We start from the raw sequence: 57,156 nt of genomic DNA, 5'->3' as shown, positions 1-57,156 counted from the left end.
CCGTCAGGGAGCGGTGCTGCCGCCCGCGCCCCGGCGGTGGGCCGGGGCCTCCTCGCGGGGGGCGGGCCCCGGACGGTTCAGGGCCGCGTCGCGCCCGGCCCGGTAGCTGGCCTGCTCGGAGATCTTGCCGCTCTCCTCCTCGGCCCTGCCCAGCCAGTGTTCCCAGCGGGACTGCATCGGCTTGATCATGCCGCCGCCGACACCGACGACGAGGATGCCGCCGATGGTCGCGAGCACGGTGATCAGCACCGGCAGGGTCACGCTCACCGCGATGCCCACCTGGTTCAGGGCGGCGATGACGCCCAGGCCCAGGATGAACACGGCCGCGATGTTGGCCAGCAGGCGCCCGTAGGACAGGCCTCCCAGGGCCCCGCTGATGATGTCGCGGACGGCCTTGGCGATCATGGCGGCGACCACCACGATCACCAGCGCCACGACGGCGCTGGGGATCCACGAGATCACGTCGCTCAGGAGCGTACTCACCGGGTTCGGCCCGAAGACGTTGAACGCGAGCGTGAGCACGAACAGCAGCCCGACGTAGTAGATGATCTTTCCGCACAGCTCACTGGCGCTCCAGCGGCTGCGCTCGAAGTACTCGCCCACACCGCCGCGGTGGAGGGCGCGGTCCAGCCCGACGCTGTGCAGGCCCTTGCCGACCAGCCTGCCCACGGCCCAGGCGATGAGCCATCCGAGAACGAGAATCACCAGGAAGCCGATGAGCTGAGGCAGGAAGGCCACCACCGACTGCCAGGCCGTCATCAGGCTCTGACCCACGTCCATAACGTCTTCACCCCCAAGTCGATTGCTCCGTCCGGAAAGCGAAAGCCCGCCGTTCGGACGTGGCAGAAAGGAGCAGGGCGCTCCTCTTTCGCCGATACCCGGGGATTCTGGATCGAACCTCTGGCGAACCCCTTTCTCAGGGGATTTCCTTTTCTTGGGGAACAAATAAAGAAAAAGGGAAAAGAAAATGCGGTACAGAACCGCGGGACGGGGGAGCGGCCCCGGCAGAGAGGAACCCCCGGGTGTCCCCGGGGGTTCCCCGCAGTCCGCGGGAAGCCCTTGGACGGCCTCCGCCGGACAGGGCCGGAGCCGATTTCCCGGCGAACGACCGGCGGCCGTGCGGCCCGAGATGATCCCGGAACCCGGGCTAGGTCTCTTGCTGCTCCTCGGCCGCGCCGCGCTGGAGGTCCCAGCCGCTGATGCCGCGCCAGGCCAGGCGGGCCACGAGCTGCTCGGCGGCCTCCTTCGGGATGGCGCCCCGGGTGTTGATCCAGTAGCGGGCGCTGGTCTCGGCCATGCCGACCATGCCGACGCTCAGCAGGTGGGCCTCCTCGTCGGAGATGCTGGTGTCCTGGCGGATCACCGCTCCGATGAGCTCCGCGCAGCGCTGCATGGTCTGCTCGCTCTTCTCGCGCACGGCGGGAAGGTTGCGCAGGTCGGACTCGAAGACCAGGCGGAAGGCCTCACCGTCGCCCGCGACGAAGTCGAAGTAGGCGCGGAAACTCGCGATGACGCGCTGGCGGTTGTCGTCGGTGCTCTGCAGGGCCTCGCGCTGCTTCTCGACCAGCGACTCGGAGTGCTCTTCGAGCAGTGCCAGGTACAGCTCCAACTTGCCGGGAAAGTGCTGGTAGAGCACCGGTTTGCTGACGCCGGCCCGTTCGGCGATCTCGTCCATCGCGGCCGCGTGGTACCCGCGTTCGACGAAGACCTCCTGCGCGGCGGCCAGAAGTTGGCGGCGGCGCCTGACCCGGGGCAAGCGGGTACCCCGGGCGCGGGCGTCTGAAGGAGCTGTCACACCCACACCCTCCGAAATCGGCATGGCAGATGCACGCCACTGTTGGACATCTGCGCGGCTGGTAGTGCTGCCGAACCCGCCTTCGGCCCGCGACGCGTTCCACAGCTTTCCTTTTGTCCATCCTACTCCGGCGTAGCTTGGGCGCGGGCATGTGCGCCCGCCGGTGCAGGTCAGCGGCGGTCCTCGTCGTCCTCGCCGACATCCTGCAACTGGTCCAGGACGTCCGCCTCGCTCGCCTGTCCGAAGACCTCCTCCTCGGCGCGGTCGAGCCAGTCGCCGTTGTCCTCGTCACCCGATGCGGGGGTGCTCTGCTCGACCGCGTCGGCCTCGGGAACCGAGGCGGTGGGATCGTCGCCGGGCACAGGGCTCCTTCTCGCGGATCGGTTCTCGGGCACAGGTCCTCCCCATGTCGTCACCAGATGTACCGACGTCCCTACCCGGGGCCGGGTCGGCGAACCGGACGGAATGAACTCCGGGCCTGCCGGGGTTGCCCAGGAGGAGAGCCTCTCCCGGACGGTGTGTCCCACACCTCCCCGGGGTGGGAATGCCAAACCCCACCCGTTAGGTTGGGTATAAGTGCAAGCACGCTTCGCGCCGCACCCCTCGCCCGCAGCCGCCGTCGAACGCAGGCGGTGCGAAGCACCTGAACAGACTTGAGGAGTCACAGTGTCGCTGCCGCCGCTGGTGGAACCAGCTGACGAGCTGACCGTGGACGAGGTGCGCCGGTACTCGCGGCACCTGATCATCCCCGACGTGGGCATGGACGGGCAGAAGCGCCTGAAGAACGCCAAGGTGCTGGTCGTCGGTGCGGGCGGGCTGGGCTCCCCGGCACTGCTCTACCTGGCCGCCGCGGGCGTGGGCACGCTCGGCATCATCGATTTCGACGTCGTCGACGAGTCCAACCTCCAGCGCCAGGTCATCCACGGCCAGAGTGACATCGGCCGGCCCAAGGCCGAGTCCGCGCGCGACAGCGTCCGCGAGGTCAACCCGAACGTCGAGGTCGTCCTCCACCAGGACCGCCTGGACTCCGACAACGCGCTGGAGATCTTCGCGGGTTACGACCTGGTCCTGGACGGGACCGACAACTTCGCGACCCGCTACCTGGTCAACGACGCCTGCGTCATCCTCGACAAGCCCTACGTGTGGGGCTCCATCTACCGCTTCGACGGTCAGGTCAGCGTCTTCTGGAACCAGTACGGGCCGCAGTACCGCGACCTCTACCCCGAGCCCCCGCCGCCCGGCATGGTCCCCTCCTGCGCGGAGGGCGGCGTCCTGGGCGTGCTGTGCGCGTCCATCGGCTCGGTCATGGTCAACGAGGCGATCAAGCTGATCACCGGCATCGGCGACCCCCTGGTGGGCCGCCTGCTCATCTTCGACGCCCTGGAGATGAGCTGGCGCGAGGTCAAGGTCCGCAAGGACCCCGAGACCGCCCCGGTCACCGAGCTGATCGACTACGAGGCGTTCTGCGGCGCCGTGTCGGACGAGGCGACCGAGGCCGCCGCCGGCTCCACGATCACCGCGACCGAGCTCAAGGACCTGCTGGACAACAAGGCCGACGAGATCTTCCTCGTCGACGTCCGGGAGAAGAACGAGTACGAGATCGTCAGCATCCCCGGTGCGACGCTCATCCCCAAGGGTGAGTTCCTCAACGGGAAGGCGCTCTCGCAGCTGCCCCAGGACAAGCGCGTCGTCCTGCACTGCAAGTCGGGCGTGCGCTCCGCCGAGGCCCTGGCCGCGGTCAAGGCCGCCGGCTTCGCCGACGCCGTGCACGTGGGTGGCGGTGTCCTGGCCTGGATCAACCAGGTCGACCCCAGCCTCCCCGAGTACTAGTCCCTGTCCTTCGGATCATCTCGGGCCGCACGGCCCGGGAGAACCTTCCCGGGACCCGCTTCCGAAGGGGCCGCACCCGCCGCCAGAACCCGAGGCCGGGTGCGGCCCCTTCGCGATTGCCCGGGCCGCTTTGGGTACATGGCCCTCGAGGGCCGTCGGCCGAGCGTCGGCCACAGGCCCGGAGGAGGTGTCTTCATGAACAGGAAGGGACGCTGGGCGGACTGGGGGGCGATCGTCGCGGGACTGGCCCTGGGCGCGAGCTGGGTCTGGCACGGGATGCAGGGCTTCAGCGGCGGGAGCCTGTTCATCCTCGGACTGGGGGTCGTCGTGGCCGCGGTCTTCTCCCTCACCAGGCCGGGGGCCCTGTCGAGCGAGGTGGCCACCCTGGCCCTCGGTGTGCTGACGTTCCTGCTGCCGTGGCTGCTGGGCTTCACCCACCTGGCCCTGGCGGCCTGGTCGGTGTGGATACTCGGCGCGGTCATCGCCGTCCTCGGCGCCTACGGCCTGGTGAAGGCCCGCAAGACCCGCCAGGAGGACCCGGATTCCCGGTGGAGCGTGCACACGACCGAGAACTGGGACGGTGACAGCCCCCCGCGCCCGGCCGGCAACCGGTGAGACTCCCTCCTTTCGTCGGAGGGCGGCGCTAGGCTCTTCCGCGTGTTCGAGAGCGAGGAGAGCGGGCCCGACGACTACGCCGAGGAGGTCCTCGCCGTGGTGGAGCGGATCCCGCCGGGGCGGGTGATGGCCTACGGCGACATCGCCGAGTACGTCGGCAGGGGAGGCCCGCGGCAGGTCGGCGCGGTCATGTCCGCCTGGGGCGGGGCCGTGCCCTGGTGGCGGGTGGTGCGCGCCGACGGCCGCCCGCCCCCCTGCCACGGCGGGCAGGCCCTCTCCCACTACGTGGCCGAGGGCACTCCCCTGCGTCCTTCGGGTGAGCGGGTGAACATGCGGGAAGCCCGGTGGGACGGGGAAACCCGGACCTGACGGCGGCCGACAAAACCCTCTGTCCGTGAAGAACCGGGCAGGATGGTCGCCGGTTTCTGGTGAACTGGTGGGGTGAACACATCCCCGTACCGTCTTGTGCGGCGTGCCCACCAGGTGCAGCCGCCGCCGGTGCTGGACGAGAACCAGAGGCGCGTGGTCGAGCACGAGGGCGGTCCCCTCCTGGTCCTCGCCGGCCCCGGCACCGGAAAGACCACCACCATCGTCGAGGCCGTCGTCGACCGCATCGACAACCGCGGCATCGACCCCTCGCGCGTCCTCGTTCTCACCTTCAGCCGCAAAGCCGCGCAGGAGCTGCGTGAGCGCATCACCGGACGCCTGCGCCGCACCACCCGCGAACCGCTCGCCCTCACCTTCCACAGCTACGCCTACTCCCTCATCCGGCGCGAGTTCCAGCGCATGGGCGACCGGCCGCCCCGGCTGCTGTCGGGGCCCGAGCAGCTCATGGAGGTGCGCGAGCTCCTGCGCTGGGAGGCCGTCGAAGGCGGTTCCGCCTGGCCCGAACGGCTGCGACCGGCCCTGGAGACCCGCGGGTTCGCCGAAGAACTGCGCGACTTCCTCATGCGTGCGCAGGAACGCGGGCTGGGTCCGGCGGAGCTGGAGGCGATGGGCCGCGAGCGCGGCCGCGACGACTGGATCGCCGCCGCCGGTTTCCTGGACCGCTACACCGGCCGGTTCGACATCGCCCCCGTGCCCACCCTCAACTACGCCGAACTCGTGCGGATCGCCGCCAACATGCTCGCCGACCCCGAGGTCCAGGAGCGTGAGCGCGCCGCCCACGAGGCCGTCTTCGTCGACGAGTACCAGGACACCGACCCCGCGCAGGAGGAGCTCCTGCACGCCCTGGCCGGGGACGGGCGTGACCTCGTCGCGGTCGGCGACCCCGACCAGTCCATCTACGCCTTCCGCGGCGCCGAGGTGCGGGGCATCCTGGAGTTCCCGCGCCGCTTCCGCACCGTGCGCCGCGAGGAGGCCCCCGTGGTGTCGCTGCGCACCTGCCGCCGCAGCGGCTCGGTGCTGCTGGCCGCCTCGCGCGCACTCACCCGGCGCCTCCCCGCCGTTCCCTCCGGGGACGGGCGCGTCAACGAGCACCGCGACCTGCGGCCCGCCGAGGGGGTCCCCGACGGGGAGGTGCGGCTGCTCCTGGCCGACAGCCCCGCGCAGGAGGCGGCGATCATCGCCGACACCCTGCGCCGCGCCCACCTCGTGGACGGCGTCCCCTGGTCGGACATGGCGATCCTGGTGCGCTCGGCCGCCCGCCAGGTGCCGGTACTGCGCCGCGCCCTGACCGCGGCCTCCGTCCCCGTCGCCGTCGGCGCCGACGAGATCCCCCTGGCGGCCGAACCCGTCGTCCGACCGCTGCTCGCCCTGGTCCGCCACGGCCTGGACCCCGAGGGGATCGACGACGAGGCCGCCCGCGCACTCCTCACCAGCCCCTTCGGTGACGCCGACTCCGTCCGACTGCGCCGCCTGGTGCGCGCTCTGCGCCGCCTGGACCTGGATCGCGTGGGAGCCGAAGGGGGGAGCGGCGACGACGGGGCCGCGTACCGGCCCGCGTCCCGCCTGCTCGCCGACGCGCTGCGCGACCCCGCCGACCTCACCCTCGTCGACCCCGAGGTGGCCGCCCCGGCCCTGCGGATCGCGGGGGCCCTGGCCGCCGTCCGCGAGCTCGCCGACCGGGGAGCCGACGCCGAACAGGTCCTGTGGCGGCTGTGGCGCGACAGCGGTCTCGCCGACAGGCTGCTGCGCGCCAGTCTCGCCGGCGGACGGCGCGGCGCCTCCGCCGACCGCGACCTCGACGCCGTGGTCGCCCTGTTCGAGAGCGCGGCCCGCTACTGCGACCGGCTGCCCCCCGGCACGCCCGAGGGGTTCCTGGAGGACCTGGACGCCCAGGAGATCCCCGGTGACAGCCTCGCCGAGCGCGCCCCCGAGGGCGAGGCCGTGCGCATCCTCACCGCGCACCGCTCCAAGGGCCTGGAATGGGGGCTGGTGGTCGTCGCCGGCGCACAGGAGGGGGAGTGGCCCGACCTGAGGCTCCGCGGATCCCTCCTCGGCGTGGAGGAGCTGCTGGACGCCGAGGCGCACGGCGCCGACTCCTCCGGTGCCGCGCTGGCCTCCAAGCTCCTGGACGAGGAGCGGCGCCTGTTCTACGTCGCCCTCACCCGGGCCCGGCGGTCCCTCGTCGTGACCGCCGTCGGAGGGGAGGAGGCCGAGGAGCGCCCGTCTCGCTTCCTGTTCGAGACCGGGGTCGGCGACCCCGAACCCGTCAGCACCGGACTGCGCTGGCTGTCGCTGCCCTCCCTGGTGGCCGACCTGCGCTCGGTCGTCACCGACCGCGACGCCCCCGATCCTCTGCGCTCCGCCGCCGCGGCCCATCTGGCGCGCCTGGCGGAGGAGGGCGTGCGGGGGGCCGATCCGGCCGAGTGGTACGCGCTCACACCCTTCTCCGACGACCGGCCCCTGGCCGAGGAGGGCGACACCGTCCGCGTCTCGCCCTCGCAGGTGGAGAGCTTCACCAGCTGCGAGTTCCGCTGGCTCCTGGAGCGCGCGGCCGGAGCCTCCTCCGGCGGTACCGCCTCGGCGCTCGGCACGGTCATGCACGCGGTCGCCGTCCTGGTCGCCGAGGGCGCCGGCGCCGACGAGGTCGGCAAGCGCATGGACGAGATCTGGGCGGACCTGGACCTCGGCGGCCCCTGGCAGTCCGAGAAGCAGCGCGAGCGCGCCGACGAGATGGCGCGCAAGCTCGTCGCGTGGCACGCCGCCAACGACCGCGAGCTCGTCGTCACCGAGGAGGGTTTCAAGGTCGAGGTCGACGGGATCGAGATTACCGGCCGCGTCGACCGCCTCGAGCGCGACGGCCAGGGCCGTGCCGTGGTCGTCGACATCAAGACCGGCGCCAAGGCCGACGACCTGGCCCGCCACCCCCAGCTCGGCGTGTACCAGATGGCCGTGCTCAAGGGCGCCTTCGCCAAGCTCGGCCTCACCGAGCCGGGCGGCGCCTCCCTCGTGCAGATCGGCAGGGACGCGTTCAAGCACAAGGCGCGGGAACAGGTCCAGCCGCCCCTCGGGGAGGACCCCGACCCCCGGTGGGCACAGGACCTCGTCACGGGGGTCGCCGCCGGGATGGGCGGCTCCCGATTCACCGCAATCCGCAACAAGGGCTGCAAGATGTGCGCCGTCAAGGCCTGCTGCCCGGTCCAGGACGAGGGCAGGCATGTCTGAACCCCACCCCCGCTTCACCCCCGCCGAGATCGCCCGCCTCCTCGGGCAGCCCGAACCCACCGCGGAGCAGTCCGAGGTCGTCTCCGCCCCGCTGGAACCCGGCGTCGTCATCGCCGGGGCGGGCTCGGGCAAGAGCGAGACCATGGCGGCCCGCGTCGTGTGGCTGGTCGCCAACGGATACGTGCGCCCCGAACAGGTGCTCGGCCTGACCTTCACCCGCAAGGCCACCGCCGAACTGGCCGAACGCGTGCGCAAGCGCCTGGAACAGCTGCGCGAGGCCCGGGTGGTCGAGGAGGAGGTGCTCGACGGCGAGCCCACCGTGTCCACCTACAACGCCTACGCCGGGCGCATCGTCGCCGACCACGCGCTGCGCGAGGCGGTCGAGCCCACGGCGCGGCTGCTGAGCGAGGGGCAGTCCTGGCAGCTGGCCGCGCGGATCGTCGAGGAGTACGACGGGCCGATGGACGCCGTCGACGTCGGCGCGGAGACCGTCACCCAGCGGGTGCTGCACCTGTCCGGGGAGATCGCCGACCACCTCACCACCACCGACGCGGTACGCGGCATCGGCCGGTGGATCCAGGCGGGGGTCGAAGCGCTGCCCAAGGTCACCGCCCCCACCCGGGACCTGGTGGCCGCCCAGCGGCGCCGCGAGCAGATGCTGCCGCTCGTGGAGCGCTACCGGCACGCCAAGCACGTGCGGGAGGCGATGGACTTCGGCGACCAGATGGCGCTGGCCGCCCGCATCGCCGAGCACCATCCCGAGGTGGGGCTCGTCGAGCGCGGGCGCTTCCGGGTGGTGCTGCTCGACGAGTACCAGGACACCAGCCACGCCCAGCTCGTCCTGCTGCGCTCGCTGTTCGGCGGCGGCCACGCGGTGACCGCCGTCGGCGACCCCTGCCAGTCCATCTACGGCTGGCGCGGGGCCATCGCGGCCAACCTCGTCCGCTTCCCCACCGACTTCCCCGCCGGCCCGGGACGGCCCGCGGCGGTGCGCCGCCTGTCCACGAGCTTCCGCAACGGCGAGCGCATCCTGGCGGCGGCCGGGCGGATCTCGGAGGAGCTGCGCGCCGAGGCCCGCGAGGTGCCGGTCCTGTATCCCGGCCCGGCCCGGCGCGGTCGCGGCACCGTCCGGACGGCCCTGTTCGGAACGGAGTCCGAGGAGGCCCTCTGGATCGCCCGGGAGGTGCGGGAGCTGGTCCGGGCGGAGGACGGGGGCACCGCCCCCGACGGTCTGCCCTGGCCCCCCGGCGAGTCGGGCGGCCGGGCCGACGGCGGGGTGGGCCCGGGGGACATCGCCGTGCTGTGCCGCCGCCGTGCCCAGTTCCCCGCCCTGCGGGAGGCGCTGGAGGCCCAGGGCATCCCCGTCGAGGTGGTCGGCCTCGGCGGGCTCATGGCGGTGCCCGAGGTCCGCGACATCATCGCCACCCTGCGCGTGGTCCACGACGCCTCGGCCGGCAACGAGCTCGCCCGGCTGCTCACCGGGCCCCGCTGGCGGCTGGGACCGCGAGACCTCGCCGCCCTGGGCACCCGCGCCGCCGAGCTGGCCCGCGCCACCCGGCGCGACCTCACCGGACCGGAGCCGGAGGAGGAGGGTGCCGGGGACGACGTGCTCCGGCGCAGCGTCCTGGACCTGACCTCGGAGAGCGGCAGCCTGGTGGACGCCGTCGACGATCCCGGCCCCGCGGAGAACTACTCGGAGACGGGGTACGCCAGGCTCGGCCGCCTGGCCGAGGAGCTGCGCTCGCTGCGCAAGCTCGTCGGCCAGCCGCTGCCCGACCTGGTGACCGAGGTCGAGCGGATGCTCGGCCTCGACATCGAGGTGGGCGCACGCACGGGCCGCGACCCGCTCTCGGCCCGCGCCGACCTGGACGCGTTCGTCGACCACGCGGTCCGGTTCACGGGCAGCAGCGAGGACCCGTCCCTGGGCAGCTTCCTCGGCTATCTGCGCGCCGCCGAGGAGAACGAGAGCGGGCTGGCACCCGGCGACCGGGTCGGCACCTCCGACAGCGTCAAGCTCATGACCATGCACGGAGCCAAGGGGCTCCAGTGGCCGGTGGTGTTCGTACCGGGCCTCAGCGGAGGCAAGAACCCCGTCTTCCCCGCCAAGGCGCGCGACTCCCTCGCCTGGGTGAAGGCCGACCACCTGCTGCCCTACCCGCTGCGCGGGGACCGCGACAGCCTTCCCGAACTCGCGGGGGTGGGCAAGGACGACATCGAGGCCTTCAAGGAGGAGGAGGCCGCCCGCCACCTGACGGAGGAGCGCAGGCTCGCCTACGTGGCCGTCACCCGGGCCTCGTTCCGCCTGGTGTGCACGGGCCACTGGTGGGGGCGCACCGGCACGGCGCCGCGCGGGCCGTCGGTGTTCCTGGAGGAGGTCCGGGAGGTCTGCGACCGGATCGTCCACTGGGCGGACCCGCCCGAGGCGGACGAGACCAACCCGCACGACGAGGAGGAGGGCACGGCGGTGTGGCCGCCGGAGGAGCCCCCGGACGGCCGCCACGGCGAGATCCTCGAAGGGGCGGCCCTGGTGGAGCGGGCCCGCGCAGCCCTGCGCGAGGGCCGCGACCCCGCCCCGGACCCCGCCCGCCACGACAAGCTGCGCCGCCGCCTCCAGGGCTGGGAGCGCGACACCCGCCTGCTGCTCGCCCACCGCGACCGCGAGGAGTCCGGGCCCGCCGGCGGGACGATCGAGGTGGAGCTGCCCGGCCACCTCTCGGTGTCGTCGATGGTGTGGCTGGCCCGCGACCCGTCGGCGCTGGCCCGCCAGATCCGCAGGCCCCTGCCCCGCCCGCCGGCGCCGCACACGCGGCGCGGCACGGCGTTCCACACCTGGCTGGAGCAGCGGTTCGGTCCCGGTGCCGCCCTGCTGGACGAGCTGCCGGGGGCGGCCGACGAGACGGCGGGGGAGGACGAGGACCTCGCCGAGCTGCAGCGCCGCTTCGAGGAGAGCGAGTGGGGCCCGCGCGTCCCCGTCGAGGTCGAGGTGCCCTTCGAGACGGTGATCGGCGACCGTCTCGTCCGCGGACGCATGGACGCGGTGTTCCACGACGCGGAGACGGGACGCTACGACGTGGTCGACTGGAAGACCGGCAGACCGCCCTCGAACGCGGCCGAGCGCCGCGCCGTGGGTGTGCAGCTGGCCGCCTACCGCCTGGCCTGGGCGGACCTGGCGGGTGTCCCCCTGGAGGAGGTCAGTGCCGCGTTCCACTACGTGCGCGCCGACGAGACCGTCCGTCCGGCCGACCTGCTCGACGCCGAGGGCCTGGCGGCCCTCTTCACGGCCCTCCCCGAACCGGGCCGCTGACCGGCGGGGCTCAGATCACGCCGAAGACGAAGCCGCCCCCGGCTCCGCTGTCCTCGCCGAACAGGTACCGCCGGGCCGAGAGCACGAACTCGGTGCGGCTGATGAACCCGTCGCCGTCGGTGTCCACCGCGCCGAAGTGCTCCCCGGCGGCGACGGTCCCGGCGCCCAGGGCCTCGGCGTAGCGCAGGAACTCGGAGCCGCTGATCCGGTCGTCGCCGTCGGCGTCGAGCAGGTCGAAGGCCGCCTCGGCCACACCCTCGGCGGGGTTGGACCGGCTCCGGTCCTCGGCCGCCGCGTGCATGGCGGCCACGAACCGCTCCCGCTCCAGGCGCTCCTCGGCCCCCGAGTGCCGCAGCAGTTCCTGCCACAGCGACCGGTACGCCTCCTCGACCGCCCGCGCCCGGCGCTCCTGCGGGTCCAGCCCGTACCCGGAGGTGTAGCGGTCCACGAGCCGCTGGTAGTCGGCCCACGTCACGGACTTGTCACCATCGGTGTCGAGTACGTCGAACAGGTCGCTGAACCTGGCTGCGACCGCCTCTGACGGTGTGGTGCTCACTGATCTCCTCTCCTGGGACGGGACGTTCCTGCCCCGTGTCCTCTGAGTTCCCGGACAGCGAAAAAGTTCCCCGTGTGCCTCACGAAGAACTTGGCGGCATTTACCCAAGATGGGAGAGTGGGCAATGCCCACACATGGAGGAGGCAGTCGTGGAACTCGTCAGAACCGGTAGCAGAGGCCGCATCACTCTCGGGGAGAAGATCGCGACCAGTGAGTACTACGAGGTCGAGAAGGCCGAGAACGGGACCATCACCCTCCACCCCGTACGTGTCGTCCGTACTGCCGAACCGACCCCGGACGACATCCGGCGCCGCAGCGAGGACGTCGACGCCGGGCGCAACATCATGAGCGCGACCCTCGACGACATCGACCGGGCCGTCGAGGACGGCGGATGAGGAAGCTGTCCTTCCACACCGAGGGCCGGGACGACCTGATGTGGTGGGTCGAGCACGACCGGCGTATCGCGAAGAAGATCCGCAAGCTCATGGAGGGGGCTCTCCGTGACCCCTTCGGTGGGTCGGGGAAGCCCGAGCCGCTCAAGCACAGGGGGCCGAACCGCTGGTCGCGCCGCATCACCGGCGAGCACCGGCCGGCGTACGCGGTGGCGGACGAGGAGATCACGGTCGTGAGTGCCAGAGGCCATTACTGACCTTCTCCGCACGCCGGGGCCTGCTTCTCACGGCGCAGCCGCTCCGGCTCCGGCCCGTGCGGTGCGTTCCCCAGCGGATGTCCCCGCGACCTGGGCCGTTTCCGCCCACGACGCCTCCTCCGGCCGCTCCGTCCCGCGTCGCGCCGACGATTCGTCCAGGTCTAAGGTCGGAATCGACAAGGATGTCGAGACAAGGACATGCATATGGACGTTCGCGCCTACATCGAGGCCCACCGGGACGAATTCCTCTCCTCGCTCAAGGAGTGGCTGGCGATCCCCTCGATCTCCGCAGACCCGGCCCACCACGGTGACGTGCGGCGTTCGGCGCGGTGGCTGGCCGACCACCTGTCCGCCACGGGCTTCCCCACGGTGGAGCTGTGGGAGACCCCCGGCCTGCCCGCCGTGTTCGCCGAGTGGCCCGCCGCCGACCCCGCGGCGCCCACCGTCCTCGTCTACGGCCACCACGACGTCCAGCCCGTCGATCCGCTGGAGGAGTGGGAGACCCGGCCCTTCGAGCCCACCGAGCGCGGCACCTCCCTGTTCGCGCGGGGAGCCTCCGACGACAAGGGCCAGGTGCTCTTCCACGCCCTCGGCGTGCGTGCCGCGCTGGCCGCCTCCGGCGCCGACGCCCCGCCGGTCACGATCAAGCTCCTGGTGGAGGGCGAGGAGGAGTCGGGCTCCGTGCACTTCGCCGAGCTCCTGGCCGCCAACCGCGACCGGCTGGCCTGCGACGTGGCCGTCATCTCCGACACCACCATGTGGGCGGCCGACACCCCTTCGATGTGCGTGGGCATGCGCGGCGTCACCGACGTCGAGATCTCCCTGTACGGCCCCGACCGCGACCTGCACAGCGGCTCCTTCGGCGGAGCCGTCCCCAACCCGCTCAAGGCCATGAGCGACCTGCTCTCGGGCATGCACGACGACGACAACCGCGTGGCGATCCCCGGCTTCTACGACGGCGTGGTCGAGGCGAGCGAGGAGGAGCGCGCCCTCATCGGCCGCCTGCCCTTCGACGAGCAGGAGTGGCTGGCCACCGCGGCATCGAGGGCCGTGTGGGGCGAGAAGGGCTACTCCACCCTGGAGCGGATCTGGCTGCGGCCCACCGCCGAGATCAACGGCATGTGGGGCGGGCACACCGGTGCCGGCGGCAAGACGATCGTCCCCCGCTCCGCCCACGCCAAGGTCAGCTTCCGGCTGGTCCCCGGCCAGGAGCCCCTGAGGATCCAGGAGTGCGTGCGCGCCTTCGTCGAGGCGAACACCCCCGACGGCCTGCGCGTCGAGACGGAGTTCGGCGGCGGTGTGCGCGCCTGCGCCTCCGACCTCTCCTCCGGCGCCCTCAAGGCCGCCCGCGCCGCCATGGAGCGCGCCTTCGGGACCCAGGTGCTGTTCACCCGCGAAGGGGGCAGCGGCCCCGAGGCCGACATCGCCGACATCCTCGGTGCCCCGCTGGTGTTCGTCGCCGTGGGCCTCGACGAGGACCGCATCCACGCCCCCAACGAGAAGGTCGAGGTGCCCCTGCTGCTCAAGGGGGCCGAGAGCGCCGCATACCTTTGGGAGGAGCTCGCCTCCGCGGGCCGCTGATCCGCGTTCTGCGCACGGGCCGCGCCACCGCGGCGCGGCCCACTCCGAAGGAAGGACCCATGGACCCTGCCATACCCTCGCTGTCCCGCTTCTCCATCGACCCCGCCGGGCACCTGCGCAGGGACGCGGAGTGGCTGGAGAAGGCGTGGGCCGACCCGGCCACCCGCGTGCTCGTCCTGGAGGGCGGCTACGTGGGCACCGACGACTGGAGGAGCATGATGCTCAAGCAGTCCCGGGCCCTGGTCACCGACGGCGGGGCTCCCGAGCTCGTGCTCAGGACCCCGGAGGAGGCACCCGAGGGCGAGCGCTACCTGCTCGGGGTGGAGGACGGCCGCGCCTACTTCGCGGTGCGCGCGCCCAGCGCGCTCACCGCCGGCGAGGGCGCCCGGCTCGCCTCCCTGCGCGAGGTCGGCGCCTTCCTGCCCGACCGCGACACCGGCCTGCTCACCCGCGCGGTCTCCCTCGCCAACTGGAACGCCACCCACGGCTTCTGCCCCGCCTGCGGCTCCCGCACCGTCCCGGCCGCGGCCGGCCACGTCCGGGTCTGCGAGAGGGAGGGCAGCGAGCAGTACCCACGGACCGACCCGGCCGTCATCATGCTGGTGCACCGCGAACGCGACGGCCGGGAGGAGATCCTGCTGGGGAACAACGCCCGCTGGGGGGACGAACGCCGCTACTCCGCGCTGGCGGGCTTCGTCGACGCGGGCGAGTCGCTGGAGCAGGCCGTGGTCCGCGAGGTCGCCGAGGAGACGGGTGTGGTGGTGGAGCACCCGCGCTACCTGGCCTCGCAGCCCTGGCCGTTCCCGCGCAGCCTCATGGTCGGCTACACCGCGCGCGCCGTCGGGGAGACCGGGCGGACGGACGACGAGATCGCCGACGTGCGCTGGTTCGGCCGCGACGAACTCCTCGAGGCCACACGCGGCGGAGAGGTCCTCCTGCCGGGGCGGATCTCGATCGCCCGCACCCTCATCGACCACTGGTACGGCGGGGAGCTCCCCGGGGAGTGGTGAGAGCCCCGAGGAGAGGCGTCAGCCGCTCAGCTCCTCCGGCAGGGAGGTGAGGGGGCTCGTGCTGCTCTCCACCACGTCGCGCGCCAGGTGGGCCACCTTGAGACCGCGCGAGCGGGCCGAGGAGCGCAGCCGCTCGAACGCCTCGCGCGGGGTCATCGTGTGCCGTTCGGCGAGGACGCCGATGGCCTGCTCCACCACCACGCGCGAGTGCAGCGCGTGCTCCAGCTGGGCGACGGTGTGCCGCAGGCGCTCCACCTCCGAGGCCCCCTCGGGGACCCGGCCGGGAGCCCGCGTCCGGAACCGCTCGGCGTCGGCCTCGCCGGAGAGCAGGTCGGCGAGGACCATCGCGCTCACCAGGTCGGGCATCTCCTGCCCGCCCACGCGCCACCCCCTGGGGGTACGGCGCACCACCCCGGCGTCCGCCGATGCGGCGACCGCCATGTCCTGAGACCTCACGTCGTCCCCCAACTCCACACTCCCCGTCGTCGCTTCCGTCGGGTTGTCCCATGGCCGGACCGCCCTCGGACGGGGGTGTGCCCCGGGTTCGGGGTACCGCGGCCCGCGGGCGCACCCGCGGGCCGCAGCCGTCCTACGACAGCTCGGCCAGCTTCTGCTTGACCTGGGCGAGCGACGGGTTGGTCATCGCCGCACCGTCACTGAAGACCAGCGTCGGGACCGTCTGGTTCCCGCCGTTGACCTTCATCACGAGCTCCGCCGCCTCCGGGTGCTTCTCGATGTCGACCTCCTGGCCGGTGATCCCCTCGCGCGCGAGCTGGCTCTTGAGCCTCTTGCAGTACCCGCACCAAGGGGTGGTGTACATCGTGAACTTGTCGGTGGACGTGCTCGTCATCTCGCTCGGTCCTCTTCTCGTCTCGCGGCCGGGGGCCGGTTTCCGTCCCTCTGTCCAACAACGGACGGGGCCGTTCCGCTTCCCGGGGGCGCTCGACACAACGTGGGACGCCTCACAGGGGCAAGTGGTTCTGAATGTGTCCTTCGCCGCACAGAGAGTGGTACCGCGTTCCGTACCGGGAGGATCCGGGCTGTGGACAAGTGCCCGCCGGGGCCCGCCCCGGCGGATACTTGAGAGACTGCCTTCAGCCCGCCCAACCGTCCCGACAACTCGCAGGAGCACCATGGACCCCGACCGCGTCCTGGAGGGACTGGACCCGGAGCAGACACAGGCGGCGCGCGCCCTGCGCGGCCCCGTGTGCATCCTGGCCGGTGCCGGAACAGGGAAGACCCGCGCCATCACCCACCGCATCGCCCACGCGGTCGCCGGCGGGGTGGTCGACGAGCAACAGGTCCTCGCGGTCACCTTCACCACGCGCGCGGCGGGGGAGATGCGCGGACGGCTGCGGGCCCTGGGCGCCCCGCGCGTACAGGCGCGCACCTTCCACGCCGCCGCGCTGCGCCAGCTCTCCTTCTTCTGGCCCCAGGTCATCGGCGGCGAGAGGCCCACCCTCATCGAGAGCAAGGTCCAGGCCGTGGCGCGCGCCGCCCACTCCGTCGGAATCCAGCCCGACCGCAACGGCCTGCGCGACCTCGCGGGGGAGATCGAGTGGGCCAAGGTCACCCAGGTGCGGCCCAGCGACTACGAGAAGACCGCGGCCAAGACGGGCCGCCAGACGCCGCTGCCGGGCAACGAGGTCGCCCGGGTCTTCGAGGCCTACGAGGAGCTGCGCCGCGAGCACAACCTCCTCGACTTCGAGTCCATGCTCGAACTCACCGCCGGAATGATCAACGAGTACCCGGCGATCGCCCAGCGCGTGCGCGACCAGTACCGCTACTTCGTCGTCGACGAGTTCCAGGACGTCAACCCGCTCCAGAAGCTCCTCCTGGACGCCTGGCTCGGCGACCGCGACGACATCTGCGTGGTCGGCGACCCCAGCCAGACCATCTACTCCTTCGCGGGAGCCACCCCCTCCTATCTCACGGGCTTCGCCGCGCGGTATCCGCACGCCACCGTCGTCGAGCTGGTCCGCGACTACCGCTCCACCCCCCAGGTGGTGCGGGTGGCCAACCACGTCATCTCCCAGGCGCGCGGCACCACCTCCGCCGGCCACCTCACCCTCCAGGCGCAGAGGCCGGACGGACCCGATCCCGTCTACCAGGAGTACGAGGACGAGCCGGCCGAGGCCACCGGCGTCGCACGCAAGATCGCCGTCATGATGCAGGAGGGCGTGCCGGCCGGGGAGATCGCGATCCTGGTGCGTACCAACGCCCAGTCCGCCGCCTACGAGCAGGCCCTCAACGACGAGGGCATCCCGTTCACCGTGCGCGGCACCTCCCGCTTCTTCGAGCGTCCGGAGATCAAGCAGGCCGTGCACCTGCTGCGCGGTGCCCGCCACGAGGTCCCGGGGGAGGAGCCGGCGCCCCTGGCGGGCACCGTCCGCCAGCTCCTGGGCCAGATCGGCCTCACCGACGCCGCCCCGGAGGGCCGCAGGGCACGCGAGCGCTGGGAGTCGCTGTCGGCGCTGGCGCAGCTGGCCGAGAACATGGCCGCCGGGACCGGGCACGGGGGGCGGGCGGTCACCATGGCCGACTTCGTCGACGAGCTCGACACGCGCATGGCCATCGAGCACGCGCCGGGGTTCGAGGGCGTGACGATCGCCTCCCTGCACGCGGCCAAGGGCCTGGAGTGGGACGCCGTCTTCCTCGTCGGCCTCACCGAGGGCATGATGCCGATCATCTACGCCGAGACCGACGAGCAGGTGGAGGAGGAGCGCCGCCTGTTCTACGTCGGTGTCACCCGCGCACGCGAGCACCTGTCCATGTCGTGGGCCCTGGCGCGTTCGCCGGGCGGTCGCAGGACGCGCAAGCCGTCCCGGTTCCTCGACGGTCTGCGCCCCGCCTCGCCCTCCACGGCCGCACGCCGGGCCGAGCGCCGCAAGGGAGGCCCGGCCCGCTGCCGGGTGTGCGCCGCCGCGCTCACCGACGCCGCCGAGCGCAAGCTGGGACGCTGCCTGGACTGCCCCTCCAGCTACGACGAGGCGCTGATGGAGAGGCTGCGCGAGTGGCGCCGGGCCGTGTCCCGGGAGCAGAAGATCCCCGCCTACGTGGTCTTCACCGACGCCACCCTCCAGGCGATCGCCGAGCAGGAGCCGAGCGGGCTCTCCCAACTGGCGGCGGTGTCCGGTGTGGGAGCGGCCAAACTCGAACGCTACGGTGAGGCGGTACTCGCCCTGGTCTCCGGAGCCGACCCCGCCCAGGTCTTCGGAGGCGAGGACACAGGTGACGAACCGGAGGATCCGACGGATGAGTGAGAGCTCCGACAAGCTGGAGCGGGAGCAGTCCCTGAGTGAACTGATGGCGATCCTGGACCTGGAGCAGATCGAGGTCAACATCTTCCGGGGCAGCAGCCCGAAGGAGGGCCCCCAGCGGGTGTTCGGCGGCCAGGTGGCGGGCCAGGCCCTGGTCGCCGCGGGCCGGACCGTGCCCGCGGAGCGCCACGTGCACTCCCTGCACGCCTACTTCATCCGCCCGGGTGACCCTTCGGTGCCGATCGTCTACGAGGTCGACCGGGTCCGCGACGGGCGTTCCTTCACCACCCGCCGGGTGGTGGCCATCCAGCACGGCAAGCCGATCTTCACCCTGTCGGCCTCCTTCCACAAGGAGGAGCCGGGCCTGGACCACCGGATCCCGATGCCCGACGTGCCCCCGCCCGAGGAGCTGCCGAGCACGCGCGAGCGCATCCGCGCGGAGTTCGGCAAGGTGCCGGGGTTCGTGCGCTGGCACCCGATCGAGCTGCGCCCGGTGGGGCCGCTGTCCTACGAGGCCGAGCGCGACCCGAGCCTGCGCACCGCCACCAATCCGGTGTGGCTCAAGGTCGACGGCAAACTGCCCGAGGACCGCCTCAGCCACGTGTGCCTGATGACCTACGCCTCGGACATGACCCTGCTGGACACCGTGCTGCTGCGGCACGGCCGCTCCTTCGCCGGCATCTCCATGGCCAGCCTGGACCACGCCATGTGGTTCCACCGGCCGTTCCGTGCCGACGAGTGGCTGCTCTACGCCCAGGAGACCCCCACCGCCGGGGGCGCGCGCGGCCTGGCCCGGGGACTGGTCTACACCCGCGACGGCGACCTGGTCTGCTCGGTCGTCCAGGAAGGGCTCATCCGGGTCATCGACGCCGAGGGCTGGTCCGAGGCCCTGCGCCCCTGACCCGGGGCGGGGGCCGCCCGTCCCCGGGCGGCGGTCCGGCCGGGGACGACCCGCTCCGCATCGGCAGGGTGAACCCTTCCGAACGTCCGAGAAAACAGGAAATCGGTGGCCGGATTCGGCCGTTCTCCCAGCTCAAAAATAGGTTGCCGGGCTTCTGCCCGACCCATAGTCTGTAACACGTCGCATTGACCGCTGCCGGCTCAGGTGAAAGATTCCTGCGCCCGACCGTGAAGGAGGTGCCCCGTCTGATGATCAGCATCACGAAGACCACCGGTTTCGCCATGCCTCTGGCCCAGCTGCCGCTGCTGTCCGGTTCGGGCACCGCCGAGCGCGGTCTCTCCGGCAGCACCGCCGCCTGGACGGTCCTGAGCGCGGATGTCCTCCTGGGCACCCGTGTCGTGGAGGACACCAAGGGAGAGGCCGGAGGCTTCGGCTCCGGCAGCAAGCCTTCGGCGCTCCTCGCCTCGCAGTCCGTCCGCCAGGGCAGTGGTGTGCCCACTGGCGGCGAGCTCGCCCGTGAGCGTGGCGAGACCGCGACGGATCACGCCGAAACTGCCCGGCGCCGCTACGGCGCACCGGGGGAGTGTCCACGGAAGATTCCGGCCTAGAGCAGGACAGGCCGAGAGTTTCGACCGTGGCCGCGGACCCCGACACAGGGGCCGCGGCTTTCTTTGTATCCTCGCCCGTTCCCCGTCCCCCAGGGACAAGGGAAAAGGCGTCGACATCGCAAGTCAGGTCCCGCACCGGACCCGAGCCGGTGAACCGAGAACACCGACCGCGTTGTACGAGACGATCAAAGATCTTGGAGGGCACCGATGCTTGCGTCGGTCCTGGAAGCGCCCTTGCTGGGTGAGACCGAAGTCCCCTGCAGCCTGCAGCCCGACCTGTTCTTCGCCGAGGCCCCTGCCGATGTCGAGGCCGCCAAGGCGGTCTGCGTCGCCTGCCCGGTACGGGAGCAGTGCCTGGCGGACGCACTCGACCGCAAGGAGCCGTGGGGCGTCTGGGGCGGCCAGCTCCTCGTCGCCGGCCAGGTGGTCGCGCGCAAGCGCCCGCGCGGCCGCCCCCGTAAGAACCCCGCACCGGTCGCGGCCTGAATCCCGCCGCCGGCAGCAGAACCACACAAGACCCGAAGGACAAGAAGATGATGATGCTCGAACTCGTGCGCGTGGTCGGTGAGATGGACGCCGAGCTCCGGCGTGAACACCAGGGCCGCCGACTGACGGCCCGGCAGCTGCGGGCACTCCGGCGGGAGGAGCGCCGTGCCACGGAGATGATCACGGAAACAGCGTGGTCGAGGCTCTGTTGACCTGATCCGCCCGAGAGCTGACCGGAGCCGGGCGGTGACCGCGCGGGCGGTCACCGTCCGGTCTCGCTTTCGTGTCCCAGGGGTAAAGATCGCTCTGTCCTCCGAGGGCAAAGAAAAGTGCCTTACGGCCGAAAAAAGCCCCAGAACGGCACAGATCACCTTGTGGAGTCGCCCTTTTCCGGGCTTCCTGGCCGCCCCCTCAATCGGAGAACCAATGGCATAACGGGACAACACGCGCCTGTTCGGGAGCGCGCTCCTCGGCTACCGTAAAGTCTGTGCCCTCGAACACAAAAATCGAGGTACGGCGAAGTCCCCGTCGTCGGCGAACGGTATCGGCCTACCGGGACGGGGACACCACGGTCGTCCTCGTGCCCGCGACGTTCTCCCGCGCAGAGGAAAAGCGCTGGGTGGGCCGCATGCTGCAACGACTGGAGGCCCGCGAAGGACGCAGACACCCCGGCGACAGGGAACTCCAGGAGCGGGCGGTGGAGCTGGCCCGGCGCTACCTGGGCGGGGCCGACCTTCCCGAGAGCGTCCGCTGGGTCGACAACCAGAACGCCCGCTGGGGGTCGTGCACCCCCGAGACCCGCACGATCCGCATCTCCCGGCGTCTGGCGGCGATGCCCTCCTGGGTCGTCGACTACGTCCTCGTCCACGAACTCGCGCACCTGTCCATCCCGCACCACGGGCGGGACTTCTGGGAACTGGTGCGCCGCTACCCCCGGACCGAGCGCGCCCGCGGCTACCTGGAAGGGTTCAGCGCCGCCTCCCGGCTGGAATCCTGCGACCGGCCCGACGAGCCCTCCGAGCCGGAACAGGGCCAGGTCGCCCTCGACGAGTTCCCCACCTGAGGCCCCTCTGCCCGAGACCTGTCCGGGAGAGACGCCCCCGCGGGGAACCCGGTCCCCCGGGCCGGCGAGAGGATCCGTACCGCGGACCCGGACCGTGTCCGCGCCGAGCGGTCCGGATCCCGGGTCACCCCTCGACCGCGCCCGCCTCCCGATGGGCGGCCACGGCCTCGGCCGCGGCGCGCACCAGCGAGCGCGTCACCTCGTCGGTGGGTTCGGGGAGGTCGTCCACGGGGAACCAGCCCAGGTCGGCCGACTCGTCCGGGTCGCGCACCAACACCGCGTCCGGCGGGGCCAGCACCGCGTACTGGACGTCCAGGTGGAAGCTGCCGCCCCCGCACGGAACCGGGTGCCGGTCCAGCCTCAGCGGTCCTCCGGGCAGGAGGGTGAGACCCCGGATCCCCGACTCCTCGGTGGCCTCACGCAGTACCGCCCCCGCCAGGGAGGTGTCCTCGGGCTCGCAGTGCCCGCCCGTCTGCAGCCACATGCGGTGGACCCTGTGCAGGGTGAGCACCGCGTGGCGGCCGTCGGCGGAGATCACCGCGGAGCTCGCCGTGATGTGGCCCGGCAGGCATGCGCGCCACATGCCGTTCTCGTGGGTGTCCAGGTGCTCCAGGTAGAGGCGCCGCAGCTCCTCCTGCCGGAGGTCGGGCGCGGTCCAGGCGGACAGCACCGCCCGTGCGTCGGCGTGCAGTGACACCTAGGAGTCCTCTCCCCGCTCGCCGTCCTCCTCGTCCTCGGGCCGGCGCCCGGATGTGCCGGGGCCCTCCTCGGTCAGTGCCGAGATGTCGAACTCGGTCTCGTTCCCACCGCTGACGAAGGACTCCGGGTCGTCCAGGTCCTCGCTTCCGGGCATCAGGTCCGGGTGCTGCCAGAGCGCGTCGCGGCCCTGGACCCCGCGCGCCTGCTCCAGGGCGGCCCACAGAGCCGACGCCTCGCGCAGGCGGCGCGGGCGCAGTTCCAGGCCCACCAGGGCGGCGAAGGTGTGCTCGGCGGGTCCGCCGGTGGCCCGGCGCCGCCGCGTGGCCTCGGCCAGCGCGCCGGCCTGCGGGAGGCGGCCGCTCACCGCCGCCGACACCACGTTGGCCACCCAGCCCTCGATGAGCGCCAGCGTGGTCTCCAGCCGGGCCAGCGCCGCCTTCTGCTGCGGCGTGTCCTCGGGCTGGAACAGTCCGCCCTCCGCGCTGCCCAGCACCTGCTGGAGCGACTCGGGGTCGCTGATGTCGATCTCGCCGAGACGGTCCTCCAGAGCGGCGGCGTCGAAGGACATGCCGTCCGCGTACTCGGCGACGAGGCGGGACAGGTGCGAGCGCAGCCACGGCACGTGCGAGTACAGCCGGTGCACCGCGGCCTCCCGCGCCGCCAGGTACAGCCGTACCTCGTCGTCGGGCACCTGGAGGCCCTCGCTGAACCTCTCCACCCCTCGGGGGAGCAGCGCGGCGGTGCCCTCACCGGCCAGCGGCAGGCCGATGTCGGCGGTGCCCACCACCTCCTGGGAGAGCTCGCCGATGGCCTGTCCGGCCTGCTGGCCGACCATCATGCCGCCCATCTGCTGGATCATGCCCAGCAGCGGCCCCGCCACGGACTGCATCTCCTCGGGCAGGCTCTGGCCCATCGAGCGCACGGTCTTGCTGGTGAGCGGGTCGCACAGCTGGACCCACGAGTCCATCGTCCGCTCGACCCACTCCGAGCGGCTCCACGCCTGGGCGGTCTGGATGCCCGAGGGCAGGTCGGTGGCCTGGTCGAGCCACAGGTCGGCGAGGCGCAGCGCGTCCACGACCTTGGCGTAGTCGCCGGCGGGTACGCTCGGGTCGCCCTTCTGGGCGACGATCTGGCGCGCGATGTCCTTGGCCGCGCTCCAGTTGATGCCCGAACCGCTCTGTGCGCCTCCGGCGCCGCCGGGTGCGGGTTGGGACGACATCATGTCGGCGAAGCGGCGCAGCATGTCGGCCATCTGCTGCGGGTCGCCGAACGGAAAGCCCTCGGGCATGCCGCCACCGCCCGGGCCGCCGCTGCCGGCACCCGAGCCGGAGCCGCCACCATGGCGTCCGGACTCGTCGTCGGGATCGTTCGGCATGCTGAAACCGAAGGGAAGGTCGCTCACGATCAGACCTCAGGCAGGATTAGATTTGGTCTCCACTGTCACGTTAGCTGGGAGTCGCCCGGAGTGAATACCGAAAGCAACCAGGTTCGCCCAGAGCACAGCCGGTCCGGAGGGCCCGGGACAGTGGTCGCGGTTACCGGTGCGTCCTCCGGAGTGGGCCGGCTCCTTGTGGAACGCCTGGCCGCCGGAGAAGGTTCCGGGCTTCTCCGGGAAGTCGTCGCCATCGACAAGGAGTTCGCCGACGTGCGCGGCGTCACGTGGCGGATCGCCGACGTGTGCGACCCCGGACTGGTCTCGCGCCTGGACAGGGTCGACGTCCTCGTGCACACGGCCGACGACCGCTCCCTCGACACGCACCCCGCCGAACGGCGCGCGCACAACGTCAGGGCGGCCCAGACGGTCCTGACCACCGCCGCGGCGTCGGGGGTGCCGCGCGTCGTCCTGGTGACCGGGACCATGGTCTACGGTGCCGCACCCGACAACCCCGTCCCCCTGCCGGAGGACTCCGCCCGGGTCTCGGACAACAGCGACGGTCTGACCGGCGACTTCGCCGAGATCGAGAGCCTGGCCGAACGCGCCCGCCGCGCCCATCCCGGCCTCACCGTCACCGTCGTGCGCCCCGCCCCCCTCGTGGGCCCCGGCCTCGACACCCTCCTCAGCCGCCACTTCTCCGCACCCCGGTTGCTCACGGTCAAGGGCCACGAGCAGCACTGGCAGTTCTGCCACGTGGAGGACCTGGTCGGCGCCCTGGCCTTCTGCGCCCTGCACGGGGTCCACGGACCCGACGGCGTGGTCGCCGTGGCCTCCGAGGGCTCCCTTCCCCAGGGAGAGGTGGAGCGGCTGTCGGGGATGAAGCACTTCGAGGTCCCCGCCAACCTGGCCTTCGGCGCGGCCCGCCGCCTCCACCAGGCCCGGATCACCCCGGCCGCGGAGGCGGAGCTGAAGTTCCTCGTCTACCCGTGCGTGGTGGACTGCGCGTCGCTGCGCCGGGCCGGGTGGAAGCCCGCCTACGACAACGAGGCGGCGCTGGAGGTCCTGCTGGACTCCAGCAGCGGCAGGCACGCCCTGGCGGGCCGCAGCATCGGCCGCAAGGAGGTCACCATCACCGCCGCCGGCGCCGCGGGTGCGGCCGCCGCCGCCATCGGAACCGCGGTCACCATTCGCCATCTGCGCAAACGCAAGGGCGGTGGCTGACGGCCGGCGCCCCGCCCGCGCGGGACGCATGCACGCGGCGCGTGCATGTGTCGGGGAACATGCACGCGTGTGATGACATGGGGGAACGTCCTGTTGATACGGTCTTGTCGTGGAACACATCACGCTCGCATCCGTACGTGACACCCCCCTGTCGGTGGACGAGGTCCTCGCCGCGGTCGCCGATCCCAGAGCGGGGGGCACCGCCGTCTTCATCGGCACCGTCCGCGACCACGACCACGGCCGCGACGTGGCGCGCCTGGGCTACTCGGCGCACCCCACCGTCGAGGCGCAGCTGCGCTCCGTCATGGAGAAGGTCCTGGCCGAGACCACCGTCCCCGGCCGCCCTGTCGTCAAGATGGCCGCGGTCCACCGGGTCGGCGAACTGGAGATCGGCGACATCGCGGTGGTCGTCGCCGCCTCGGCCGAGCACCGCCAGGAGGCCTTCGACGCCTGCCGGCGCCTGATCGACGACCTCAAGGCACAGGTGCCCATCTGGAAGCACCAGGCCTTCCACGACGGCGGACAGGAGTGGGTGGGGGCTTCCTGACCCCTCCCCGCGCCGGCGGCAATAAGGTGTGCAGCATGGTTCGTCGTGTCATGACCCTTGTTGTCGCCCTCGTCCTCCTCATCGGGCTCGGGGTCGGCAGCCGCTTCCTGCCGATGCCGTACCTGGTCGCCGGACCGGGCCTCACCCTGGACACGGTGGGGGAGAACGAGGGGGAGCCGGTCATCCGGATCGGCGGCGCCGAGAGCTATGAGCACGAGGGATCGCTGTCCATGGTGACCGTGCAATACGCGGGCGGTCCCCAGCACCGGCTCGACTTCTTCACCGTCGTCTCCGCCTGGCTCTCGCCGAACGAGGCGGTCATGCCCGAGGAACTGCTCTTCCCCGCAGGGCGGACCCAGGAAGAGGTCAGCGAGCAGCAGGCCGTCCAGATGAACGACTCCCAGACCAACGCGACCGCCGCCGCGCTGGGCGAGATGGGCATCGGCTATGAGGCGGTGCCCGTGGTCGGCGACACGGTCGAGGGCCTGCCCGCCCACGGGGTGGCCGAGCCGGGCGACATCGTCGTGGCGGTCGACGGCGTGACCGTTCCCACCTCCTTCCCGCAGGAGGACGAGGAGGCCGCCGGCAGCACCGCTGTCGTGGAGATGGTCGGTGCGCACGAACCCGGGGACACGGTCGAACTCACCCTGGAGCGGGACGGCGAGCGGCTGGACGTGGAGATGGAGGTCGCCGAGAACGACGGCGGCCCCGCAGTCGGCATCATGCTCGCCGACGACATGGACTTCCCCGTCGACGTCGAGATCACCGTCGGCGACATCGGCGGCCCGAGCGCCGGCATGATGTTCGCCCTGGGCATCATGGACCGCCTCAGCCAGGAGAGCCTCACCGGCGGCGCCGACATCGCCGGTTCGGGCACCATCGACCCCGCGGGCACGGTCGGCGGGGTGAGCGGCATCCAGCAGAAGATGGTGAGCGCCCAGCGCGCGGGGGCGGAGTACTTCTTCGTGGCCGCCGAGAGCTGCTCGCAGACGACCGAGTCGGCGGCCTCCGGAGAGATCGAGGTCGTGCGCATCGAGACCCTCACCGATGCGGTCGAGGCCCTGGAGACCATCCGCACCGGTGAGGGCAGCCTGCCCCGCTGCTAGTGGTGTTTGCTCGGGCGCCTTTGGGCGCGGTTCTTCGTCGCTGCGCTCCTGTGCTTGCTTTGGGGCCTCCGCTTCGCTTTGGCCCACCCGTCGCCCGCCACCACCCTCAACGGACGGCCTACGGCCGCAGCCCCCTTGTTCGGGCGCCCTCAAGGCGCGGTTCTTCGTCGCTGCGCTCACATCCTCGTTCCTCGGATGTTCGCTCCGCTCCTGCAGAACCCCGCCGGCGCCCTCGCTGTGTTTGCTTTGGGGCCTCCGCTTCGCTTCGGCCCCGGTTCGGGCGCCCTCAAGGCGCGGTTCTTCGTCGCTGCGCTCACACGCTCGTTCCTCGCGTGTTCGCTCCACTCCTGCAGAACCCCGCCGGCGCCCTCACGGCACACCCCCTGGGGCGCGGGTGGACTTGAGGGTGACCGGCGCTTCGCTTCGGCCCGCACGTCGCCCGCCGCCGCCTTCGGCGGGCGGCTTTCGGTCGCAGCTCCCTTGTTCGGGTGCCCTCGCGGGTCAGGAGTCGAGGTCGAGGGTGAGGGCGAGGGCGGAGGTCAGGGCCGGGATGAGGTCGGCGCCGTTGAGGACCGCGTCCTCGCTGTCGTGGCTGCGCATGCGCATCGCGCAGTGCCGGGAGCCGTCGCGCAGGACGCCGGCGACCATGCGGATCTCCTCGGTCTCGCGGCCGGACACGGAGGGGTCCTCGCCCGGGGCGAGGGTCTCGTCCGACCCCTTCACGGCCAGGCGCTCCATCACCAGGGCGCAGCCGGCCACGCCCTCGGGCCACATGATGCTCCCGAGCGCCTCCTCCAGGGGGAGGTCCGCGGGCAGCGGGTCCTGCTCGACGGGGGTCAGCTCGTCGGGGTCGGCGGGAGCGCCGATGCCCAGGAGATCGGCGAGCCCGGGCTCGGCCTTGAGCAGTTCGGCGGTGGGTACCAGGGCGTAGAGGCCCAGAGGCCGGTCCCATCCCTGGGCCGCGGCGTGGCGTTCGAGGTCCATGACTGCTTCGCGAATGTTCGACACGCTCCCATAGTGACCGATACATCTGCCTCACCGCCCTGTCCCGGGGGAAGTAGGGTCCGAAGGACCATGGAGTATGCCGCTCCGATACGCCAATGATGCGGCCTTGTCACCCGTGGGGGAGCAGTTTGGGGAACCCGGAGGCCACCAATGAAGTTCTTTGTTGAGAGAGCGCTACACGCGCACCGAACTCACCTGTCAAGCCAGAACGAGGGGGAGGCGTGAGCTTCCGATCGCCCGGCGCACCACCTGCGCGTATGCCTCGCCGATCAAGGTTGCTCGCGCCAGTCGCGGCGACCGTGGTCGTCATCATCGCGGCCCTGATGCTCGCCGCGAACTTCCTGACCGACTACAGATGGTTCAGCTCCGTCGGCTACACCTCGGTCTTCCTGACCGAGCTGTGGACCCGCGCGCTGCTGTTCGTCGCGGCCGCCCTCGTGATGGCCGTCATCGTCGGTGCCAGCATCTTCTTCGCCTACCGGGCCCGCCCCGGTATCCGTCCGATGAACCTGGAGCAGCAGGGCCTGGACCGCTACCGGCAGTCCATCGACCCGCACCGCAAGCTCTTCTTCTGGATCGCCGTGGGCGCTCTCGCCCTGCTGTCCGGTGCTGCGGCCAGCGGTGACTGGCGCTCCTACCTGCAGTTCGTCAACGGCGTCGACTTCGGCCTCGCCGATCCCGAGTTCGGGATGGACATCGCCTTCTTCGCGTTCACCTACCCGTTCCTGCGGATCCTGCTCGGCTACCTCTACGCGGCCGTGGTCCTCGCGTTCATCGCCGCGGTGATCGTCCACTACCTGTACGGCGGCGTCCGCCTCCAGAACGACACCGGCCAGCGCGCCACCCCGGCGGCCCGCGTGCACCTGTCCGTGCTGCTGGGCCTCTTCGTGCTGCTGCGCGCCGGCTCCTACTGGCTGGACCGCTACGGGCTGGTCTTCTCCGAGCGCGGATACACCTTCGGTGCCTCCTACACCGACGTGCACGCGGTCAAGACCGCGCTGACCATCCTCACGGTCATCTCCGTCATCTGCGCCGTGCTGTTCTTCGCGAACGTGTACTTCAAGAACACCATGGTCCCCATGGCCAGCCTCGGTCTCCTGGTGCTGTCCGCGGTGCTGGTCGGTGTCGCCTACCCGGAGATCGTCCAGCGCTTCCAGGTCAGCCCGAACGAGCAGCGCCTGGAGAGCCCGTACATCGAGCGCAACATCGAGTACACCCGGCAGGCCTACGACATCGCCGACGCCGAGGTGCAGGACTACGACGCCACCACCGAGCTCAGCACGAGCGACCTGGTGCAGGAGGCCCAGGGCACCACGGTGCGCCTGGCAGACCCCTCCGTGGTCTCGCAGACCTTCCAGCAGATGCAGCAGGTCCGCGGCTTCTACCAGTTCCCCGACGTGCTCGAGGTCGACCGCTACCCCGACTCCGAGGGCAACCTGATCGACACGATCGTCGCCGTCCGCGAGCTGGACGGTCCGCCCTCCGACCAGAACAACTGGCTGAACCGGCACCTGATCTACACCCACGGCTACGGCATGGTCGCCGCCGCGGGAACCGAGATCGACGCGGAGGGCCGCCCGGTCTTCACCGAGTACAACATTCCGCCGCGCGGTGAGCTGAGCGAGGTCGTCGGCGAGTACGAGCCGCGGGTCTACTACGGCCGTGAGGGCGCCGACTACGTCATCGTCCAGGCGGAGGAGGAGTACGACTACCCCCTCGACGCGGAGCAGGAGAACACCGACGTCCCCACGCTGGAGGACGCGGTCGAGCCCGAGGTGAGCCCGAGCCCCGACGAGGCGCGGGTCCCCGCCGACGCCGAGCAGACCGAGGGCGAGGAGGCGCAGGAGGCCCCCGCCGAGGGCGAGGAGGGCCCCCAGGAGGAGAGCGAGGACACCGCGGCCGGCTCCCAGGCCTACAACCGCTACGAGGGTGACGGCGGCGTGCAGCTGGCCTCGTTCTTCGACAGGGTCCTGTACGCGATCAAGTACCAGGAACCCAACATCCTGCTCAACAGCGCGATCACCGACGACTCGCGCATCATCTACGAGCGGGACCCGCTGGACCGCGTCGAGAAGGTCGCGCCCTTCCTCACCGTCGACAGCCGCCCCTACCCGGCGGTCGTGGACGGCCGGATCATGTGGATCGTCGACGCGTACACCACCTCCGACGGCTACCCGTACGCCAACCGGATCGACTTCACCCAGGCGGTGACCGACACCTTCACCGATGGTTCGGTGCAGCAGGTCAACGCCCTGCCCGGCAACCAGGTCAACTACATCCGCAACTCGGTCAAGGCGACCGTGGACGCCTACGACGGCACGGTGACCCTGTACGCGTGGGACGAGGAGGACCCGGTCCTCCAGACCTGGATGGACGCCTTCCCGGACATCGTCACGGACAGGGACGAGATGAGCGACGAGCTCATCGAGCACCTGCGCTACCCGGACGACCTGTTCAAGGTGCAGCGCGAGATCATGCGCGAGTACCACGTCACCGAGGCCTCGGCCTTCTACGGCGGTCAGGACTTCTGGACGGTCCCCAACGACCCGACCGGCGCCACCGACCGCCCCGAGCCCCCCTACCGCCAGACCATCCACTTCCCGGGCGAGGAGGAGGAGGCCTTCTCGCTGACCACCACCTACGTGCCGCGCGGACGTGAGAACCTGGCGGCCTTCATGGCGGTCAACAGCGACCCGAACTCGGAGGACTACGGGCAGCTGAAGCTGCTGGAGCTGCCGCGCAGCACCGTGATCTTCGGTCCCGGCCAGGTGCAGAACGCCTTCGACGCGGATGCCGACGTCCGCGAGGTGCTGCTGCCGCTGGAGCAGTCCAACGCCCAGGTGACGCGGGGCAACCTGCTCACGCTGCCGTTCGCGGGCGGCCTGCTCTACGTCGAGCCGCTGTACGTGCAGGCGGGCGGCGACGGGGCGGCGTCCTTCCCGCTGCTCCAGCAGGTGATGGTCGGCTTCGGTGAGGAGGTCGCCATCGGCAGCAACCTCCCCGACGCGCTGAGCAACCTGTTCGACGACGGCGAGGCCCCGCCGCCCGAGGCCGAGGAGGAGCCTGCCGAGGAGGAGCCGGAGCAGCCCGAGGCCGGCTCCGGGGACAACCCCGACCAGGACCTCACCGACGCCCTCAACGAGGCGGTGGAGGCCTGGGAGGAATCGCGCGAGTCCCAGGAAGAGGCCGACGAGCGCCTGCGCGAGGCCCTGGAAGCCATCCAGGAGCAGATGGACGAGCAGGGCGGCAACTAGCCCGAGCAGGGGGCGGGCCGACAGGTCCGCCCCCTTCGCCGTCGCGGCGTGCCCGGAGAAGTGATTTGGGCCTGACGGCAAAGAGCGCTACTGTGGAGGAACACCGACGCGGGGTGGAGCAGTTCGGTAGCTCGCTGGGCTCATAACCCAGAGGTCGCAGGTTCAAATCCTGTCCCCGCTACCAGGGCGCGGCCCCGGGAGGAATCCCGGGGCCGGTGCTTTGCAGGAAGGTGGCGTTCCCGAGGTCTCCCAGGCGGAGGCCGATTTGCCACCAGGGGGAAACCCCTTAGACTGGGAACAACAACGCGGGGTGGAGCAGTTCGGTAGCTCGCTGGGCTCATAACCCAGAGGTCGCAGGTTCAAATCCTGTCCCCGCTACCAACCGGAGAGCCGGGTGCGCACGCACCCGGCTCTTCTGCTTCTCCCGGAACCTCGGGGCCGTGTGCCGCCCGGGATCCGGACGGCACACGGCCTCCCGCTCAGCGGGTGCGCCCCTCCACCAGCTGGATCACGCGGTCGGCCCGCTCCGCCACCTTCGGATCGTGCGTCACCACGATCACCGCGGCGTCGCGGACCCTGGCCTGCTCCAGCAACTGGTCCATGATCATGGTGCTGCTGGCGGCGTCCAGGGCGCCCGTGGGCTCGTCGGCGAGGACGAGGGCGGGATCGCGGCTCAGGGCCCTGGCCAGCGCCACACGCTGCTGCTCACCGCCGGACAGCTGGTGGGGCCGGGAGTGGAGGCGGTGCTCCAGCCCGACCGACTCCAGCAGTTCGCGCGCCCGCGCCCGGCGCCGCAGCGCGGGGACGCCCGCCAGTACCAGCGGGACGCCGACGTTGGCCAGCGCGGTCCTCCGCTCCAGCAGGTGGAACTGCTGGAACACGAACCCGATGCCCTCCCCGCGCAGGCGGGAGCGGGCGCCTTCGCGCAGCCGGGTGGTGTCCACTCCGTCGAAGTCGTAGGTTCCGCTGCTCGGCCGGTCGAGCAGGCCGAGCACGTTGAGCAGGGTGGACTTGCCCGAGCCGGACTGGCCGACGATCGCGACGACCTCTCCCCGGCCCACCTCGAACGTGCAGTCGTGGAGCACGTCGATACGGGTGCCCGACACCGTGAAGTGCCGGGTGATGCCCTCCGCCCGTAGCAGGGGCGCGGTCCCGGGGCGGGAGAGCGCGGGGGCCGCGGCACCGACGGCCATCTACCCCTCCTCCGACTCGACGTGGAACTCGTCCTCGGGCATCTCCTCCATGTGCGCGCCGGGGACGTCGAAGCGCGGATCGAGGGGAATCGGGTCGACGACCTGCTCACCGGCGCTGAGCCCCGAGACCACCTCGACGAGGGAGCCGTCGGTGATGCCCAGTTCGACCTCGCGGGCCTCCTCGGCGCCGTCGGAGGACACGACCAGGACCTCGCCCTTCTCGGAGTTGCCGCGCACAGCCGTCGCAGGGACGACCACGACGTTGCTCACCTTGCCGGTGGAGACCGACAGCTTTCCCTGTACGCCGTCGAACACCTGGAGGTCGGAGGGAATCCGGCAGGCCAGTTCGACGGTGCCTCCGCCGCCCGCGTCGCCGGCCTCCTCGCCCTCAGGGACCGAAGAGCTCTCGGACGGACCCAGGGAGAGGAAGTCGCACTGCTCGGCGGCCGGGCCCTTGGTGATCTCCAGCACGATGTCACCGGGTTCCTCGTAGAACCGGTAGAGGTCGTTGGCGGGGATCTGCGCGACCGCGCGGAACTTCTCGGGAGCGACCGTGGCCACGACGGCCCCCGGCTCGAGGACGTCGCCGACCTGCACGCGGTCCAGGCCCGAGACCACGCCGCCGATGGGAGCGTACAGGGTGACCTCTGTGGTCGCGGGGGCGGAGGGAGAGCCCTCCCCTTCCTCGGGGGCCGGCGCCGACTCGTCGGGAACCCTCACGTTGACGATCGGCGCGCCCTGGTCCACCTCGGCGCCCTCGGCGATCCACACGTGGGCGACCTCGCCGCCCTTCCGGGCCTCGACGGCCTCACCCGGCTCGGCCCGGACGGTGGCGTCCAGGACGACCACCGAGTTGATCGAGCCCAGTTCGACGGTGTGGGGCACCCCGCCGAGGTCTGCCGCCTCGTCGATGAACTCCCCGTCCCCGCCACCGCCCGAGCGGTTCAGCAGGAAGTAGCCCGAGCCCGCCAGCGCCACCAGCAGCAGTGCGACCGAGCCGATGATGATCCACTTCTTCACTTCTGTGCTCCTATTCCCGGAGACCGGCGACGACGGACGAGCGCAGTGCCCGCATCGCCGGGACGATCCCGGCGAGAAGGCCGACCGCGGCGGCGCTGCCGAGCCCCACGAGGACACCGCTCGGCGGAATCGCGAGGGCGACGCCGGTCGGCAGGCTGACGAAAGATTCCAGGACCGCGGCCGCGGCGGTGACCAGGGCCCAGCACGCGAGCAGGGCGATGACGCCGGCCACGAGGGAGACCACGACCGACTCCATCACCACCACCACGAACAGCGTGAAGCGGCTCGCCCCCAGGGCGCGGTAGGTGGCCAGTTCGCGGCGCCGCTCCCGGACGGTGACCAGGCCGACGTTGAGCACGCCGAGCAGGCCGGTCGTGAGGGTGATGGCGGCGATGCCCGCCAGGCCCCAGGAGAGGTAGGTGACGGCATCCTCGATGACATCGGCCCCGTCGATCCGATAGCCCCACACGGAATCGCTGCTTCGGACACCCCACCTCCAGGCGGTCGAGGTGAGCCGTTCGTGGAACATCGTGCCGGTCGGGTCCTGGGCGGCCGGATCCCCGGGGTCGATCCGGGCCAGGTACGTGACCCCGCCGGAGGGCATGTAGTCCCCGTAGGGATCGGCCTGGCCAGGCGGAGGCGGGCCGAAGAGCAGGTCCTCGGAAGCGGGGGAGCGCAGGAGGTAGGCGCTCTGCCAGGTGAAGTCCGTCCCGCTGGACTCCAGGACCCCGACAATGCGTACGTCGGTCCACCGGTCGGTGCCGATCTGGACCCGCTCGCGGTCGCCCATGGCGTTCGCCAGGTCCTCGTTGACGACCAGGACGGGGACGCGCGACTCCAGGTCGGCCTCGGTGAACCAGCGGCCCTCGGCCATGGTGAACCTGCGGATCTCACCGAGGGAGGCGTCGACGCCGCGGAAGTCGGCCGTGTCGATGACGGTGCCGCCCGACCGGAGGAGGACGGAAGCGGAGGGCGTCTGGAAGAGGGAGACCTCCTGCGCGCCCGCGCGGCGGATGTCCTCCTCCAGCGCCTCCTGGTCGGAGACCTCCTCCATCACCGAGATCTCGAAGGTCGCGGCGCGTCCGGCGTTGGTCTCGCTGTAGGCGATGGCGAAGCGCTCGCCGAAGTCGCTGCCGGTGACGACGAGGATCAGCGAACCCACGCCGACGACGATGCCGGCGCAGGACAGGATGGTCCGGGCGACGTTGGCCCGGGAACCGGCGAAGGCCAGCACGATCCCGGCTGTGAGGGAACGCAGCATACGGCCCCCTTCCGTGGGTCTGTGGGGGGGAGCTGCCCTGACGGCAGCGGTGCGGTGCGCACCCGCGGGGGCGGGTTTCACCAGACCCATCGCGGACGGCCGCGGTTTCGGTTCGCTCCGGTGCGGAGATTCCTCTGTCCTCCCGTGGCCGGAAGCGGCCACGGGCTCCGGAGAGCAGTGCCCTCACATGGTATTACCGCATGTGAGGGCGTCGATGCTCTGCGCTCGGACGGGTGCGGCGGGCTCAGACGCTGCGCAGGGGTGTGGGGCCGCTGTCGAGCCATGTGAGGACCTGGTCGTGCAGCGCACCGTTGGTACACACCAGCGCACCGCCGTCGACGAAGCCGTCGCCGCGCAGGTTCGTCGCCCGACCTCCCGCCTCCTCCAGGATGATGGGCAGGGGCGCCGCGTCCCACACGGACAGCTCCGGCTCGGCGGAGACGTCGACGACGCCCTCGGCCACCATCACGTGCGACCAGAAGTCACCGTAGGCGCGGGTGCGCCACACCGAGCGGGTCAGGCCCAGGAACGAGTCGAGGCGTCCCTGCTCCTCCCATCCCGTGAGCGAGGAGAAGCTCAGCGAGGCGTTGGTGAGTTCCGACACCTTCGACACCTGGCAGCGCGAGGCCTTCGACAGGCTGCGGCCCTGCCAGGTGCCACCGCCCAGGGAAGCCCACCAGCGGCGCTGGAGCGCCGGGGCCGACACCACACCGACCACGGTGCGGTCGCCCTCCATCAGGGCGATGAGCGTCGCCCACACCGGGACGCCGCGCACGTAGTTCTTGGTGCCGTCGATGGGGTCGATGACCCACACCCGGTCGCTGTTCCCCGTCCTGCCGTACTCCTCGCCCACGACGGCGTCGCGGGGCCGGGCCCGCGACAGGACGCCGCGGAGGGTCTCCTCGACCAGCCGGTCGGCCTCGGTCACCGGAGTGAGGTCGGGCTTGGTGTCGACCACGAGGTCGAGCGCGCGGAACCGCTTCATCGCGATGTCGTCGGCAGCGTCGGCGAGCACGTGGGCCAGCCGTAGATCATCGTCAAAGGACGCCATGAGCGGTAACGCTACCGGTCCGGGCGGGGGCATGGCCAAGGCGGCACACATGATTGACCGGACTCTTGCCCGCCCGTCTCCCCCCACCACCCTCAACGGCCGGCCTCCGGCCGCGGTTCTGCCCGCCCGTCTCCCCCCACCACCCTCAACGGCCGGCCTCCGGCCGCGGTCCTGCCTGCCCGTCTCCCCCCACCACCCTCAACGGCCGGCCATCCCCACCCGCCGTCCGTCCCCGCCCGCGGAGGACGGTCTCCGAGGCTCCTTCTCCGGGACGTGCGACGGGGCACCGGATGGGAGGATGGGGTCATGGAGACCAGACAGCGTACGCCTGCTCGGGAGCGGTTGACGGATGCCGCGTACGCCGAAGTCGTCTCCGGTGGCTGGGCCGACTGCCGCATGGCCGATGTCGCGGCGGCGGCCGGGGTGTCGAGACAGACCCTGTACAACGTGTTCGGCAGCAAGGAAGGCCTCCTCCAGGCCGTCGTGGTCCGCGAGGTCGGTGCGCTGCTGGACGACGTGATGCGGGTTCTGGAGGCCGAGGGCAGCAACCCGGTGCACGCCCTGGGCAGGTCCACCGTCCTGGTGCTGTCGTCCGCGGAACGCAACCCGCTGCTGCGCGCCGTGGTCACGGGCGACCGGGAACTGCTGCCGGTGCTGACCACCCGCTCCGCGCCCCTGTTGGACGTCCTGGTGGAGCGGATCGCGGCGACGCTCCGCGCGAACCTCCCGCACCTGGAACCGTCACTGGCGGAGGCGGTCGCGGACGTGAGCACGCGTCTGACCGTGTCGTACACTCTTCAGCCCATCGGTCTGGACGAGGCCGCGCGCCGGGTCGAGACCGTCGTTCACGGAATGCTGCTCGGCAGCAGCCCGAGCAGGCAGGGGGACACCCCGAACGGGAGCCGCCGATGACGGAACAGGAGCGCGAGGAGGCACTGCGCGCCTACATGCGCGCCGGCCGCATCACCGCGATTCCCGTGCGCCGCCACGACAGACTGCTCCTGCTCGACCAGGTGGCCGGGGCCTTCGAACCGGGCGTCCGCTACACGGAGCCACAGGTCAACGCCGTCCTGCGGAGGTTCAGCGAGAACGTCCCCGTCCTGCGGGGCAGTCTCCTCGAAGAGGGGTTCCTGGAACGCGACCGGACCCGCTACTGGCGTTGCGGCGGCACCGTCGATCTCTGAGGAGCACGTCCCGCTCCTCCCCGGCGCACCGGGGCGGGGTGTGCGTGATGTCGGCGGACGTGCCGTTCGCCGCACCGGGCAGGGCCGCGACCGGTGGTGCGGCCCGGGCCCGCGCCGGTGGGGGAGAGCCCGGGCCCGGCACACTCAGTCGTCCTGGTCGGCCTCGCCCTCGCGGCTCGCGAGGAGGCGGCGCAGGGAGGCGACGCGCTCGGGGTCGGCCTCACCGCGGTCCAGGGCGGCCGTGACCGCGCAGTCGGGCTCGCCGGGTTGGTGGGAGCAGCCGGGCGGGCAGTCCTGGGCGAGCTCGGCCAGGTCGGGGAAGCCCTCGACGATGTCCTCGGGTTCGATGTGGGCCAGCCCGAAGCTGCGCACGCCCGGGGTGTCGATGAGCCAGCCGTTCTCGAACGGCAGCGCCACGGCCGAGGTGGACGTGTGGCGGCCGCGGCCGGTGACCGCGTTGACATGGCCCACCGCCCTGTCGCTGCCCGGGATGAGGCGGTTGAACAGGGTGGACTTGCCCACCCCGGAGGAGCCGACCAGCACGGTGGTGCGGCCTGCCAGGCGGTCGCGCAGCCCCTCGAGCTCCCCCTCCGGGCTCAGGACCTCGTAGGGGAGTCCCAGCGGCTCGTAGGTGCGCAGCATCTCGTCCGGGCTCGCCAGATCGGCCTTGGTCAGGCACAGGAGCGGATCGAGCCCGGCGTCGTAGGCGGCCACCAGGCAGCGGTCGACGAAGCGCGGCTGGGGCGGCGGGTCGGCGAGCGCGCACACGATCGCCAGCTGGTCGGCGTTGGCCACGATCACCCGCTCCACCGGATCGGTGTCGTCGGCCGTGCGGCGCAGGACGGAGCGGCGCTCCTTGACCCTCACGACCCGGGCCAGTGTGTCCGGCCGCCCCGAGAGGTCGCCGACCACGTCCACGCGGTCGCCGACGACGATGGAGCCGCGGCCCAGTTCGCGGGCCTTCATCGCGACGACGGGCGTGTCGGCGACCAGGCACCGGTACCGGCCCCGGTCCACGGCGGTGACCAGGCCCTCCACGGCGTCCTCGTGCTTGGGCCGGACGCGGGTGCGGGGACGGGATCCTCCCCGGGCGCGGACCCGGATGTCGTCCTCGTCCAGGTGGCGCCCCCCGCCCCGCGTGCGGCTCATGCCAGGGCCTCCGCCCACAGGCCGGGGAAGTCCGGCAGGGTCTTGCGGGTGGTGGCGATGTTCTCCACCTCCACGCCGGGAACCGCCAGGCCGATCACGGCCCCGGAGGTGGCCATGCGGTGGTCGTCGTAGGAGTGGAACACCCCGCCGTGCAGCGGGCGCGGGCGGATCACCAGACCGTCGGGAAGCTCCTCGGCGTCGCCGCCCAGGCGGTTGATCTCCGCGGCCAGGGCCGCGATGCGGTCGGTCTCGTGGCGGCGCAGGTGGGCGATGCCCGTGATCCGGGAGGGTGTGGAAGCCAGCGCGGCCACCGCTGCGACGGTGGGAGTGAGCTCACCGACGTCGTGCAGGTCCGCCTCGATGCCCAGGATCCGGCCGGTGCCGCGCAGGGTCAGCGCGCCGCCGTCCCGGGAGACCTCGCCGCCCATGCGGGTGAACAGCGAGCGCAGCTGGTCGCCGGGCTGGGTGGTGTGCTCGGGCCACTCCTCGACGGTCACCTCGCCGCCGGTGACCAGGGCCGCCGCCAGGAACGGCGCCGCGTTGGACAGGTCGGGCTCCACGTCGATCCGGGAGAGCTTGACCGGTCCGGGCTCCACCCGCCAGGAGTTCTCCCCGACGGACACCGCCACCCCCGCGGCGCGCAGCATCTCCACGGTCATGTCCAGGTGCGGCTGGGAGGGCACCGGGGGACCCTGGTGGCGCACGTGGACGCCCTGCTCGAAGCGGGCGCCGCCGAGCAGCAGGGCCGATACGAACTGGGAGGAGCCCGAGGCGTCGAGCACCACCTCGCCGCCCCGCACCGAACCGGTGCCGCGGACGGTCATCGGCAGGGAGCCCCGGCCGGCGTCGTCGATGTCGGCCCCCAGGGCGCGCAGCGCGTCCAGCAGCTCGCCCACGGGCCGCTCCCGGGCCCGCGGATCACCGTCGAAGGCCACCTCGCCGTCGGCCAGCGCGGCCAGCGGCGGCACGAACCGCATCACCGTGCCCGCGTTGCCCACGTCCACCGACGCGGGCCCGCGCAGCGGCGCGGGGGTGACGGCCAGGTCCTGCCCGTCCGCCCCGGCGGGGACGATCCCCGTGCCCAGGGCGCGCAGCGCGTCCGCCATGAGCTCGGTGTCCCGGCTGACCAGGGGACGGTGCACCAGGCACGGCGACTCGGACAGCGCGGCCAGGACCAGTGCGCGGTTGGTCACGGACTTGGAGCCGGGCAGGGACAGCCGGGCGCTCACCGGCCGCCGGGCGACAGGGGCGGACCAGTGCGGGCCGGATGCGGTTGCGGGCTGGGCGGACACGGAGTCACTCATGGCACCAAGGTTAGCGGCCGTGCCCCGAGACCGGAGGAGGAGAGGCGGAGGGCGCGGACAACGGGTACGGAAGTATCCTTGTCAGTGCAATGGTGTATCTGGATCACGCTGCCACGACCGAGGTCAGACCGGAAGTGGCCGCCGACGTGGCGGCCGAGCTCGGGGTCCTCGGCAATCCGTCGTCCCTGCACGGGCACGGGCGCGCCGCCCGCCGCTCCGTGGAGGAGGCCCGCGACCGCATCGCCGCGGCCGTGGGCTGCACCCCGCACGAGGTGGTCCTCACCGGCGGCGGCACGGAGTCCGACAACCTCGCGATCAAGGGCCTGTACTGGGCCCGCCACGCGCAGGATCCGGCGCGGCGGCGGATCATCACCAGCGCGGTCGAGCACCATGCCGCCCTCGACCCCGCCCACTGGATGGCCGAACACCAGGGAGCGGTCCACGAGCTGCTGCCCGTGGACCCCCTCGGCCGGGTGGACCCCGCGGCGCTGCGCGAGGCGATCGGGCGCGACCCGGACTCGGTCGCCCTCGTCTCGGTCATGTGGGCCAACAACGAGGTCGGCACCGTGCAGCCGGTGGCCGAGCTGGCCGCCGTCGCCGCGGAGTACGGCGTGCCCTTCCACACCGACGCCGTCCAGGCGATCGGTGCCGAGCCCGTCGACTTCGCCGCCTCCGGTGTGGGCGCACTGACCCTCACCGGCCACAAGATCGGCGGCCCGGTCGGCTCGGGGGCCCTCGTCCTGGCCCGCGGCCTGGTCCCCGTGCCGGTCCTGCACGGCGGGGGCCAGGAGCGCGACATCCGCTCCGGAACCCTGTCCGCCCCGCTCGCGCGCGGCCTGGCCACGGCCGTGCACCTGGCGGTCGCCGAGCGCGAGGAGCACACCAAGCACCTGTCCGCACTGCGTGACGAGCTGGAGGAACGGGTGCGCGCCGCCGTGCCCGACGTGGTCGTCAACGGCGATCCCCGCCGCCGCCTGCCCGGCATCGCGCATCTGTCGTTCCCCGGCTGCGAGGGCGATGCCCTGCTCATGCTCCTGGACGCCCGGGGCATCTCCTGCTCCACCGGCTCGGCCTGCTCGGCGGGTGTGGCCCAGCCCAGCCACGTCCTGCTGGCGATGGGGGCCGACACCGACGCGGCGCTCAGCAGCCTGCGGCTGTCCCTGGGACGCACCTCCACACGCGAGGACGTCGCGGCGCTGGCCGAGGCGATCGGACCCGCCGTCGAGCGGGCCCGGGCCGCCCTGGCCAAGCGCAGGCGCTGAGCGGCCTCACTCGCCCCGGTGGACGGTGACGGACTCGATGGTCACGTCCTCCGCGGGGCGGTCGTTCGGCCCCGTCTCCGTCCTCGAGATCGCGTACACGACCTCCATGGACTCCTCGTCGGCCACGTGGCCGAAGATCGTGTGCATGTCCTGCAGGTGCGGCGTGGGGGCGACCGTGATGAAGAACTGGGAGCCGTTGGTGCCGGGCCCGGAGTTGGCCATCGCCAGCACGCCCGGCTCCTCGAAGGTCTCGCCGGTGCCGACCTCGTCCTCGAACTCGTATCCGGGGCCGCCGGTACCGGTTCCCTGCGGATCGCCGCCCTGGATCATGAAGCCGTCGATGACCCGGTGGAAGATCGTGCCGTCGTAGAACTCGTCCTCGCCCGTCACCGGGTTGGTCGCCACCGTCCCCTCGGCGAGGCCGACGAAGTTGGCCACCGTCTTCGGCGCCGTCTCCGGCAGCAGCTCCAGCCTGATGTCGCCCTCGCTGGTGTGCAGCGTGGCGCCCTCCACATCGGCGGTGCCCTCCACGTCGAACTCCGGCGCGTCGGTGTCCGCGGCGGTGGAGTCCGGAGCGGCCTCCGGCTCGCTTTCGTCGGCGTTGCCGCTGCACGCGGTGGCGGTGAACAGCAGGGCACCGGCCAGGAGGGACGAGGCGGTCACGGTGGCACGGGTCATGGGTCACTTCCCAGGTAAAAGAGGCGGAGCGGCACATAGCGTACTTGCAGCGCGGTTCCTGATCCACCCATGCGGCGACCTTCGGTGACCGTTCGGCCACGCCGGGCGGGGGCCATCGCCCCCTCTTTCGGGGAATCCCCCCTTTCGGGCGAACATCAGAACCCCCGAGTGGCATTGTCGGACCTTGCAGTGACTTATGACAGACCGCCGTACTTCGCCGATCGCTTGACCGGGCGCCCCGAACGGGGGATCGTCGAGCGACGGGAGCGTCCGGGGCGCGGGCCCGCGGCACCTCCCGCGGGCGAGGGGAGAGGACATGGGTTCGAACATGGTGCTGCCGTCCGCGATGTGGCTCCCCTTCGGCACGCGGGTGCTCAACGCGCGGTCGGACAAGGGGCTCTCACTCGTCGAGCTCGCCGCCTCCACCGGGGTGGGCGGTGACAAGCTCCGCGACGTGGAGGCCGCCAGATGCCGCCCGGCGCGCTCCCTGGTGGAGCGCATCGACACGGCTCTGGGAGGAGGCTCCCGACTGGTCGAGGCCTGGGCCGTGACCCTCCAGGCGGAGGCCTTCCCCGACGAGTTCGGTGATCTGGGCGAGCTGACGGTCCACGCCACGCGCGTGTGGGAGACCCGGGCGGAGACGGTCCCGTCCTTCCTGCGCACCCGGGAGTACTCCCGGGCGGTCCTGCGGCCCCGGTGGCCGGGCCTGTCCGACAAGGAGGTCGAGGCCCTCGTCGACGAGGAGATGTACCTGCGCGCGGTGGTGACCGGCCCCGGCGGTCCGGCCCTGCGTGCGGTCCTCGCCGAGTCCGCGTTCCAGGACCCCGAGGTCGATCCCGGTGTCCTCAGGGCCCAGCGCTGCTTCCTCGCCGACCTCGTGGAGGCGGGCATCGTGAGCCTGGCCGTCATTCCGGAGACGTCCCCCCGCGGCCCCGCGCAGAGCGGGGACTTCCGCTTCCTGGAGTTCCACGCGCGGCCCGGTATGGCGTACGCCTTCGCGGCCGAGGGCGGGGAGCTGCTCACCGACATCGACCACGTGGAGCGCTGCTGCCTGATCCGCGACGCCCTCGAGGACGTGGCGGTCGAACTCACCCCCGACTCGGCCCTGCTCGCCGCGGAGTGAGCCGCGCTGTGTTTGCTTTGGGGCCTCCACCGTGTTTGCTTGGGGCCTCCGCTTCGCTTCGGCCCCTGCTCGGGCGCCTTCAAGGCGCGGTTCTTCGTCGCTGCGCTCACATCCTCGTTCCTCGGATGTTCGCTCCGCTCCTGCAGAACCCCGCCGGCGCCCTCCCCTGCCCCTTCGGGGCCTCCGCTTCGCTTTGGCCCCTGCTCGGGCGCCTTCAGGGCGCGGTTCTTCGTCGCTGCGCTCACGCCCTCGTTCCTCGGGCGTTCGCTCCACTCCTGCAGAACCCCGCCGGCGCCCTCACGGCACACCCCCTGGGGCGCGGCTGTGCCTTTTGGGTCCTCCGGTCGCGACATCCCGTCTCGGACGCCCCTCAAGGAGCGATTCCTCGTTGCTCGCTCCTGCGGAACCCCCTCGGCGCCCCTGTACCTCTTTGGGCTTCCGCTTCGCTCACTGCGCCCCTTGGGGAAAGGTCCTGTGATGGGTTAGGTTGCCCGCCATGGACATCGCGATCAGATCCGGATACGTCGTTCCCGTCGTCGGGGACCCCATCAGCGGAGGCACCGTCCTCATCTCCGGTGGCCGCATCACCGCGGTCGGGGCCGATGCCGACGTGGCCGTGCCGGAGGGCGCGACCGTGGTCGACGCCGCCGGCAAGTGGGTGCTCCCCGGCTTCGTGGAGGCCCACGGCCACATCGGCATCGACGAGGAGGGCATCGGCTGGGCCGGTGACGACACCAACGAGATGACCGACCCCAACGGCGCGCGCATGCGCGCCCTGGACGCCGTCAACCCCGCCGACCAGGGCTTCGCCGACGCCCTCTCCGGCGGCGTCACCAGCTCCGTGGTCAAGCCGGGGTCGGGCAACCCGATCGGCGGCCAGACCGTGGCGATCAAGTGCTGGGGCCGCAGCATGGAGGACCGGCTCCTCAAGCACCCCGTCAGCGTCAAGAGCGCCCTCGGCGAGAACCCCAAGCGCGTCTACGGCGACAAGAATCAGCTGCCCTCCACCCGCCAGGGCGTGGCCGCGGTCATCCGCGACGCCTTCACCAAGGCGCAGGACTACAAGGTGCGCAGGGAGAACGCCCGGAACGCGGGTGACCCCTTCGAACGCGACAACACCCTGGAGGTCCTGGTCCGCGTCCTGGACGGAGAACTCCCCTGGTGCCAGCACACGCACCGCGCCGACGACATCCACACCGCCATGCGCCTCGCCGACGAGTTCGGCTACCGGCTCGTCGTCAACCACTGCACCGAGGGCCACCTGCTGGCCGACGAGCTGGCGGCACGGAACATTCCCGTCATCACCGGCCCCCTGATGACCAACCGCTCCAAGGTCGAGGTGCGCAACAAGACCCTGGCCAACCCCGGCATCCTCGACCGCGCCGGGGTCAAGGTCGCGCTGACCACCGACCACCCGGTCGTCCCCATCGAGTTCCTGGTCCACCAGGCCACCCTGTGCGTCAAGGAGGGCATGGACCCGGACTCGGCCATCCGGGCTCTCACCGTCAACCCTGCCGAGATCATGGGCATCGACGACCGGGTCGGCTCCCTCCGGCCGGGGCTGGACGCCGACGTCGTCGTCTGGTCGGGCGATCCGCTGGACGTGATGAGCCGCGCCGAGCGCGTGTTCGTCGACGGCCGCGAGGTCTACACCTACGACTACGAGAAGCGCCGCGGCGTGGTCGCCGACGCCTTCTACCGCGAGGGCTGAGAAGAACCGGGGCCGGGTGCGCGGCGCCCCGCCCCGGTCCTCAGGACAGTGCCACCCGGCGCAGCTCCTCGGGCAGGCCGAGGAGCTGCGTCGCCCCGGCTCCGAAGCCCTCCAGGGCCACGGTGACGCGCTCGGACTCCAGTCGCTTCCACACCAGTTCGGGGTCGGTGGACCAGAACGGGGCCAGCACGACCGGCACCCCCGCCGCCACGGGGGCCAGCAGCAGCTCCGCGCCCGGGCCCAGCTGCCCCAGCGGTGAGTCGGGCTCGGCGAGCAGCACCGCGCGGTCACCGTCGGACAGCTCCCACCGCCGCGCCCACTCGCGGGCGCCGGCAGTGAGCTCCGACCCGGTGCGCTCCCCGGCGTCCGTCCGGAGGGCGGGCCCGTCCGGGTCGACCGGGTAGGGGGAGAAGTGGTCCCCGTGCCCCCGGACCTCCACGGAGTAGTCCGTCACCATCGGCGGCACCTCTGCCAGGGGCAGGCCCAGCGGGTGGAGCGAGGTGCCCACGACCTCGTCGGCGCCGCTGTCCAGAGCGGCCTCCAGGCGGTCGGCGTCGGCCACGGCGACCTGGGCCCCCTCCGGGAAGGCGCTGCCCGCGACCACCTCGGCGACGGCCCCCACCGACCAGCACGAGGCCAGCCACACGAGCGCCTGCCAGTGCACCGGGAGGGCCACCGCCACCCGGTCCCCCGGCTGTACGCCGAACCCGTCCACCAGCATGTTCGAGGTCTTGGAGACCCAGTTGTCGAAGGTGGCGCGTGACAGCTCCACCCGTCCCCCTGTCTGGTCGTAGGACGTCACGAACGGACGGGACGGGTCGGCGGAAACGAGTTCGCGCCACATCTGCGCGGGAGTTTCGGACATAAGCCCACTGTATTGACCTGGGTGGGTTCCCGTCAGCAGTGTTCGCGTCCTTCGCGGAATGTGCGCCGTGCTACATCTGGTGACACAGTGGGCCCATGCGCTTGCTCCCCGGACGGATCCTCGCCCGTGCGACCGCGCTCCCCGCGATCGCTGTCTCGGCCTGGCTCCTGGTGGCCTTCCCCCTGCTGGCCCTCGGTGTCTTCACCCCCCTGCCGGCCGTTGTCCTGGGCGTCCCCGCCGTGGTCGCGGCCTGTGTCTGGATTCCGCGGCTGATCCCCGATCCCGACGAGGACGTGCCGTGGTGGCCCGTCGCCGCCGTCCTGCTGATCGCCGCCGTCTTCGCCGCGGTGCAGATCGCCTTCCACGCCGAGGCCCTGGTCATCCGCCGCGACCCGGCCTCCTACGCCATGTACACGGTGTGGATCGCCGAGAACGGATACCTCCCCATCCCCCAGCAGCGCGACCTCATCGCGGGCGACGACCCCCTGCTGAGCTACGGGAGCCTGGCCCACTACGAGCGCGGCGACGTCATCTGGCCCCAGTTCATGGCCGGGGCCCCGCTGCTCACCTCCGTCGGCCACTGGCTGGGCGGGCTCGACGGCATGCTCGTCACCACCCCCGTCCTGGGTGCGCTGGGTGTCCTCTCCTTCGCCGGGCTCGCCGCACGCCTGGTCGGCGCCCGCTGGGCGCCCCTGGCCGCGCTGCTCCTGGCCGTGTGCCTGCCCCAGCAGTGGGTGAGCCGCTTCACCTACAGCGAACCCGTCACCCAGATCCTCCTGCTCGGCGGGCTGGTGCTCGTCTACGACGCCCTGGCCCGCCGCACCCGCCTCGGGGACCGCTGGTCGCGCGCGCACACCCTCGCGGCCGTGGCCGGTCTTGCCCTCGGCCTGGCCCTGGTGGTCCGGATCGACGCGATCCGCGATCTGCTCCCCGTGGTCGGTTTCGCCGGCCTGATGCTGGTCGCCCGCCGGGGCCAGGCCCTGCCGCTGCTGGGCGGCCTGGCCGTCGGTGTCGGCATGGGCCTGTACGCGGGATACGGGCTGTCACGGCCCTACCTGGAGTACCTGTCGGACTCCCTCCACCCCCTGCTGCTGATCAGCGCCGCCGTCATCGCGGTCACGGCCGCCGCCACCGCCTTCCTGTGGCGCCGCGGCCTGCCCCGCACCGACCGCGTCCGGTGGCTGCCGGCCGCGGTCGCCGCCCTGGCCCTGCTCGCCATGGCGGGCTTCGCGGTCCGGCCCCTGCTGTGGCCCGACCACGGCCACGGCAGCGACTTCACCGACAACTGGGTGGCCTACGTCCAGCAGGTCGAGGGACTTCCGGTCGAGAGCAGCCGCACCTACTACGACATGAGCCTGTACTGGGTGGGCTGGTACGTGGGGATGGGCACCGTCCTGTTCGCCTCCCTCGGCGTGGCCATGGTGCTGTACCGCCTCGCCAAGCGGCAGGACCCCCAGTGGCTGCTGCCCGCCATGTTCTTCGTGTGGACCGTCGCCACCACCCTGCTGCGTCCGGCCATCACACCCGACCACCCGTGGGCGAGCCGGCGCCTGATCGTCCTGGTCATCCCCGCCTTCATCCTGTTCGCGGTCTGGTTCACCGCGTGGCTCACCCGCTACTGCGCCGCTCCCGGGCGGGGCGCCGCGAGCCCCTTTCCCGCCCGCGCCCTGGCCGCGTCCGTCGCGGTCGCCGCCGGCGTCTCGATGGTCGTCCCGGCCGCGGCCACCTCCCACGCCGGCACGGGTTACCGGCAGGACGTGGGAACCGTCGCGGCCACGGAGGAGTTGTGCGCGGCGCTGCCGGAGGACTCCTCCGTCATCGTGGTGGACCCCGGGATGGCGGGAAACTACATGCCGCTGCTGCGCAACGTGTGCGGCGTGCCCACCGCGGCCCTGGACGACGCCACCCAGGAGAACGTCGACCGGATCGTCGACGCCGTCCACGACCGCGACCGCACCGCGGTGCTCGCCTCGGAGGAGTGGGGGCAGCTCGCCGAGCTCACCGACGGGTCGGTGGAGGTGACCGCGCCCTTCCACGTGTCCGCGCAGATGGATCCGAGTACGCTCATGAAGCCTCCGACCGGACACTGGAGGTTCACCGGGAACGTGTGGATCGCGGTTCTGCGCGATCCGCGGTGACCTTTCTCCCCGCCCCGGCCCCCCGACCACCGACGACCCCGCCGAGATGAACCCATGAACCACACCAGCGACGACAGCCGCGACGAGCCGCAGCAGCGTGCGGAGCCCGGTGAGCCCCCCGTACGGGTCACCGTGGTGCTGCCCTGCTACAACGAGGAGGACCACGTCCTCGACGAGGTCAAGCGGATCTGCGCCGCCATGGACGCTTCCGGGTACGGCTACGAGCTCCTGGCCTTCGACGACGCCTCCACCGACGGCACCCTGGAGCGGCTGCGTGACGCCGAGCACCTGTACCCGCACATGAGGGTGGTCGCGTTCGAGAACAACGGCGGCTCGGGGACCGTGCGGCGCATCGGCAGCCAGCGTGCGCGCGGAGAGTTCGTGGTCTGGACCGACGCCGACATGAGCTACCCCAACGAGCGCATCCCCGAACTGGTCGCCATGCTCGACCGCGACCCGGAGATCGACCAGGTCGTCGGGGCCCGCGACCAGGAGCGGGGCAGCCACAAGGCCCTGCGCGTGCCCGCCAAGTGGGTCATCCGCAAGATCGCGGAGAAACTCACCAACACCCGCATCCCCGACCTCAACTCCGGACTGCGCGTGTTCCGCCGCGACGTCGCCCGCCCCTACCTGCGGCTGCTGCCGCCCGGCTTCTCCTGCGTCACCACCATCACGCTGGCCTTCCTGTCCAACCAGCACCCGGTGAGGTACGTGCCGATCGAGTACGCCAAGCGGGCCGGCAGGTCCAAGTTCCACTTCGTCAAGGACGCCTACCGGTACATCCTCCAGGTCCTGCGCATGGTGATGTACTTCAACCCGCTCAAGGTGATGATGCCGCCGGCCCTCACGCTGCTGTGCGTCGGTACGGCCAAGTTCGTCTTCGACCAGGTGCGCAACCCGCTCTACATCCCCAACAACACCGTCATGATCCTCATGACGGGGCTCGTCATCGCGGCGATCGCCCTGCTGGCCGACCTCATCGTGCGTTCCCGGGACGGGGCGTGAGCGCGGCGCCCGCCCGGGTCGTCCTCGTCGGCCCCGCCCACCCCTACAAGGGCGGGGGCGCCCGGCACACCACCGAGCTGGCACACCGGCTGCACGGCCTGGGCCACCCGACCGCCGTCGAGTCGTGGCGCGCCCAGTACCCCTCGGTGCTCTACCCGGGAGTGCAGACCGTCGAGGCCCCCGAGGGGGATCCCTACCCCGGTACCCGCCGCGGCCTGGCCTGGTACCGGCCCGACGGCTGGTGGCGGACCGGCCGCCGCCTGGCCCGGGAGGCCGACCTCGTGGTGCTCACCCTCTTCTCCCCGGTCCAGGTGCCCGCCTATCTGGGCATCCTCGCCGGGCTGCGGTCGGCGCGCTCCCGCCCCCCGCGCACGGTGGCGCTGTGCCACAACGTGCTGCCGCACGAGCGGCGCGCCGTCGACGTGTCCCTGGTGCGCGCCCTGCTGCGCCGGGTGGACGGGGTGCTCACGCACTCGCCGGAGCAGGCGTCGCTGGCCGAGGGGCTGCGCCCGGCCGGGGCGGACCGGCCCGCCGTGGCGGAGATGCCCCCGCACCTGCCCGACACCGGCGGAGCCGCGGCCCCGCCGCCGGGCGAGCGCCGGCACCTGCTCTTCCTGGGCATCGTCCGCCCCTACAAGGGGGTGGACGTGCTGCTGCGGGCCCTGGCCGCCGGAGCGCCCGCCGACGTCACGCTCACCGTCGCGGGCGAGTTCTGGGGCGGCACGGGCGAGGCGGCCGCGCTCGCCGAGCGGCTGGGGATCGCCGACCGGGTCCGGCTGCGTGACGGCTACGTCCCGGCCGAGGAGCTGCCCGGTCTGTACGCGTCGGCCGACGCCGTCGTGCTGCCCTACCGCACCGCCACCGCCAGCCAGAACGTGTGGCTGGCCCACGAGCACGGCCTGCCCGTGATCGCCACCCGGGCCGGAACGCTGGCGGGACACGTCCGCGAGGGCGTCGACGGCCTGCTGTGCGAACCGGGTGACGTCGACGGCCTGGCCCGTACCCTCCGGGAGTTCTACGCCCCCGGAGAGCCCGAGCGCCTGCGCGCCGGGGTCCGCCCGGTGGACGCCGAGCCGTACTGGCGGGAGTACACCGGGCGGCTGCTGGAGGCCTGAGGCCGTCGGGGGATCGCTACAGCGGAGGTGCGCCGATCCGTTCCGGGGCGCTGCCGGCCCGATGTCCCCCGGAGAGTTCGAACGTCGGTCAGGCCGGTTCGGGGGAGTGGGCCGGCAGCACCGACAGGCCTGCCCAGGCCATGTCGGCGGCCGTCATCACCAGCCGGGACAGCACCGCCACCACCAGGGCGGAGCCCGCGTCCACGACCGGGGCCAGGGCCACCACCAGTACCGCCTCGCGCACCCCCAGGCCCGCCGGGGCGAACACCGCCAGCAGGCCGAGGGTCCATGCCAGCGCGTAGGCGCCCACGGCCGGGAGGAGCGAGTCCAGCGGACCGCCGCCCACCGCCCAGGTCAGGACCCACGCGTGCAGGCCCAGTGGAATCCACGCCACCAGGGTCCAGCCCAGGGCGGCGGCCATCGTCCGGCCGCCGATCCGCAGGGCCCCGGCCTCGGCCACCTCCCGGAAGCGCGCGAACGGCCGGGCCGCCAGGCGCACCCCCCACCCGACCACGCGCGGATGCAGCGCCGCGAGCACCAGAGGAGCCAGGACGAGCGCCCACCACCAGCGGCGGGCCGCCTCGGCCGAGGACAGCGGCAGAGCCACCGCCGCGACCGCCAGACCCGCCGCGACGGTCACCCCGACGGCCAGCAGGGTCGCGGCGGTGCCCCGCACACGCGGCACGTTCCGGTCGCGGGCCAGTTCCACCTGCGCCACGAACGCCCACACCGATCCCGGCAGGTACTTGCCGAGCTGGCCGACGAACATGATCCGGGCCGCGGCCCGCACCGGCAGAGGAGAGCCCAGGCCGGCCAGGAGGGCCCGCCAGGCGAGCATCTGCGCGGTCAGCCCCGCCATCGCGGCGGCCACCGACAGGGGCAGGGCCCACAGCGGAAGGTCCAGCACCGCCTCGCGCGCCTGGCCCCAGTGCCCGCGCAGGGCCCAGCCGGCGCACACGCACAGCAGCGCGAACAGCGCGGTGCGCACCCACGGGTCGCGGCGCAGCCGGGTCAGCACGGGTCTCCCCCCTTCGTTTACCTGCCGACCCTACGCTCCCGGGCGCGCGCCCGACGCCGGGAGGGAGGTGCGGCGGGGAAGGGGCCGGAGCGTAGGGTGCGCCTATGAGTGGTGAGAACGTTTCCGCCCCCGCCGCACCCCCGACCGCGTCCGCCATGCGCCGCGCCCTGGCCCGTGCCCGGGACGGCAAGACCCTGGACGCCGCCGAGGCGGAGGTACTCCTGCACGCCCGGGGCGAGGACCTGGAGGTGCTCCTGGAGCACGCCGGGAGGGTTCGGGACGCGGGCCTGGAGGCCGCCGGACGTCCCGGGACCGTCACCTACAGCCGCAAGGTGTTCGTCCCCCTCACCCGGCTGTGCCGCGACCGGTGCCACTACTGCACCTTCGCGACCGTGCCCGGCCGTCTCGACGCCCCGTTCCTGTCGCCCGACGAGGTCCTCGGCATCGCCCGCGAAGGAGCGGCGATGGGCTGCAAGGAGGCCCTCATCACCCTCGGGGACCGGCCCGAGGACCGGTGGAAGCAGGCCGCCGAGTGGCTCGACGCCCACGGCTACGACGACACCCTCTCCTACGTGCGCGCCGTGTCGGTCATGATCCTGGAGGAGACCGGCCTCCTGCCGCACCTCAACCCCGGGGTGCTCACCTGGTCCGACTTCCAGCGCCTCAAGCCGGTGGCGCCCTCCATGGGGATGATGCTGGAGACCACCTCGCGGCGCCTGTTCACGGAGAAGGGCATGCCCCACTACGGCAGCCCCGACAAGGACCCCGCGGTGCGCCTGCGCGCCCTGGAGGATGCGGGCCGCTCCAGCGTCCCCTTCACCACGGGCATCCTCCTGGGCATCGGCGAGACCTTCGCCGACCGGGCCGAGTCGATCTTCGCGATGCGCGGGGCCGCCCGCCGCCACGGCGGCGTCCAGGAGGTCATCGTGCAGAACTTCCGGGCCAAGCCGGACACCGCGATGAGGCACCGCCCCGACGCCGAGCTCGAGGAGATGGCCGCGGCCGTCGCCGTCACCCGCCTGGTCATGGGCCCCAAGGCGCACATCCAGGCGCCGCCCAACCTCATCGGCGGGGAGGAGGGCGGCCGGGACGAGTACGCGCTGATGCTCCGCGCGGGCATCGACGACTGGGGTGGCGTGTCCCCGCTGACCGCCGACCACGTCAACCCCGAGCGGCCCTGGCCCCAGATCGACGACCTGGCCGCGCGCACAGCGGCACAGGGCTTCACCCTGCGCGAGCGGCTCACGGTGTACCCCGAGTACGTCCGCGCGGGGGAGCCGTGGCTGGACCCGCGCCTGGCCGGGCACGTCGCCGCACTCGCCGACCCCGAGACCGGTCTGGCACGCGAGGACGCGATTCCCGAGGGGCGGCCCTGGCAGGAGCCGGAGGCCGTCCTGCTCTCCTCCGGCCGCACCGACCTGCACACCGGGATCGACGGGGAGGGCCGCACCGGGGACCGGAGAGGCGACTTCGACTCCGTCTACGGCGACTGGGACGAACTGCGCCCCGGGGTGGACCGCGAGGGCGCCGTCCCCCGCCGGTTCGACCCCGAGGTCGCCGCGGCCCTGCGCCGGGCCGAGTCCGACCCGGCGGGGCTGACCGACGCGGAGGCCCTCGCCCTGCTGCACGCCGACGGCCCGGAGCTGGAGGAGCTGGCGGCCCTGGCCGACCGCGTGCGCAGGGACGCCGTCGGTGACGACGTCACGTTCGTCGTCACCCGGAACATCAACTTCACCAACGTCTGCTACACCGGCTGCCGCTTCTGCGCGTTCGCCCAGCGGCGCACCGACGCCGACGCCTACACGCTCTCCCTGGAGCAGGTGGCCGACCGGGCGGAGGAGGCCTGGCGGGCGGGCGCGACCGAGGTGTGCATGCAGGGCGGGATCCACCCGGACCTGCCCGGCACCGCCTACTTCGACATCGCCCGGGCCGTGCGCGAGCGCGTCCCCGACATGCACATCCACGCGTTCAGCCCGATGGAGGTCGTCAACGGGGCGTCCCGTACGAACCTGCCGGTGCGCGAATGGCTGGCGCGGGCCAGGGAGGCAGGCCTGGACTCGATCCCGGGTACCGCGGCCGAGATCCTCGACGACGAGGTGCGCTGGGTCCTCACCAAGGGCAAGCTTCCCGCGGGGGAGTGGATCGAGGTCGTCACCGCGGCCCACGACCTGGGGATACCGACGACGTCGACGATGATGTACGGCCACGTGGACTCGCCCCGGCACTGGGTGGCGCACATCAAGCTGCTGCGCTCCCTCCAGGAGCGCTCGCTGGAGCGCAACGGCCGCCCGGGGTTCACCGAGTTCGTGCCGCTGCCGTTCGTGCACACCAGCGCGCCCCTCTACCTGGCGGGCCTGGCCCGCACGGGGCCCACCGTGCGCGAGAACCGGGCCGTGCACGCGCTGGCCCGGCTGCTGCTGCACGGCGCGATCGACAACATCCAGTGCTCGTGGGTCAAGCTCGCCGAGGACACCTGCCGCCGGCTGCTGGAGGGCGGGGCCAACGACGTCGGCGGCACCCTGATGGAGGAGACCATCAGCCGCATGGCGGGCTCGGGGCAGGGCTCGTACAAGACCATCGGCGACATCCGCGCGCTGGTCGAACCCACCGGGCGGCCGCTGCGCCAGCGCACCACGCTCTACGGCGAGGTGTCCGAGGAGCGGCGGCGCACGGCAGAGGCCTCCGGCGGCGTCGCCCCCGAGGTCCTGCGGCCCACCCTGCCGCTGCTCAGCTAGAAAAGGCGGGGGTCCGGGGAGCGCCGTGCGCTTCCCGGACCCCTGTCGGTCTCAGGCGGTGGTCAGCAGGTGCCGACGAGGCGCCAGACGCCCCACTCGCCGGTGGTGCCGGGCTCCTCGCCCCGCGTCCACCACTGGGCGCGGTACTCGGCGCCCCCGTGGGCCACCACGTCGCCGCCGGTGTAGACGGCCTCGGCGCTCCAGGCGGGGGCGGTGCAGTCGCCCGGCTCGACGGGGGGCTCCTCCGTCGGCTCGTCGCCGGGGTCGGGGTCCGGCTGGGAGGGGCCGCCGTCCAGGCGCGCCGAGATGGTCTCGGCGAACTGGTAGCCGTTGGTGGCGTCCCAGTTGATCGACCAGGTCATCACGCCGCCGATGGGCCCGTACGGGGTGTCCGGGGAGAACCTGCCGCAGTTGGTGCCCTGCTCCAGGCAGTCGAGTGCGCGGACGACCTGGCTCGGCGCCATGTGGCCGCCGCCGGCCGCCGCCGGGACGGCGGGCAGACCCAGCCCGACCTGGTGGGGCTCCAGCCCCATCTCCAGCTGGATGCAGGCGAGTGCCGCGACGAAGTCGGGCGTGCCCTGGCTGTAGACCTGCTGGTCGCAGCCCAGCATCGAGCCGGAGTTGTAGTACTGCATGTTGACGATGGTGAGGATGTCGGAGATGTTCGACGCCAGCTGGTAGTAGCCCATGCCGGTGTGCTGGAAGTCGATCGTCTGCGGCGCCATCGCGATGATCAGGTCGTCCCCGGCCCGGGAGTGCAGGTCGCGCAGCGCCTGGGTCAGGTACTGGGCGTTGATGCCGTGCTCGAGGTCGATGTCGACGCCGTCGAACCCGTAGTCCTGCATCAGGGCGTGGGTGGTGGCGGCGAAGTTCTGCGCCTGTGCGGCGTTGGCGACGGTGACGTTCCCCTTCTCACCACCCACGGAGATGATGACCTTGCGGCCCTCGGCCTGGATGGCGGCGATGTCGGCGCGGAACTGGGCGTCCGTGTAGCCGCCCAGCTCGTTTCCGGCCAGGTTGAAGGTGATGCCGCCGTCGAGGGACGGGTGGTTGTCGGCGAACGCGACCGCCACGAGGTTGTACTCGGAGGGGATCTCCGACAGCCGCATGATGGTGGAGCCGTTGTCGAAGTTGTGCCAGTAGCCGGTCAGCCACTGACCGGTCTGCTGGCGGGCGGTCACGGTCTCGGCCTCGGAGGGCTCGGGGGAGAGCTGGACGGCGAGGCCGGCGGCGAACAGAGCCGTGAGGGCGGCCGAGAGCCAGGCAAGGAGAGGCCTGGTCCGGGGGGATCCTGTACTGCGACGTCTCATGGGGGAGTTTCCTTTCGTCGAGCGGGGAGAGACGAAGGGGATTAATTGTTAGGAAACCTTAGAGTTGTCGCGCAGTCTCGTCAATGAAATGGGAAATAAAGCTTTCAGTTTTATTCGGCACCCGGTCCCGGCCGGGGAGGCGCAACGGGCCGCCGCCGGAGGATCCGGCGGCGGCCCGTGGCACGCGACCGCGGTCAGCGCACCGCGATGAACGCGTCCGGATCCCGCGGCGGGCGCTCCTTCGGCGGCTCGGCGGCGCGTCCCACCGCGACCGCGCCCATCGGCTGCCAGTCGTCGGGCACCTCCAGCACCTTGCGCACCACGTCGGCGCAGAACATGGTGGAGGAGATCCACGCCGACCCCAGTCCCTCCACGGCCAGCGCCACCAGCAGGCTCTGCACCCCGGCGCCCATCGCCACGAGGAACATCGAGCGCTCGGCCTCGGCGCGGCGCTCGTCCGGATACGGGTGCGCTCCGTCGGCCACCAGGAAGGGGACCACCAGGTACGGCGCCCGGCGCAGCACGTCCCCGCGCCGGGTGCGCCGCGCGATCTGCTCCTCGGTGAACCCGTCTCCGCGCAGGTCCGCCACCCAGGCCTCCAGCATCGCGTCCAGCAGGCGCTCGCGGGTCCGCGGCGACTCCACCAGTACGAAGCGCCAGGGGGTGGTGTGGTGCGGTGCGGGTGCCGTCACCGCGGCGGCCACCGCCCGGCGTACCAGTGCCGGGTCCACCGGCTCGTCGGTGAACGACCGCACGGTCCGCCGGGCCGGGACCACGTCGCGCGAGCCGTACCGGAACAGGTCGTCGTCGGCCGACCGCACCAGGGCGGCCGCACCCGGGCCGTCCTCCTCGGTCACCAGGTCGGCCAGGCCGCGCACCACCGCCACCGGTACCGCGCTCGCCTTGCCCTTGACCAGGTCGCCCGCTCCGGCGATCTCGTCGGCGACCGCGCCCACGGTCGCCTCCATCACGTTCCCGTGGGTGTCGGTGGTGCCGCGCAGGTCCTGGACCGGCACCAGCCCGGCGACACCGATGGCGACGTCGGTCTGACCCACGCGCCACGGCCGCCCGAAGGTGTCGGAGACCACCACCCCGACGTTCACGCCGAGGCGCCGGCGCAGTCCCGCGCGCAGGGCGCGGGCCGAGGCGTCGGGGTCCTCGGGGAGCAGGAGCACCGTACCGGGCTCGACGTTGGAGGCGTCCACGCCGGCCGCGGCCATCACCAGGCCCCGGCGCGTCTGCACGATCCTCGTCCGTCCCGCGCGGGCGACCACGCGCACGGTCTCGGCGGTGATCGCCTCCTCGCGGTCCATCCGCCGCGAGCGCCCCTCCGCCTTGCTGACGATCTTGGAAGTGACCACCACCACGTCGCCGTCGGCCAGGGGATCGCCCGAGGCGGCGACGGCATCGGCGACCAGCGCGGCCAGGTCGTCGCCCTCGCGGACCTCGGGGATGCCCGAGAGCCCGCGTACCCGCAGCTCGGTGCTCACGCCCCGTCCCCCTCGCGCCCGGCCAGTTCCACGGCCAGGTCGAGGGCCGCCCGCGCGATCGCCTCGGTGGCGGCCGGATCGCTCATGTACAGAGGGCGGGAGCGCACCTCGATGCCCTCCACCTCGGTTCCCGCGTCGGCCTCGTCCACGAGCCAGCCGTCCAGGAGGTCGGCGCCCAGATGGGCGGCGACGGCGCCGGCGTCGGTCTCCACGCCGATGGCGCTCAGGCAGGCGTCGGCCATGCCGCGTACCGGTGCGCCTCCGATGATCGGGGAGACGCCCACCACGGTCTTGGCCGCCATGGCGTCGCGGATACCGGGGATGTTCAGGATCGACCCGACGCTCACCACCGGGTTGGACGGCGGCAGGAGGACGAGGTCGGCCTCGGCGATCGCCTCCAGGACCCCGGGCGCGGGCTTGGCCGTGTCCGCCCCCACACCGACGATCTGCTCGGCGGGCAGCGCGGCGCGGTACCGGATCCACCACTCCTGGAAGTGGATGGCCCTGCGCCTGCCGTCCTCGTTCACCACCACGTGCGTCTCGACCTGGTCGTCGGTCATCGGCAGCAGCCGGACACCCGGCCGCCAGCGGTCGCACAGGGCCTCGGTGACCGCCGACAGCGGAAAGCCGGCGGCGAGCATCTGGGACCGCACGATGTGGGTGGCCGTGTCCCGGTCCCCCAGGCCGAACCATGTGGGCTTCATCCCGTAGGCGGCCAGCTCCTCCTTGACGGTGAAGGACTCGTCGGCCCTGCCCCAACCGCGCTCCTCGTCGATCCCTTCGCCGAGGGTGTACATCACCGTGTCCAGATCCGGACATATCCTCAATCCGAACAGGGTGATGTCGTCACCGGTGTTGCCGATGACGGTGATGCTGCTGTCTGTGGTTCTGCCTTCGGTCTCCGGTGCGCCGGTTCCGAGCGCGGCCCTCAGGCCCCGCAGGAAGCGTGCTCCGCCGATGCCTCCGGCCGGTACGACTATCCGCATGCGTCCAAGTCTGGCAGGCTGGGTGCTTGTATGGGTTGTCTGCCCCGCCGTGGGGAGCGACCCGGGCGTGACCGTCTTGATACCGGGAGTTCCCGGGTGGTGGGAACCCCGGCAGCGTGGCCGCCATCCCATCTTGTCGGCCACCGTCCCGGTGTCCCCCGGATCTCCACCCGGACGCGGCCGCTCCACCCTGAAGCCCGACATAGGAAAAGCTTCCCCCGACCGAGGGCGGCGAAGAAGCAGCAGAGGGGAACCTCTCTTGAACAACGAATCACTCGAACGCCTGCGCCTGCCCGGGGCATGGGTCCTGCTGGCGGCTGTGGGAGCCACCATGCTCTCGGGCCTGATCAGCCTCATCGTCTTCTCGAGCGGGTGGGAGGGGTCGTTCGCGTCGTCCATGCGCGGCGTCGGCTCCTCGCACTTCTTCGGTGTGGGCACCACGGTCCTGATCGCTGCGGCGGTGGCCCTGGTGCTGACGAGCGAGCGGACCCGCCCGGCGGCCTCCCCGGTCGTGCTGACGGCCATGATCCTCACCTGCGTCGGCCTGCTCTTCTGCGCCATCACGCTGATCTGCGGGTTCATCGACGTCAACTTCGGCATCGGCCTGAGCAACCTGCTCGGGACGGTCTCCCAGGGTGCGGTCCTCGGCCTGGTCGGCTTCGCGGCGCTGAAGGCCTTCAACGACCCCACCCTGGTGCCCCGCACCGCGGGCCGACCGCAGCAGCCCGCCTACGGTCAGCAGTTCCCCCCGATGACCGGCGCCCAGCAGTCCTTCGCCCCGTCCGGCTACCCGGCACAGGACCCGGCGGGACAGCCGGCGGCCGACCCCGCTCAGCAGCAGGGCCACGACGCCTCCCAGTACGGGCAGCAGGCGTACGGCACCGGGGCCCAGCAGGCGTACGGCCAGCAGTACGGGCAGGAGGCCCAGCAGCAGTACGGAACCGGCGGCCAGCAGGCCTACGGCACCGATGCCGCCCAGCAGCAGTACGCGGCCGACCCCGCTCAGCAGCAGGGCCACGACGCCTCCCAGTACGGGCAGCAGGCGTACGGCACCGGGGCCCAGCAGGCGTACGGCCAGCAGTAC

At 72.1% G+C, this 57,156-nt stretch carries 49 protein-coding genes, 2 tRNA genes and 1 pseudogene; 31 read left to right on the top strand and 21 right to left on the bottom strand.

The window, feature by feature from the left end; all coding sequences use genetic code 11:
* Window positions 1–3: 3 nt before the first annotated feature.
* From FHS13_RS03755 to FHS13_RS03745, 3 genes are all read right to left on the bottom strand, one after another.
* Complete coding sequence (locus tag FHS13_RS03755) at window positions 4–780, bottom strand: mechanosensitive ion channel family protein (protein WP_184287479.1); 777 nt, start codon at window positions 778–780, stop codon at window positions 4–6.
* A gap of 367 nt (window positions 781–1,147) precedes the next feature.
* Window positions 1,148–1,795, bottom strand: a complete 648-nt coding sequence (locus FHS13_RS03750) for a TetR family transcriptional regulator (RefSeq protein WP_184287476.1) — start codon at window positions 1,793–1,795, stop codon at window positions 1,148–1,150.
* A 170-nt stretch (window positions 1,796–1,965) separates the two neighbouring features.
* The gene (locus FHS13_RS03745; RefSeq protein WP_343064886.1) at window positions 1,966–2,157 is read right to left on the bottom strand and encodes a hypothetical protein; all 192 of its coding nucleotides are present in this window, start codon (window positions 2,155–2,157) and stop codon (window positions 1,966–1,968) included.
* Between the two features lie 304 nt (window positions 2,158–2,461).
* Here FHS13_RS03745 and moeZ point away from each other — a divergent pair, with 304 nt between their 5' ends.
* From moeZ to FHS13_RS03720, 5 genes are all read left to right on the top strand, one after another.
* Window positions 2,462–3,625 carry an adenylyltransferase/sulfurtransferase MoeZ gene (gene moeZ, locus FHS13_RS03740; protein WP_184287468.1) on the top strand — a complete coding sequence of 388 codons (1,164 nt, stop codon included), beginning with the start codon at window positions 2,462–2,464 and terminating at the stop codon, window positions 3,623–3,625.
* A gap of 195 nt (window positions 3,626–3,820) precedes the next feature.
* The gene (locus FHS13_RS03735) at window positions 3,821–4,240 is read left to right on the top strand and encodes an SPW repeat protein (RefSeq protein ID WP_184287466.1); all 420 of its coding nucleotides are present in this window, start codon (window positions 3,821–3,823) and stop codon (window positions 4,238–4,240) included.
* A gap of 42 nt (window positions 4,241–4,282) precedes the next feature.
* Window positions 4,283–4,609, top strand: coding sequence for an MGMT family protein (locus FHS13_RS03730; RefSeq protein ID WP_184287463.1), 327 nt, complete (start codon window positions 4,283–4,285; stop codon window positions 4,607–4,609).
* 96 nt (window positions 4,610–4,705) lie between these two features.
* Window positions 4,706–7,849 (top strand): UvrD-helicase domain-containing protein, encoded by a 3,144-nt coding sequence (locus FHS13_RS03725; RefSeq protein ID WP_184287977.1) that lies wholly within the window; start codon window positions 4,706–4,708, stop codon window positions 7,847–7,849.
* Window positions 7,842–11,153: an ATP-dependent helicase gene (locus FHS13_RS03720; RefSeq protein ID WP_184287460.1), complete on the top strand. Its 3,312-nt coding sequence runs from the start codon at window positions 7,842–7,844 to the stop codon at window positions 11,151–11,153. Before FHS13_RS03725 ends, FHS13_RS03720 begins: the two co-directional genes overlap by 8 nt.
* A gap of 10 nt (window positions 11,154–11,163) precedes the next feature.
* On the opposite strand, the gene FHS13_RS03715 is transcribed toward FHS13_RS03720, so the two are convergent.
* The gene (locus FHS13_RS03715) at window positions 11,164–11,709 is read right to left on the bottom strand and encodes an EF-hand domain-containing protein (RefSeq protein ID WP_184287456.1); all 546 of its coding nucleotides are present in this window, start codon (window positions 11,707–11,709) and stop codon (window positions 11,164–11,166) included.
* 149 nt (window positions 11,710–11,858) lie between these two features.
* Here FHS13_RS03715 and FHS13_RS03710 point away from each other — a divergent pair, with 149 nt between their 5' ends.
* The 4 genes from FHS13_RS03710 (at window position 11,859) to nudC (ending at window position 14,949) form a co-directional block, all read left to right on the top strand.
* A complete protein-coding gene (locus tag FHS13_RS03710) occupies window positions 11,859–12,104 on the top strand; it encodes a hypothetical protein (RefSeq protein WP_184288030.1) in 246 nt (81 codons plus the stop codon).
* On the top strand, window positions 12,101–12,358 hold the full coding sequence (locus FHS13_RS03705; protein WP_184287453.1) for a Txe/YoeB family addiction module toxin: 258 nt from the start codon (window positions 12,101–12,103) through the stop codon (window positions 12,356–12,358). Before FHS13_RS03710 ends, FHS13_RS03705 begins: the two co-directional genes overlap by 4 nt.
* Window positions 12,359–12,562: 204 nt before the next feature.
* Complete coding sequence (locus FHS13_RS03700) at window positions 12,563–13,939, top strand: dipeptidase (RefSeq protein ID WP_184287974.1); 1,377 nt, start codon at window positions 12,563–12,565, stop codon at window positions 13,937–13,939.
* 59 nt (window positions 13,940–13,998) lie between these two features.
* Window positions 13,999–14,949, top strand: coding sequence for an NAD(+) diphosphatase (gene nudC, locus FHS13_RS03695; RefSeq protein WP_184287449.1), 951 nt, complete (start codon window positions 13,999–14,001; stop codon window positions 14,947–14,949).
* Window positions 14,950–14,967: 18 nt separating this feature from the next.
* On the opposite strand, the gene FHS13_RS03690 is transcribed toward nudC, so the two are convergent.
* Together FHS13_RS03690 and FHS13_RS03685 are read right to left on the bottom strand one after the other, a co-directional pair.
* Window positions 14,968–15,390 carry an ANTAR domain-containing protein gene (locus FHS13_RS03690; protein WP_184287972.1) on the bottom strand — a complete coding sequence of 141 codons (423 nt, stop codon included), beginning with the start codon at window positions 15,388–15,390 and terminating at the stop codon, window positions 14,968–14,970.
* 148 nt (window positions 15,391–15,538) lie between these two features.
* Window positions 15,539–15,799, bottom strand: coding sequence for a mycoredoxin (locus FHS13_RS03685; protein WP_184287446.1), 261 nt, complete (start codon window positions 15,797–15,799; stop codon window positions 15,539–15,541).
* Between the two features lie 283 nt (window positions 15,800–16,082).
* Between FHS13_RS03685 and FHS13_RS03680 the strand changes: the two genes are divergently transcribed.
* The 6 genes from FHS13_RS03680 (at window position 16,083) to FHS13_RS03655 (ending at window position 21,267) form a co-directional block, all read left to right on the top strand.
* A complete protein-coding gene (locus tag FHS13_RS03680) occupies window positions 16,083–18,212 on the top strand; it encodes an ATP-dependent DNA helicase UvrD2 (protein ID WP_184287443.1) in 2,130 nt (709 codons plus the stop codon).
* Entirely contained in the window at window positions 18,205–19,110 is a 906-nt protein-coding gene (gene tesB, locus FHS13_RS03675; protein ID WP_184287440.1) for an acyl-CoA thioesterase II, read from the top strand. Before FHS13_RS03680 ends, tesB begins: the two co-directional genes overlap by 8 nt.
* 248 nt (window positions 19,111–19,358) lie before the next feature.
* Window positions 19,359–19,718, top strand: a complete 360-nt coding sequence (locus tag FHS13_RS03670; RefSeq protein ID WP_184287437.1) for a hypothetical protein — start codon at window positions 19,359–19,361, stop codon at window positions 19,716–19,718.
* Between the two features lie 207 nt (window positions 19,719–19,925).
* Window positions 19,926–20,204 (top strand): WhiB family transcriptional regulator, encoded by a 279-nt coding sequence (locus tag FHS13_RS03665; RefSeq protein ID WP_184287434.1) that lies wholly within the window; start codon window positions 19,926–19,928, stop codon window positions 20,202–20,204.
* 47 nt (window positions 20,205–20,251) lie between these two features.
* On the top strand, window positions 20,252–20,416 hold the full coding sequence (locus FHS13_RS03660) for a hypothetical protein (protein ID WP_184287431.1): 165 nt from the start codon (window positions 20,252–20,254) through the stop codon (window positions 20,414–20,416).
* Window positions 20,417–20,691: 275 nt separating this feature from the next.
* A complete protein-coding gene (locus FHS13_RS03655) occupies window positions 20,692–21,267 on the top strand; it encodes a YgjP-like metallopeptidase domain-containing protein (protein ID WP_184287428.1) in 576 nt (191 codons plus the stop codon).
* Between the two features lie 124 nt (window positions 21,268–21,391).
* Here FHS13_RS03655 and FHS13_RS03650 read toward each other — a convergent pair whose 3' ends face one another.
* Entirely contained in the window at window positions 21,392–21,964 is a 573-nt protein-coding gene (locus tag FHS13_RS03650; protein WP_184287425.1) for an NUDIX domain-containing protein, read from the bottom strand.
* A complete protein-coding gene (locus FHS13_RS03645; RefSeq protein ID WP_184287422.1) occupies window positions 21,965–23,368 on the bottom strand; it encodes a zinc-dependent metalloprotease in 1,404 nt (467 codons plus the stop codon).
* Between the two features lie 123 nt (window positions 23,369–23,491).
* Between FHS13_RS03645 and FHS13_RS03640 the strand changes: the two genes are divergently transcribed.
* The 3 genes from FHS13_RS03640 to FHS13_RS03630 all read left to right on the top strand — a co-directional run bounded on the left by FHS13_RS03640 (window position 23,492) and on the right by FHS13_RS03630 (window position 26,215).
* Entirely contained in the window at window positions 23,492–24,562 is a 1,071-nt protein-coding gene (locus FHS13_RS03640; RefSeq protein ID WP_184287418.1) for an NAD-dependent epimerase/dehydratase family protein, read from the top strand.
* 109 nt (window positions 24,563–24,671) lie between these two features.
* The gene (locus FHS13_RS03635; RefSeq protein WP_184287415.1) at window positions 24,672–25,109 is read left to right on the top strand and encodes a molybdenum cofactor biosynthesis protein MoaE; all 438 of its coding nucleotides are present in this window, start codon (window positions 24,672–24,674) and stop codon (window positions 25,107–25,109) included.
* Between the two features lie 50 nt (window positions 25,110–25,159).
* Window positions 25,160–26,215 (top strand): YlbL family protein, encoded by a 1,056-nt coding sequence (locus FHS13_RS03630; protein ID WP_184287969.1) that lies wholly within the window; start codon window positions 25,160–25,162, stop codon window positions 26,213–26,215.
* 501 nt (window positions 26,216–26,716) lie between these two features.
* Here FHS13_RS03630 and FHS13_RS03625 read toward each other — a convergent pair.
* Window positions 26,717–27,223 (bottom strand): PPA1309 family protein, encoded by a 507-nt coding sequence (locus FHS13_RS03625; protein WP_343064885.1) that lies wholly within the window; start codon window positions 27,221–27,223, stop codon window positions 26,717–26,719.
* Window positions 27,224–27,519: 296 nt separating this feature from the next.
* Here FHS13_RS03625 and FHS13_RS03620 point away from each other — a divergent pair, with 296 nt between their 5' ends.
* The 3 genes from FHS13_RS03620 to FHS13_RS03610 all read left to right on the top strand — a co-directional run bounded on the left by FHS13_RS03620 (window position 27,520) and on the right by FHS13_RS03610 (window position 30,855).
* Entirely contained in the window at window positions 27,520–30,474 is a 2,955-nt protein-coding gene (locus FHS13_RS03620; protein WP_184287964.1) for a UPF0182 family membrane protein, read from the top strand.
* A gap of 107 nt (window positions 30,475–30,581) precedes the next feature.
* Window positions 30,582–30,658 (top strand) — tRNA-Met (locus FHS13_RS03615).
* Window positions 30,659–30,778: 120 nt separating this feature from the next.
* Window positions 30,779–30,855: transfer RNA gene (locus tag FHS13_RS03610), tRNA-Met, on the top strand.
* 98 nt (window positions 30,856–30,953) lie between these two features.
* On the opposite strand, the gene FHS13_RS03605 is transcribed toward FHS13_RS03610, so the two are convergent.
* The 4 genes from FHS13_RS03605 to hisN all read right to left on the bottom strand — a co-directional run bounded on the left by FHS13_RS03605 (window position 30,954) and on the right by hisN (window position 34,999).
* Complete coding sequence (locus FHS13_RS03605) at window positions 30,954–31,667, bottom strand: ABC transporter ATP-binding protein (RefSeq protein ID WP_184287412.1); 714 nt, start codon at window positions 31,665–31,667, stop codon at window positions 30,954–30,956.
* Window positions 31,668–32,687 carry a permuted SH3 domain-containing protein gene (locus FHS13_RS03600; RefSeq protein WP_184287409.1) on the bottom strand — a complete coding sequence of 340 codons (1,020 nt, stop codon included), beginning with the start codon at window positions 32,685–32,687 and terminating at the stop codon, window positions 31,668–31,670. It lies immediately after the preceding gene.
* 10 nt (window positions 32,688–32,697) lie between these two features.
* Window positions 32,698–33,948 (bottom strand): ABC transporter permease, encoded by a 1,251-nt coding sequence (locus FHS13_RS03595; RefSeq protein ID WP_184287406.1) that lies wholly within the window; start codon window positions 33,946–33,948, stop codon window positions 32,698–32,700.
* A 244-nt stretch (window positions 33,949–34,192) separates the two neighbouring features.
* On the bottom strand, window positions 34,193–34,999 hold the full coding sequence (hisN, locus tag FHS13_RS03590; RefSeq protein WP_184287403.1) for a histidinol-phosphatase: 807 nt from the start codon (window positions 34,997–34,999) through the stop codon (window positions 34,193–34,195).
* Window positions 35,000–35,305: 306 nt separating this feature from the next.
* On the opposite strand from hisN, the gene FHS13_RS03585 reads away from it, so the two are divergent.
* Window positions 35,306–35,911 carry a TetR/AcrR family transcriptional regulator gene (locus tag FHS13_RS03585; RefSeq protein WP_184287400.1) on the top strand — a complete coding sequence of 202 codons (606 nt, stop codon included), beginning with the start codon at window positions 35,306–35,308 and terminating at the stop codon, window positions 35,909–35,911.
* Window positions 35,908–36,183 (top strand): DUF2087 domain-containing protein, encoded by a 276-nt coding sequence (locus FHS13_RS03580; protein ID WP_184287398.1) that lies wholly within the window; start codon window positions 35,908–35,910, stop codon window positions 36,181–36,183. The genes FHS13_RS03585 and FHS13_RS03580 overlap by 4 nt, the downstream gene beginning before the upstream one ends.
* Before the next feature lie 144 nt (window positions 36,184–36,327).
* Here FHS13_RS03580 and rsgA read toward each other — a convergent pair whose 3' ends face one another.
* Window positions 36,328–37,332 (bottom strand): ribosome small subunit-dependent GTPase A, encoded by a 1,005-nt coding sequence (gene rsgA / locus FHS13_RS03575; RefSeq protein WP_184287397.1) that lies wholly within the window; start codon window positions 37,330–37,332, stop codon window positions 36,328–36,330.
* Entirely contained in the window at window positions 37,329–38,636 is a 1,308-nt protein-coding gene (aroA, locus tag FHS13_RS03570; protein ID WP_184287396.1) for a 3-phosphoshikimate 1-carboxyvinyltransferase, read from the bottom strand. Before aroA ends, rsgA begins: the two co-directional genes overlap by 4 nt.
* Before the next feature lie 89 nt (window positions 38,637–38,725).
* Here aroA and FHS13_RS03565 point away from each other — a divergent pair, with 89 nt between their 5' ends.
* Window positions 38,726–39,898, top strand: a complete 1,173-nt coding sequence (locus tag FHS13_RS03565) for a cysteine desulfurase family protein (RefSeq protein ID WP_184287395.1) — start codon at window positions 38,726–38,728, stop codon at window positions 39,896–39,898.
* A gap of 6 nt (window positions 39,899–39,904) precedes the next feature.
* On the opposite strand, the gene FHS13_RS03560 is transcribed toward FHS13_RS03565, so the two are convergent.
* Entirely contained in the window at window positions 39,905–40,576 is a 672-nt protein-coding gene (locus FHS13_RS03560; RefSeq protein ID WP_184287394.1) for a peptidylprolyl isomerase, read from the bottom strand.
* Window positions 40,577–40,892: 316 nt separating this feature from the next.
* Between FHS13_RS03560 and FHS13_RS03555 the strand changes: the two genes are divergently transcribed.
* Window positions 40,893–41,699 (top strand): helix-turn-helix domain-containing protein, encoded by an 807-nt coding sequence (locus FHS13_RS03555; RefSeq protein ID WP_184287392.1) that lies wholly within the window; start codon window positions 40,893–40,895, stop codon window positions 41,697–41,699.
* Window positions 41,700–42,195: 496 nt separating this feature from the next.
* Window positions 42,196–43,410, top strand: coding sequence for an amidohydrolase (locus tag FHS13_RS03550; protein ID WP_184287390.1), 1,215 nt, complete (start codon window positions 42,196–42,198; stop codon window positions 43,408–43,410).
* 40 nt (window positions 43,411–43,450) lie between these two features.
* On the opposite strand, the gene FHS13_RS03545 is transcribed toward FHS13_RS03550, so the two are convergent.
* A complete protein-coding gene (locus tag FHS13_RS03545; protein WP_184287388.1) occupies window positions 43,451–44,275 on the bottom strand; it encodes a TIGR03089 family protein in 825 nt (274 codons plus the stop codon).
* A 95-nt stretch (window positions 44,276–44,370) separates the two neighbouring features.
* Here FHS13_RS03545 and FHS13_RS03540 point away from each other — a divergent pair, with 95 nt between their 5' ends.
* Genes FHS13_RS03540 through FHS13_RS03530 form a run of 3 tightly spaced genes read left to right on the top strand, consistent with a single transcriptional unit; the run spans window position 44,371 to window position 48,533 of the window.
* Window positions 44,371–46,413, top strand: a complete 2,043-nt coding sequence (locus FHS13_RS03540; RefSeq protein ID WP_184287386.1) for a hypothetical protein — start codon at window positions 44,371–44,373, stop codon at window positions 46,411–46,413.
* 54 nt (window positions 46,414–46,467) lie between these two features.
* A complete protein-coding gene (locus FHS13_RS03535) occupies window positions 46,468–47,418 on the top strand; it encodes a glycosyltransferase family 2 protein (RefSeq protein ID WP_184287385.1) in 951 nt (316 codons plus the stop codon).
* Window positions 47,415–48,533 (top strand): glycosyltransferase, encoded by a 1,119-nt coding sequence (locus FHS13_RS03530; RefSeq protein WP_184287384.1) that lies wholly within the window; start codon window positions 47,415–47,417, stop codon window positions 48,531–48,533. The genes FHS13_RS03535 and FHS13_RS03530 overlap by 4 nt, the downstream gene beginning before the upstream one ends.
* 88 nt (window positions 48,534–48,621) lie before the next feature.
* On the opposite strand, the gene FHS13_RS03525 is transcribed toward FHS13_RS03530, so the two are convergent.
* A complete protein-coding gene (locus FHS13_RS03525; protein ID WP_184287383.1) occupies window positions 48,622–49,551 on the bottom strand; it encodes a lysylphosphatidylglycerol synthase domain-containing protein in 930 nt (309 codons plus the stop codon).
* A 104-nt stretch (window positions 49,552–49,655) separates the two neighbouring features.
* Between FHS13_RS03525 and FHS13_RS03520 the strand changes: the two genes are divergently transcribed.
* The gene (locus FHS13_RS03520) at window positions 49,656–52,286 is read left to right on the top strand and encodes a bifunctional FO biosynthesis protein CofGH (RefSeq protein ID WP_184287382.1); all 2,631 of its coding nucleotides are present in this window, start codon (window positions 49,656–49,658) and stop codon (window positions 52,284–52,286) included.
* Between the two features lie 62 nt (window positions 52,287–52,348).
* Here FHS13_RS03520 and FHS13_RS03515 read toward each other — a convergent pair whose 3' ends face one another.
* The 3 genes from FHS13_RS03515 to cofD all read right to left on the bottom strand — a co-directional run bounded on the left by FHS13_RS03515 (window position 52,349) and on the right by cofD (window position 56,072).
* The gene (locus tag FHS13_RS03515) at window positions 52,349–53,596 is read right to left on the bottom strand and encodes a glycosyl hydrolase family 18 protein (protein WP_184287381.1); all 1,248 of its coding nucleotides are present in this window, start codon (window positions 53,594–53,596) and stop codon (window positions 52,349–52,351) included.
* 194 nt (window positions 53,597–53,790) lie between these two features.
* Complete coding sequence (locus FHS13_RS03510; RefSeq protein WP_184287380.1) at window positions 53,791–55,086, bottom strand: coenzyme F420-0:L-glutamate ligase; 1,296 nt, start codon at window positions 55,084–55,086, stop codon at window positions 53,791–53,793.
* Window positions 55,083–56,072 carry a 2-phospho-L-lactate transferase gene (gene cofD, locus FHS13_RS03505; RefSeq protein ID WP_184287377.1) on the bottom strand — a complete coding sequence of 330 codons (990 nt, stop codon included), beginning with the start codon at window positions 56,070–56,072 and terminating at the stop codon, window positions 55,083–55,085. Before cofD ends, FHS13_RS03510 begins: the two co-directional genes overlap by 4 nt.
* A gap of 259 nt (window positions 56,073–56,331) precedes the next feature.
* On the opposite strand from cofD, the pseudogene FHS13_RS03500 reads away from it, so the two are divergent.
* A pseudogene (locus FHS13_RS03500) lies at window positions 56,332–57,156 on the top strand (hypothetical protein); the annotation flags it as partial.

The organism is Nocardiopsis algeriensis, assembly GCF_014203695.1.
Taxonomy (GTDB): Bacteria; Actinomycetota; Actinomycetes; order Streptosporangiales; family Streptosporangiaceae; genus Nocardiopsis; species Nocardiopsis algeriensis.
Note: the sequence above shows the minus strand (reverse complement) of the source record. Positions and strands in the feature narration are given on the sequence as shown.

Bases quoted from the DNA above. Each gene is read 5' to 3' on its own strand.
- FHS13_RS03690 (WP_184287972.1), bottom strand. From the start codon at position 15,390: ATGGCGGTCGCCGCATCGGCGGACGCCGGGGTGGTGCGCCGTACCCCC.
- hisN (WP_184287403.1), bottom strand. From the start codon at position 34,999: ATGGCGTCCTTTGACGATGATCTACGGCTGGCCCACGTGCTCGCCGAC.
- FHS13_RS03700 (WP_184287974.1), top strand. From the start codon at position 12,563: ATGGACGTTCGCGCCTACATCGAGGCCCACCGGGACGAATTCCTCTCC.
- rsgA (WP_184287397.1), bottom strand. From the start codon at position 37,332: ATGAGCCGCACGCGGGGCGGGGGGCGCCACCTGGACGAGGACGACATC.
- FHS13_RS03550 (WP_184287390.1), top strand. From the start codon at position 42,196: ATGGACATCGCGATCAGATCCGGATACGTCGTTCCCGTCGTCGGGGAC.
- FHS13_RS03585 (WP_184287400.1), top strand. From the start codon at position 35,306: ATGGAGACCAGACAGCGTACGCCTGCTCGGGAGCGGTTGACGGATGCC.
- FHS13_RS03705 (WP_184287453.1), top strand. From the start codon at position 12,101: ATGAGGAAGCTGTCCTTCCACACCGAGGGCCGGGACGACCTGATGTGG.
- FHS13_RS03555 (WP_184287392.1), top strand. From the start codon at position 40,893: ATGGGTTCGAACATGGTGCTGCCGTCCGCGATGTGGCTCCCCTTCGGC.
- FHS13_RS03560 (WP_184287394.1), bottom strand. From the start codon at position 40,576: ATGACCCGTGCCACCGTGACCGCCTCGTCCCTCCTGGCCGGTGCCCTG.
- FHS13_RS03720 (WP_184287460.1), top strand. From the start codon at position 7,842: ATGTCTGAACCCCACCCCCGCTTCACCCCCGCCGAGATCGCCCGCCTC.
- FHS13_RS03565 (WP_184287395.1), top strand. From the start codon at position 38,726: ATGGTGTATCTGGATCACGCTGCCACGACCGAGGTCAGACCGGAAGTG.
- FHS13_RS03580 (WP_184287398.1), top strand. From the start codon at position 35,908: ATGACGGAACAGGAGCGCGAGGAGGCACTGCGCGCCTACATGCGCGCC.
- FHS13_RS03755 (WP_184287479.1), bottom strand. From the start codon at position 780: ATGGACGTGGGTCAGAGCCTGATGACGGCCTGGCAGTCGGTGGTGGCC.
- FHS13_RS03680 (WP_184287443.1), top strand. From the start codon at position 16,083: ATGGACCCCGACCGCGTCCTGGAGGGACTGGACCCGGAGCAGACACAG.
- FHS13_RS03545 (WP_184287388.1), bottom strand. From the start codon at position 44,275: ATGTCCGAAACTCCCGCGCAGATGTGGCGCGAACTCGTTTCCGCCGAC.
- FHS13_RS03630 (WP_184287969.1), top strand. From the start codon at position 25,160: ATGACCCTTGTTGTCGCCCTCGTCCTCCTCATCGGGCTCGGGGTCGGC.
- FHS13_RS03685 (WP_184287446.1), bottom strand. From the start codon at position 15,799: ATGACGAGCACGTCCACCGACAAGTTCACGATGTACACCACCCCTTGG.
- tesB (WP_184287440.1), top strand. From the start codon at position 18,205: ATGAGTGAGAGCTCCGACAAGCTGGAGCGGGAGCAGTCCCTGAGTGAA.
- FHS13_RS03735 (WP_184287466.1), top strand. From the start codon at position 3,821: ATGAACAGGAAGGGACGCTGGGCGGACTGGGGGGCGATCGTCGCGGGA.
- FHS13_RS03595 (WP_184287406.1), bottom strand. From the start codon at position 33,948: ATGCTGCGTTCCCTCACAGCCGGGATCGTGCTGGCCTTCGCCGGTTCC.
- FHS13_RS03535 (WP_184287385.1), top strand. From the start codon at position 46,468: ATGAACCACACCAGCGACGACAGCCGCGACGAGCCGCAGCAGCGTGCG.
- FHS13_RS03520 (WP_184287382.1), top strand. From the start codon at position 49,656: ATGAGTGGTGAGAACGTTTCCGCCCCCGCCGCACCCCCGACCGCGTCC.
- FHS13_RS03660 (WP_184287431.1), top strand. From the start codon at position 20,252: ATGATGATGCTCGAACTCGTGCGCGTGGTCGGTGAGATGGACGCCGAG.
- FHS13_RS03540 (WP_184287386.1), top strand. From the start codon at position 44,371: ATGCGCTTGCTCCCCGGACGGATCCTCGCCCGTGCGACCGCGCTCCCC.
- FHS13_RS03515 (WP_184287381.1), bottom strand. From the start codon at position 53,596: ATGAGACGTCGCAGTACAGGATCCCCCCGGACCAGGCCTCTCCTTGCC.
- nudC (WP_184287449.1), top strand. From the start codon at position 13,999: ATGGACCCTGCCATACCCTCGCTGTCCCGCTTCTCCATCGACCCCGCC.
- FHS13_RS03665 (WP_184287434.1), top strand. From the start codon at position 19,926: ATGCTTGCGTCGGTCCTGGAAGCGCCCTTGCTGGGTGAGACCGAAGTC.
- FHS13_RS03605 (WP_184287412.1), bottom strand. From the start codon at position 31,667: ATGGCCGTCGGTGCCGCGGCCCCCGCGCTCTCCCGCCCCGGGACCGCG.
- aroA (WP_184287396.1), bottom strand. From the start codon at position 38,636: ATGAGTGACTCCGTGTCCGCCCAGCCCGCAACCGCATCCGGCCCGCAC.
- FHS13_RS03670 (WP_184287437.1), top strand. From the start codon at position 19,359: ATGATCAGCATCACGAAGACCACCGGTTTCGCCATGCCTCTGGCCCAG.
- cofD (WP_184287377.1), bottom strand. From the start codon at position 56,072: ATGCGGATAGTCGTACCGGCCGGAGGCATCGGCGGAGCACGCTTCCTG.